Source organism: Pseudomonas fluorescens, assembly GCF_902497855.1.
Lineage (GTDB): Bacteria > Pseudomonadota > Gammaproteobacteria > Pseudomonadales > Pseudomonadaceae > Aquipseudomonas > Aquipseudomonas fluorescens_BI.
In genome coordinates, this window is record NZ_CABVHU010000021.1 from 1 (window position 1) to 57,671 (window position 57,671).

The 57,671-nt window shown below is 52.3% G+C and carries 51 protein-coding genes and 4 pseudogenes (1 of these 55 running past the window's edge); 26 read left to right on the forward strand and 29 right to left on the reverse strand.

From position 1 onward, the window contains the following. Both F8N96_RS29800 and F8N96_RS35550 read left to right on the forward strand, forming a co-directional pair. Positions 1–97, forward strand: a 97-nt coding sequence (locus F8N96_RS29800; protein ID WP_150799222.1) for a transposase domain-containing protein, incomplete at its 5' end; no start/stop codon positions are given. Between the two features lie 37 nt (positions 98–134). Next, a pseudogene (locus F8N96_RS35550) lies at positions 135–347 on the forward strand (hypothetical protein); the annotation flags it as partial. Positions 348–388: 41 nt separating this feature from the next. Here the strand turns inward: F8N96_RS35550 and F8N96_RS29810 are convergent. From F8N96_RS29810 to F8N96_RS35555, 12 genes are all read right to left on the reverse strand, one after another. Further along, on the reverse strand, positions 389–1,435 hold the full coding sequence (locus F8N96_RS29810; protein WP_150800844.1) for a hypothetical protein: 1,047 nt from the start codon (positions 1,433–1,435) through the stop codon (positions 389–391). Continuing rightward, entirely contained in the window at positions 1,435–2,967 is a 1,533-nt protein-coding gene (locus tag F8N96_RS29815; protein ID WP_150800845.1) for a MotA/TolQ/ExbB proton channel family protein, read from the reverse strand. Before F8N96_RS29815 ends, F8N96_RS29810 begins: the two co-directional genes overlap by 1 nt. Next, on the reverse strand, positions 2,968–3,780 hold the full coding sequence (locus F8N96_RS29820) for a hypothetical protein (RefSeq protein ID WP_150800846.1): 813 nt from the start codon (positions 3,778–3,780) through the stop codon (positions 2,968–2,970). Between the two features lie 9 nt (positions 3,781–3,789). Then, entirely contained in the window at positions 3,790–5,241 is a 1,452-nt protein-coding gene (locus tag F8N96_RS29825; RefSeq protein ID WP_150800847.1) for a hypothetical protein, read from the reverse strand. A gap of 566 nt (positions 5,242–5,807) precedes the next feature. Then, the gene (locus F8N96_RS29830; protein ID WP_150800848.1) at positions 5,808–6,524 is read right to left on the reverse strand and encodes a hypothetical protein; all 717 of its coding nucleotides are present in this window, start codon (positions 6,522–6,524) and stop codon (positions 5,808–5,810) included. 212 nt (positions 6,525–6,736) lie between these two features. Continuing rightward, positions 6,737–7,015: a hypothetical protein gene (locus F8N96_RS29835; RefSeq protein WP_150800849.1), complete on the reverse strand. Its 279-nt coding sequence runs from the start codon at positions 7,013–7,015 to the stop codon at positions 6,737–6,739. 215 nt (positions 7,016–7,230) lie between these two features. Beyond that, the gene (locus F8N96_RS29840) at positions 7,231–8,052 is read right to left on the reverse strand and encodes a ubiquinol-cytochrome C chaperone family protein (protein ID WP_150800850.1); all 822 of its coding nucleotides are present in this window, start codon (positions 8,050–8,052) and stop codon (positions 7,231–7,233) included. Further along, entirely contained in the window at positions 8,049–8,654 is a 606-nt protein-coding gene (locus F8N96_RS29845) for a helix-turn-helix domain-containing protein (RefSeq protein WP_150800851.1), read from the reverse strand. Before F8N96_RS29845 ends, F8N96_RS29840 begins: the two co-directional genes overlap by 4 nt. Before the next feature lie 393 nt (positions 8,655–9,047). Further along, positions 9,048–10,328 carry a translesion error-prone DNA polymerase V subunit UmuC gene (gene umuC, locus F8N96_RS29850; RefSeq protein ID WP_150800852.1) on the reverse strand — a complete coding sequence of 427 codons (1,281 nt, stop codon included), beginning with the start codon at positions 10,326–10,328 and terminating at the stop codon, positions 9,048–9,050. Then, positions 10,315–10,743: a LexA family protein gene (locus tag F8N96_RS29855; RefSeq protein ID WP_150800853.1), complete on the reverse strand. Its 429-nt coding sequence runs from the start codon at positions 10,741–10,743 to the stop codon at positions 10,315–10,317. The genes umuC and F8N96_RS29855 overlap by 14 nt, the downstream gene beginning before the upstream one ends. Before the next feature lie 265 nt (positions 10,744–11,008). Then, entirely contained in the window at positions 11,009–11,380 is a 372-nt protein-coding gene (locus tag F8N96_RS29860; protein WP_224794141.1) for a DUF6957 family protein, read from the reverse strand. Between the two features lie 111 nt (positions 11,381–11,491). Continuing rightward, complete coding sequence (locus tag F8N96_RS35555; RefSeq protein ID WP_224794142.1) at positions 11,492–11,680, reverse strand: hypothetical protein; 189 nt, start codon at positions 11,678–11,680, stop codon at positions 11,492–11,494. 282 nt (positions 11,681–11,962) lie between these two features. Here F8N96_RS35555 and F8N96_RS35810 point away from each other — a divergent pair, with 282 nt between their 5' ends. The 6 genes from F8N96_RS35810 to F8N96_RS29895 all read left to right on the forward strand — a co-directional run bounded on the left by F8N96_RS35810 (position 11,963) and on the right by F8N96_RS29895 (position 15,673). After that, on the forward strand, positions 11,963–12,478 hold the full coding sequence (locus tag F8N96_RS35810) for a hypothetical protein (protein ID WP_318187391.1): 516 nt from the start codon (positions 11,963–11,965) through the stop codon (positions 12,476–12,478). Positions 12,479–12,615: 137 nt separating this feature from the next. Then, the gene (locus tag F8N96_RS29875) at positions 12,616–13,107 is read left to right on the forward strand and encodes a hypothetical protein (protein ID WP_150800854.1); all 492 of its coding nucleotides are present in this window, start codon (positions 12,616–12,618) and stop codon (positions 13,105–13,107) included. Between the two features lie 172 nt (positions 13,108–13,279). Next, positions 13,280–13,489, forward strand: a complete 210-nt coding sequence (locus tag F8N96_RS29880; protein WP_150800928.1) for a hypothetical protein — start codon at positions 13,280–13,282, stop codon at positions 13,487–13,489. Continuing rightward, positions 13,486–13,962 (forward strand): hypothetical protein, encoded by a 477-nt coding sequence (locus F8N96_RS29885; RefSeq protein WP_150800855.1) that lies wholly within the window; start codon positions 13,486–13,488, stop codon positions 13,960–13,962. Before F8N96_RS29880 ends, F8N96_RS29885 begins: the two co-directional genes overlap by 4 nt. Before the next feature lie 122 nt (positions 13,963–14,084). Next, on the forward strand, positions 14,085–14,543 hold the full coding sequence (locus tag F8N96_RS29890) for an SH3 domain-containing protein (RefSeq protein WP_150800929.1): 459 nt from the start codon (positions 14,085–14,087) through the stop codon (positions 14,541–14,543). 89 nt (positions 14,544–14,632) lie between these two features. Continuing rightward, entirely contained in the window at positions 14,633–15,673 is a 1,041-nt protein-coding gene (locus F8N96_RS29895) for a DUF4062 domain-containing protein (protein ID WP_150800856.1), read from the forward strand. A gap of 69 nt (positions 15,674–15,742) precedes the next feature. Here F8N96_RS29895 and F8N96_RS29900 read toward each other — a convergent pair whose 3' ends face one another. Beyond that, the gene (locus F8N96_RS29900; protein WP_150800857.1) at positions 15,743–16,198 is read right to left on the reverse strand and encodes a helix-turn-helix domain-containing protein; all 456 of its coding nucleotides are present in this window, start codon (positions 16,196–16,198) and stop codon (positions 15,743–15,745) included. Positions 16,199–16,356: 158 nt separating this feature from the next. Here F8N96_RS29900 and F8N96_RS29905 point away from each other — a divergent pair, with 158 nt between their 5' ends. The 4 genes from F8N96_RS29905 (at position 16,357) to F8N96_RS29920 (ending at position 18,254) form a co-directional block, all read left to right on the forward strand. Beyond that, positions 16,357–16,752, forward strand: coding sequence for a DUF6957 family protein (locus F8N96_RS29905; RefSeq protein WP_150800858.1), 396 nt, complete (start codon positions 16,357–16,359; stop codon positions 16,750–16,752). A gap of 40 nt (positions 16,753–16,792) precedes the next feature. Beyond that, positions 16,793–17,263 carry a hypothetical protein gene (locus tag F8N96_RS29910; protein WP_150800859.1) on the forward strand — a complete coding sequence of 157 codons (471 nt, stop codon included), beginning with the start codon at positions 16,793–16,795 and terminating at the stop codon, positions 17,261–17,263. 2 nt (positions 17,264–17,265) lie between these two features. Beyond that, positions 17,266–17,655 (forward strand): hypothetical protein, encoded by a 390-nt coding sequence (locus tag F8N96_RS35560; protein ID WP_150800860.1) that lies wholly within the window; start codon positions 17,266–17,268, stop codon positions 17,653–17,655. A 203-nt stretch (positions 17,656–17,858) separates the two neighbouring features. After that, positions 17,859–18,254: a hypothetical protein gene (locus tag F8N96_RS29920; protein ID WP_150800861.1), complete on the forward strand. Its 396-nt coding sequence runs from the start codon at positions 17,859–17,861 to the stop codon at positions 18,252–18,254. Between the two features lie 327 nt (positions 18,255–18,581). Here F8N96_RS29920 and F8N96_RS29925 read toward each other — a convergent pair whose 3' ends face one another. Both F8N96_RS29925 and F8N96_RS29930 read right to left on the reverse strand, forming a co-directional pair. Further along, positions 18,582–20,201, reverse strand: coding sequence for a DUF4145 domain-containing protein (locus tag F8N96_RS29925; protein WP_150800862.1), 1,620 nt, complete (start codon positions 20,199–20,201; stop codon positions 18,582–18,584). Between the two features lie 27 nt (positions 20,202–20,228). After that, the gene (locus F8N96_RS29930; protein WP_150800863.1) at positions 20,229–20,927 is read right to left on the reverse strand and encodes a tetratricopeptide repeat protein; all 699 of its coding nucleotides are present in this window, start codon (positions 20,925–20,927) and stop codon (positions 20,229–20,231) included. 752 nt (positions 20,928–21,679) lie between these two features. Here F8N96_RS29930 and F8N96_RS29940 point away from each other — a divergent pair. Both F8N96_RS29940 and F8N96_RS29945 read left to right on the forward strand, forming a co-directional pair. Next, a complete protein-coding gene (locus F8N96_RS29940; protein ID WP_224794143.1) occupies positions 21,680–24,454 on the forward strand; it encodes a UvrD-helicase domain-containing protein in 2,775 nt (924 codons plus the stop codon). A 489-nt stretch (positions 24,455–24,943) separates the two neighbouring features. Next, on the forward strand, positions 24,944–25,423 hold the full coding sequence (locus F8N96_RS29945; RefSeq protein ID WP_150800864.1) for a hypothetical protein: 480 nt from the start codon (positions 24,944–24,946) through the stop codon (positions 25,421–25,423). Between the two features lie 320 nt (positions 25,424–25,743). Here F8N96_RS29945 and F8N96_RS29950 read toward each other — a convergent pair whose 3' ends face one another. Together F8N96_RS29950 and F8N96_RS29955 are read right to left on the reverse strand one after the other, a co-directional pair. After that, a complete protein-coding gene (locus tag F8N96_RS29950; protein ID WP_150800865.1) occupies positions 25,744–26,565 on the reverse strand; it encodes a hypothetical protein in 822 nt (273 codons plus the stop codon). 233 nt (positions 26,566–26,798) lie between these two features. After that, positions 26,799–27,572 (reverse strand): hypothetical protein, encoded by a 774-nt coding sequence (locus F8N96_RS29955; protein WP_150800866.1) that lies wholly within the window; start codon positions 27,570–27,572, stop codon positions 26,799–26,801. Positions 27,573–28,168: 596 nt separating this feature from the next. Between F8N96_RS29955 and F8N96_RS29960 the strand changes: the two genes are divergently transcribed. From F8N96_RS29960 to F8N96_RS29975, 3 genes are all read left to right on the forward strand, one after another. After that, positions 28,169–28,423 (forward strand): hypothetical protein, encoded by a 255-nt coding sequence (locus F8N96_RS29960; RefSeq protein ID WP_150800867.1) that lies wholly within the window; start codon positions 28,169–28,171, stop codon positions 28,421–28,423. Positions 28,424–28,735: 312 nt separating this feature from the next. Next, positions 28,736–29,371: a hypothetical protein gene (locus F8N96_RS29970; protein ID WP_150800869.1), complete on the forward strand. Its 636-nt coding sequence runs from the start codon at positions 28,736–28,738 to the stop codon at positions 29,369–29,371. After that, on the forward strand, positions 29,364–30,491 hold the full coding sequence (locus F8N96_RS29975) for a hypothetical protein (RefSeq protein ID WP_150800870.1): 1,128 nt from the start codon (positions 29,364–29,366) through the stop codon (positions 30,489–30,491). The genes F8N96_RS29970 and F8N96_RS29975 overlap by 8 nt, the downstream gene beginning before the upstream one ends. Positions 30,492–31,018: 527 nt before the next feature. Here F8N96_RS29975 and F8N96_RS29985 read toward each other — a convergent pair. Then, positions 31,019–31,771: an SIR2 family NAD-dependent protein deacylase gene (locus F8N96_RS29985; RefSeq protein ID WP_150800871.1), complete on the reverse strand. Its 753-nt coding sequence runs from the start codon at positions 31,769–31,771 to the stop codon at positions 31,019–31,021. Between the two features lie 92 nt (positions 31,772–31,863). After that, on the reverse strand, positions 31,864–32,124 hold the full coding sequence (locus F8N96_RS29990) for a hypothetical protein (RefSeq protein WP_150800872.1): 261 nt from the start codon (positions 32,122–32,124) through the stop codon (positions 31,864–31,866). Positions 32,125–32,321: 197 nt separating this feature from the next. On the opposite strand from F8N96_RS29990, the gene F8N96_RS29995 reads away from it, so the two are divergent. Next, entirely contained in the window at positions 32,322–33,995 is a 1,674-nt protein-coding gene (locus F8N96_RS29995; protein ID WP_150800873.1) for a DUF262 domain-containing protein, read from the forward strand. A 347-nt stretch (positions 33,996–34,342) separates the two neighbouring features. On the opposite strand, the gene F8N96_RS30000 is transcribed toward F8N96_RS29995, so the two are convergent. Beyond that, positions 34,343–35,272, reverse strand: coding sequence for a DUF808 domain-containing protein (locus F8N96_RS30000; protein ID WP_150800874.1), 930 nt, complete (start codon positions 35,270–35,272; stop codon positions 34,343–34,345). Positions 35,273–35,849: 577 nt separating this feature from the next. Then, positions 35,850–36,176 (reverse strand): annotated as a pseudogene (locus tag F8N96_RS30005) (calcium:proton antiporter); the annotation flags it as partial. A gap of 359 nt (positions 36,177–36,535) precedes the next feature. Between F8N96_RS30005 and F8N96_RS30010 the strand changes: the two are divergent. Next, on the forward strand, positions 36,536–37,489 hold the full coding sequence (locus tag F8N96_RS30010; RefSeq protein WP_064679941.1) for an adenosine deaminase: 954 nt from the start codon (positions 36,536–36,538) through the stop codon (positions 37,487–37,489). Positions 37,490–37,617: 128 nt separating this feature from the next. Here F8N96_RS30010 and F8N96_RS30015 read toward each other — a convergent pair whose 3' ends face one another. Further along, positions 37,618–38,352 carry an ArsR/SmtB family transcription factor gene (locus F8N96_RS30015; protein WP_150800875.1) on the reverse strand — a complete coding sequence of 245 codons (735 nt, stop codon included), beginning with the start codon at positions 38,350–38,352 and terminating at the stop codon, positions 37,618–37,620. A 137-nt stretch (positions 38,353–38,489) separates the two neighbouring features. Between F8N96_RS30015 and F8N96_RS30020 the strand changes: the two genes are divergently transcribed. The 6 genes and pseudogenes from F8N96_RS30020 (at position 38,490) to F8N96_RS30045 (ending at position 44,615) form a co-directional block, all read left to right on the forward strand. Then, a complete protein-coding gene (locus F8N96_RS30020; protein ID WP_150800876.1) occupies positions 38,490–39,635 on the forward strand; it encodes a tyrosine-type recombinase/integrase in 1,146 nt (381 codons plus the stop codon). After that, positions 39,635–41,314 carry a hypothetical protein gene (locus tag F8N96_RS30025; RefSeq protein ID WP_150800877.1) on the forward strand — a complete coding sequence of 560 codons (1,680 nt, stop codon included), beginning with the start codon at positions 39,635–39,637 and terminating at the stop codon, positions 41,312–41,314. The genes F8N96_RS30020 and F8N96_RS30025 overlap by 1 nt, the downstream gene beginning before the upstream one ends. Then, on the forward strand, positions 41,311–43,200 hold the full coding sequence (locus tag F8N96_RS30030) for an integrase (protein ID WP_150800878.1): 1,890 nt from the start codon (positions 41,311–41,313) through the stop codon (positions 43,198–43,200). The genes F8N96_RS30025 and F8N96_RS30030 overlap by 4 nt, the downstream gene beginning before the upstream one ends. Continuing rightward, complete coding sequence (locus F8N96_RS30035; RefSeq protein WP_150800879.1) at positions 43,197–43,592, forward strand: TetR family transcriptional regulator; 396 nt, start codon at positions 43,197–43,199, stop codon at positions 43,590–43,592. Before F8N96_RS30030 ends, F8N96_RS30035 begins: the two co-directional genes overlap by 4 nt. 110 nt (positions 43,593–43,702) lie before the next feature. Continuing rightward, a pseudogene (locus F8N96_RS30040) lies at positions 43,703–43,913 on the forward strand (hypothetical protein). 483 nt (positions 43,914–44,396) lie between these two features. Beyond that, entirely contained in the window at positions 44,397–44,615 is a 219-nt protein-coding gene (locus F8N96_RS30045) for a hypothetical protein (RefSeq protein ID WP_150800880.1), read from the forward strand. Between the two features lie 472 nt (positions 44,616–45,087). Here the strand turns inward: F8N96_RS30045 and F8N96_RS35940 are convergent. The 7 genes and pseudogenes from F8N96_RS35940 to F8N96_RS35565 all read right to left on the reverse strand — a co-directional run. Further along, positions 45,088–45,261: pseudogene (locus F8N96_RS35940) on the reverse strand (Fic family protein); the annotation flags it as partial. A 28-nt stretch (positions 45,262–45,289) separates the two neighbouring features. Further along, positions 45,290–48,538: a type I restriction endonuclease subunit R gene (locus F8N96_RS30060; RefSeq protein WP_150800882.1), complete on the reverse strand. Its 3,249-nt coding sequence runs from the start codon at positions 48,536–48,538 to the stop codon at positions 45,290–45,292. Further along, positions 48,535–50,598: a DUF262 domain-containing protein gene (locus tag F8N96_RS30065; RefSeq protein ID WP_191635391.1), complete on the reverse strand. Its 2,064-nt coding sequence runs from the start codon at positions 50,596–50,598 to the stop codon at positions 48,535–48,537. Before F8N96_RS30065 ends, F8N96_RS30060 begins: the two co-directional genes overlap by 4 nt. After that, complete coding sequence (locus F8N96_RS30070; protein ID WP_191635392.1) at positions 50,591–52,201, reverse strand: DUF262 domain-containing protein; 1,611 nt, start codon at positions 52,199–52,201, stop codon at positions 50,591–50,593. Before F8N96_RS30070 ends, F8N96_RS30065 begins: the two co-directional genes overlap by 8 nt. A 100-nt stretch (positions 52,202–52,301) precedes the next feature. Then, positions 52,302–53,654 carry a restriction endonuclease subunit S gene (locus F8N96_RS30075; protein WP_224794144.1) on the reverse strand — a complete coding sequence of 451 codons (1,353 nt, stop codon included), beginning with the start codon at positions 53,652–53,654 and terminating at the stop codon, positions 52,302–52,304. Between the two features lie 41 nt (positions 53,655–53,695). Further along, on the reverse strand, positions 53,696–56,047 hold the full coding sequence (locus tag F8N96_RS30080) for a type I restriction-modification system subunit M (protein ID WP_150800886.1): 2,352 nt from the start codon (positions 56,045–56,047) through the stop codon (positions 53,696–53,698). A 706-nt stretch (positions 56,048–56,753) separates the two neighbouring features. Further along, positions 56,754–56,915: a hypothetical protein gene (locus F8N96_RS35565; protein ID WP_263596465.1), complete on the reverse strand. Its 162-nt coding sequence runs from the start codon at positions 56,913–56,915 to the stop codon at positions 56,754–56,756. 452 nt (positions 56,916–57,367) lie between these two features. Between F8N96_RS35565 and F8N96_RS30090 the strand changes: the two genes are divergently transcribed. Next, on the forward strand, positions 57,368–57,671 hold the beginning of the coding sequence (locus F8N96_RS30090) for a caspase family protein (RefSeq protein ID WP_191635393.1). It continues 3,962 nt past the right edge of the window; only the first 304 of its 4,266 coding nucleotides appear in the window; its start codon is at positions 57,368–57,370; the stop codon falls past the right edge of the window.

Sequence of the window (57,671 nt, forward strand, 5' to 3'; positions counted from 1 at the left end):
TCCGTATGCTTACTTGAAGGATGTTCTTACACGCCTGCCGACGCAGCGTGCGAGTGAGATAACCGAGCTGTTGCCGCACAGGTGGGCGCCCGTTTAATCACACAAGGTGTGTTGGGCGGACGCTTACTCTTGAGGTAAAGGCAGCGAAAGCCTCTGGCGATGATGGACAGTTGTCGGGGGCAAGGGCGAAGGTTCAGAAGACCAAAGTAGCGCTCGGAGAGCGTGGGCCGGTTTGGTGGAACGATGGCAGTCCAGACGTCAACAGGCATAAGGTGGCCAATACACCTTATGCAGAGTGGTACCGCTCACTAGGTGTCGAGGCCACCAAAGCTTCAGCGCCGAAATGAACCTGGACGTTTTTATATCTCGCTTAAGCGAGGTGCAGCTTTTACCAGCGCTTAGTTTCTATTTTATAAAAGTTAGATTCGACCTGTATCCGGCGTTTGTCCGATAATGGCGCGCTCTGGATCTGGCCGGTCAGACGGACAAAATACCGACACTCGTTCTTTTCAGCTAGTGCCTTTATGGCCTTGGTTGCGCGCAAAAAATCATCATATCCGCGAGTTTTGTTAGCCATCAGATCTGCGAAGCCAGGCAAAGCTTGTGCGTCTGCTTGACGCGAAGGAGGCCAAGCTGGTTCGAACGTCAGCAGATCATCCTTCGTGAAAACGTTGAGGAACATCTCTGGCTTACCAGCACCGTCAGCCCAGCATGGAGGAAAGTCTCCACCCTTTCCTCGATTGAGCTTGTTCTGGAGAAACTGTACCTGCCCTTTGAGATCGCTGTTGGTTTTCTGCAAGGATAACGGGTTCAGGCCAAGTTTATCGGTATCTGCGTAGGCCCGAGCATCCTTAGCAAGTTGTTGAATCTGATCTGCGGTTGGATCACCTTCCGTTTTGAGGACACCCTTGACTAATTGCTCCGTCGCCTTGAGCTCCGCAATACGCTTCACGACCTCAGAGGGCTGAACATCCTTATCTGGGTCAGCAATCAGCTTCTTGAGTTGATCATAGGACATAAGGGTTTCAAGAATCAGGCGCTTTGCGTCCTTTCCTTTGTCCTCACCACTGGCCTGCTCAAGAGCCTTATCGATAGCGGCAAGTGAGGCCATCTGTTCGTCCTTTTGCGTTAGCAGAACTTTCAGACGGTCTGACTCTTCGCGAGCCTTTGATGCGTCCACAAGCTTGCTGATAATGTCATCAGGATTTTGATGACCCATTTGAGCCAGCTTGGCTCTGAGATCGTCTCTGGCTCGGCTGAGCTCCTGCTCCCGATCATCAAGGTTTTGATAGCTAGAAACTTTTTTTTCTAGCTCTTTTTTGTCGCTAGTCAGCTTCCAGACCTGCCAGCCGGTGAGCAACAGTAGAATAAACGCCAGCACCATCCAGATTTCAGTAATCGACAGATTGAATACCTGATCGTTTTTCTGGCTCATTAAACTGGTCTCACGTCAGACGCCGCCTGATCGACAATCGAAATTACCATGGGCTCTACCGATGCATTCATCATCAGCTCATTGACTGCTGGTCGACGGATTTCTATCTGGTTGATGTGATCAATTTTGCCGAGCAGTTCATCAAGTTGAGCATGAGCCGCCTCGATGGTTCGATTGCCGTGCACTAGCTGCGCAGCGAGCCCTTTGTGAGTTTCGTTGCTGTCGGCAACTACTTGGATCAGAGGCAATAGGGTCGACTTAATTGACTCGGAGAATGCCTCATTGGCCCGCACGGTGGTTTGACCTATGGCATGGAAGGCTTCGTCGATGTCTTGGCTGAGGCTCGCCGCCGTATCGTCTCCATCAATCTTTTCATTCAGCGCTTGCAAACGGTCGACCACTTGACCGATGACTTCTCGGTTTGATTCCAGCTCCTTATGGAAATCCTTCTGGTAATCATCCAGCGAATTAAGAAACTCTTTCTGAACGCGATCAATCCCTTCCACCAGGATATTGCCCTGACTGTTCATGGCATCCATCAGGCGCTGCTGGCTTTCGACGATGCCACTAACTGCATTCAGGGTTTCGTCCAATGCCTCCGTCTTCGTGTTCAGGCCGCGAATGGCAGTCCCCACCGAACGAGCTGCAGTCTTCACGTCGTCTGCGAGTGTGGAGATGCTCGTATTAACCCCTTCGGTCGTTTCGGCCAGAGTATCAATGGACGGTCTGAGCTTGTTAGCGAAGAGATCATCCGGGAAGAGGGTCTGCTCCAGGCGCCTTTGGGCTAGATTGCCAAAGTCCAGTGCGTGCGACTCCATACGCTCAAGGGTTTGCTCACTTTTCTCTGCCAGGCCATTTATGGTCACCAGCAAATCATCGCTGGCGGCTTTGGCGTCCTTAAGCATGGCGTCAAATGCATCATTGCTACGCTGGGTAGCATTAGCAAAATACGCATCCATGGCATTCATGCTGTGCTTGATGAGCTCTTCGATCTGCTCTTTAGCGGCTGCCGAGGTTTCCTTGGTCGTCCCTACCACCTCATCACGGAACATCTCCAGCTTCGAGTACGTATCGTCGAACATGAGTACGAGGCGTTCCGATGCGCTGATGGCGCGCTCCTCAACCGCTGTTACCGCGTCTTCTTGATCGGGTCTAAAGCCCACAAGATAGGTACGCGCCACCATGCCGATAGCGGTGCTGACCATCGCTGCAGAAAAGCGGCCCGCCATATTAGAAAGGTTGTCGCCAATGCTCTGAATATCTGCAAGACAGACGATGATGCTGCCGACAGTGAACAGGAATCCGAGGTAGTAAGCAGAGTCTGCAAATTTAGCGATGGTGAGCCTGATGTCATAGCGCTCCCGAACGCGATAGCCAATCAAGCAGTAAGCAACCATCACCGCGACAGGTATCCAAAAGCCAGACCAGACAGCGTCGCTCAGTTTGTAGCTGACGAACGCACTGACGACTTTCACCACGAGGGCGATGATGAACCAGGTTCTGACTTGGTGAACTGCATGCTGCCCTTTCATCTACAGGCCCTCCATGGGGTTCACATGATCCAGTGATGCCTTGTTTGCAGAGAAGTATTGAGCCCAGAACTCTGCCCTCTTTGCGTAGGGGGTAACAGTCGGTTCTGTGGCCATCATATTGATGGTCACGGAAGCACCCTCAAGATCTGGAGCGATAGATTTTTGGCCGTACTCAGTTTTCGAGAAATCTTTGAAATTCAGTTGGGTGTTTTTATACATTGAGAATTCACTCGTATTGGCAGCCATATCCGAATAGATGATCAGGCGCTTCTCGCCATCGGCGTGTTTATGATTGAACCCACGCATACTGGCCAGCTGCAGCATCTCGAAAATTGGCGAGGTCTTAGCGCGGACGTCCAATGGAATCTTTCGCACAACTTCTGCCAATGGCGTGGCAAATTTTTCTTTGAAATCTTTCTCTACAAATTTCTGAGTGCTCCTGTACTTGTTCTTGTCACTCCATTGGCCCGGATTGCACTTTTCGAACATCGGCTCGCTGTTATGCTTGAAATCCTCACCAAGCAGGAAAACCGTTACCATCGCGCCTTCGGGCACTTCCCGCATTACCATGGTCTGCAGTCGATGGGTCAGCGCAGCCTTCTGCGTAAAGGGGAAAGGTGACGTGTTGTCGATGAGCACCACGTATTCACCCTTGGGGCCGCTAGACGGACACATGGTCACCTTGTCGGGCTTGTCTTGAGTCAGCTCAACGTATCCCACGTAGCCGACTACGCCAACGATGACCAAGAGCACAAAGATCGCCATAACGCCTACGACGGGTGAAGACTTTTTCCGTTTTTTGTACAGAGACATGGCTAGCCTTTAGATCTGGCCTTGCAAGGGCTGGAGTTGATCAAATTTTTGGATGAAAGCGGACTGCACCTTCGCTCGGGTTGGCTCCAGAATGGAGAGCATCTCCTGCAATAGCTCTCCCTGGACGGCCAGCCGTGCCTCATCCTTTTCAATCCCGAAATCGGGAAACGGTTCGAGATCTAGCACGATCTCATTGTTGAAGTAGTCCGGGCGAGGCTTGTCTGCTGGCCTAACCATCTGGTTTTCGTAGCGGTAAGCCTGAGTGAGTGCTCGTATCGTGTTTTCTGCAAGAACTAGGTGTTGGGTGACCTTTTTCTTAGCAACGCCCTTTTCGCCCATGCTGGAGCGAAATTTGTTTATGGCATCCTTGGCCGTTTTTACGTTTGCTTCAATTTCGTCGAGGGTTTCCTCCTTGATACCCTCTAGCTCAACCTGCAGCTCTTGAATGAGGCCGAGCAGATCCTGAAATTTATCAAAGTGTTTCTTGTATATCTTGGTGTAGCCGGGGTACGGATCCGACCATTTGTACCCATCAACCAAAGCAATAAGGCCGAAAAGAACGGTGAACAGGAAAAGTGCGATGCTCTCAAGGCTGTCAAAGGGATTGGTTAACGTAGAGATGCTCTGCCAGATCAGGTGCATGTTGCCAACGGTTTCGTCTTGAATTTGGGGCATCACAAACCGGCAATACGCTACAAGACCGCCAACCGCGCACGTCCATAAAATTGCCACCAGAAGAAGGACATAACCGGCTAGCCTTCTGATGGGCCGAACGTGATTGATGTTGGTAGTCAGCCGGCCAATGAAGAAAGCTCCGAGGATGTTGATGACGGCAAGACAGAACGCCATCACCACGCCTGCTAACAATCCTCCTACCATACCGCTGGCAAAGAAATTGGCATTGATCACAGACTCGACCAAGCAGCAGCCCGCCAGAATCGCCACCTTCACCGCATAGCCAGTCCACTCGACCATCTTCGGGGCCGCTTCAGAGCGCCGGTTTTCGGCTCGGAAAGCGTCCAGCTCGGTCTTGGTCGCTTTGGCGTTGCGAAGCAGATCCTGAAGTTCTCCGTCACGTTTGGAGAGAACAGAGTCGGCCTTTCTCTCGAACTCTTCGCCAAGTTGAATCGTGCGGTTACGCTGCTGCGTGAGGTCAATGGAATCCAGACGCTGCTGAATGACCTTTAGCCAACCTTCACCACTTTTGTACGTGGCTGCGCGAAGGCTGCCTACAGTGCCCATAATCTGGTGCTCTGTTTCAGTAAGGCGCGTATCACGAGCATCTGGAACACCCACAGCGCCCTGTGCACGAGCCTGCTCCACAATTCTGAGCTCGGCCTTGATCTTGTCCGGATCAATTACCGGAAAATATCCTTCCGCCGCCTGTATCGGCTGGCTCGAGAAAAGCATCTTGATGTTTGAGAAAAAGCTTCTGAGAAATGACATCAATTTAAAATCCATAAGCCATTCTTTATTGACGAATACCATCGTTGTATTGCCACCGTCGCTTACTCTAGACGTCCTAGGCTAAACAGCGAGGTAAGCGGCGTTCTGGAAGGGATATCATCCGTTAGAGGATAGGTGATGGCAAGGAGCCATGCCTCGAAGCGAAACAGTTACCTATATCGTGATTTTGGCAAGCTTGACATGAGCTGTATCGGCCATAGACGGTTGATCTTGAGCTCGGAACGAGGGAGGTATTGGCCACGGCTGTATTGGTTGACCGGCCATGAACGCGCTTGCACTGGTAGCCACTCCTTCGACCCAGAACGCCGAACCCAAAAAAAATTGCCTAAAGATCTGTCAGCCGCTGTGCGCCGCTCAGTACAGCGGAAGTTTTCGGATACGCCTCGTCCACAATGCTCTTTGCAGCGAGGGTCGACTCTACCGGCTCACTAGACAGGGATGCGGATACGTTTTCGCGGCGAGCGAATCCGCACTGGTGAATCCGCATGTCCCACGGATCATCAAGGATTTCGGCCCTGTCCTACCTTCGGACGAGTACGGTTTTAGCGATCCCTTTGTTCTCAAGAACGGCTTTGATAACTGCCTGACAGAAGCTTAGGATTGAAAATAATGACGGGCTTAGACCAAAGGTCAGTCGACGACCTCATCCTGGCCACCTCTTCTTTTGCTTCTTGATTTGGGTTGTCCACCAGCTCCATAAGCTGGGTATTAGTAGCCTGAAGTGCCTCATGCCTGGTCGCCAAATCCTGAAGAGCACCCTTCAGCCATTCGACCTCACGCCCGAGCTCACTGACTTCCTCCTGGTGGCCGATAGCATTGAATCGAGCTGTCTCTAGCTTCCTCTCTATTTCATGCGTGGTTTTCTGGCTTTCTTGGAGTTCTTTTTCAGTTCTCTTGAGACGTACGGTGGCCAGCGACATACTCAAAGTCAAATCGTCGATGAGATCAGCCCCATGCTTGATCGCGTCATCTTTGGCTGCGACTACTTTTTTCAATTCCTTGATGCGTTTGTTCTTTTTGACGTCCGATTTTTTTAGCAGAACCGCTAGACGCTCTCCTTCCTCGGCATAGATGGAATTTATCAAGGCTTGGAGCTTTCCGGGTTTGAACTCAACAAATGTCGTTTTGTTGGTATAGCCCGGCAGCAAAACTGTCGATATTGAATGATAAAAGCCAAGGTCTATGGCATACGGAACAGATCTGGGGCACTTCTGCGCTCCGTCCTCGAATTCCTGCCTTAGAATTCGATTGATGGTGATGCTTTTATCTTTTGCCATTATGCCAATTCTCCAAATGACGGAAAAAATTATTAATTTTGGTAAGGTTCGGAGCGTGAGCAGCTTGTGCGCCCGCCAACTACGCTCCGACGATTACTTCCAATGCTCGCATAGCGCGGCTGCTTGAGCACCTGCGCATACTCAGTGCACTTGCTTTATGATTTCCTGATGTAACTCACCGTCAATTAGACATAAAATGTTTTTTATAATCATCAGCCGTGCCTTACCCACTTCCAAACACGATTGATGTAAACCACGAAATCCCAGGCCAGCACAGCCCCCAACACAATTCCGGCCAGCCCAAATCTAAACGTTGTTTGATGCCAGCTGTATACTCGGTCAAAAAGCAGGCGCTTGATTCCTGCAAAACCAAAACCATTGTGACCTGTCCCGTAAGTGCCCAGGTAAGCGATCAAACAAAGTACACAGGACAGGCACAAAAAAACAAATCCCAACCTGTTGATCGGCGTTTTAAATTTCTTTAGTTCCACGGGTAAATTTCCTTCTTGCCAGCGTACATCCCAACACCACCAAAACAACTGGAGCAGGTAAAAAGGCTTGACCTTCGTGGGGTTTAGGAGCGCGACATCAGGCTGCCGATCCAAACCCAGCCGAAACCCAGCACGTTATTTCCGCCATCCCGCCAATCGGAGCTGCCGCATATTGGAGACGCGTTTGGACGCCCCTCCTCACAGCGATATCGCCCTTAAGCTGCGGCTGGCGTTCCACACTCGGAACAGAACCGAGCCGACTGAGCGATGGGGTGCTGGCACTCGGAACAAACAGTCATGCTGCGAACCATGATCGCTTTCTGCCGCATGTAGGCCAGTTGCACAACGCATGGGACGGTGACCCGGTACGCCGGGCTAGCCAGGTCTGCTGCTGTCCAAAGCGCAGTGATCGCCCAGCCGATAGGCCCGATTGCTACACTTATAGTGCGCATCATCTGACCAGTAGCGGCGAAGGTGAGACCTTTGCCGATTAGCGCTTTGGCGATAGCGTTCGCAACGATTGCTGCTAGCTTGTAGGTTGCGAAGCCGCCCGCCTTTGCCGCGCAAATGGCCGCTATCGCTGCAGCGGGCCCAGCAGTGGAAAAACTCAATACACCAAGTTCCTCCAGGATAACTCTGCGCTCTTCCTCCGACATTTCTTCAAAGGCTCGGGTCAGGATTTTACCGAGGATCTCTTGCTCGATCACGCTGATGGAGTCATTACCGAAATTGACTTTCAAATGCTCGGCCACGTCCCTTACGATCTCATCGTAAGGCACGCCGTCCTTGCGAAAGAGGTTCAACAAGGAATTGCCACCGAAGAGCCTAATCTCCTTGGCAATCACTTCAAGATCCCCGAGGAAGTAACGGCCAGCGTCACGAGCCGCAATCAGTTGCTTGCAAGCATCGCCATCCAAGGCCAGACGCCCTTCTCCGTTATCGGTTAGGTAGTTGACTAGGGCACTGATGTCCTCCACGTCCGATACGGATAACAGAGCTAGGATGCTAGTGGTCGAGATCACGTCTTCCAGTTTCATGAATGATTCCCTTGATCAATAATTCGAGCGCCCATGACGATGCAGAGCGGCAAGAGGTGGGTGTAGATGCCTTGTTCGAAATCCGGATGCATCGGCATGGCGGCAGTTGCTAGAATTCCTTGCCGCATTTTCTTGCTGAGCGTCGAATCGTTGAAGTTGCTCACCCCAATGTACTTGGCCATCCGCATCACCGTGGCTGCCCGAGTTAGAGGTCTGTTGTTCTGCTCCTTCCCCAGCTCGGCAATCATCGTGCTGATCGATTCATTATTCTTCACATGCCCCACTTCAAGGAGGGCACGCGCCAACTGCAACCAATCCTCTTCGCTCATGAGGAGCAGTGCCGGCGAAATGTTGAGCGCAGAGGCGAGGCGACACAGTGTTTCAAGGTCGGGGTTCGCTTCGGCGTGCTGGGTGAGGTACTTGCTGATGGTGGATCGCGCGATCCCTGAATTCTGAGACAGATGCTGCTGAGTGAGCTTTTTGGGGTCACCACTCTCGGTAGTACCGGAAACCTGCATGGCTCTAAGCAGGTTTGCACTAAAGCCGAGCCGGGTTTTCTTGAGAATCTCGCTTCCTGGAACGATGGAGTCGCTGGATATCATAAGGCCACTTCCGTTTGGATGGCACAATGATATCTTCAGTTTTAGCGGAGTCTAGAGGGAAATGTCCTCTTGCACAGACATTCCATTGTCGAATGAAAAAATGTAGTGGTGAGAGGGCGATTAGGCGTTGGTAGAAGCACCTAGGTGTCCACCATGCAAGTCGTCCTTAGCTCTGTGCAACACGAGGACAGGTACTTCCAAGCCAAGAGCTTTCGCCGGTTGTGTTCTCCACTGTTGAAAAATACGCGGGCGGTATGGCAAGGAAAAAAAGCTGCGACTAGGAGGACGGCACACCGTTTTCCGTTGAAGTTTTATCCAGCTTCCCAGTTGCCATGTGAAGGACTGGCACGTACCTTTGTTTTGGCCCGAGACAGTGCTAGAGACGCCCACGCTTCACTTGCAGTACACCGTCCAAAGCTGATCAACTCGCGTCGTGAAGCTCTGGCTCATCATCTCCCGGCGCATTCCCCAATCAGGATTGGTTGGCACGCTCGCCAAGCGCAGTGTCCCCCTACCCCATCGCTCATTGATGGAATCCAACACACTCATGACCTTTTCAGTGGCGACCGGTTGTGAGATGGAAAAGAGATCATCGGTGTACTCGCCTTTCTGACAAAGGCTGACCAATAGCACCTCGGCTTTGCTGTACTTGAATCCAGTACGGTAGATCCGATCCACTGCGTCCACCGCCGCCTTTGTCATCAACCGAACGTCGTCAGTCGGATAAGGCAGCTCTACCAAAACCCCATTCGCATATTTTGTTTCCTCGGGGTTAAACATGCCGGTACGAATGCTGATCCTGATCTTCTTGCACAATGACTGCTGCGCGCGGAGCTTTTCGGTAGCTCGCATAATGTACGTGGCCACGGCCTCCTTGATTGGTGCAATCTCTGTGAGACGCTTTCCGAACATCCGGCTGCAGCAAATTTCCTGCTTAGGCGGATCAGGTTCATCGAGCTCAAGGCATGGTGTGCCGGCTAACTCACGCGCTGTTTTCTCGATCACCACACTGAATTTCTTGCGAAGTGTCCAAGGGTCGGTTTTGGAGAGATCCCAAGCTGTCTTGATGCCCATGCCTTCGAGGTGAAGAGTCATCTTGCGTCCGACGCCCCAGACGTCTGAGACCGAGCATTTCTTCAGCACCCAATCACGCTTGATTTGATTACGCAGATCAACGACACCTCCAGTCTGCGCCTGCCATTTTTTGGCCGAATGATTCGCGAGTTTGCTCAAAGTTTTGGTAGCGGCGATTCCTACACCTACCGGGATGCCCGTGCTCCGATAAACCTGGGCACGGATCCGCCGTCCAAGCGCTTCAAGATCACCAGGCACCCCAGCCAAATCAGCGAAGGCTTCATCAATGCTGTAGACCTCAACCGCAGGTACGAGGGACTCGATCACGCTCATCACGCGCTGGCTCATGTCACCATACAACGCATAGTTCGACGAGAACGCGACGATGCCGTGCCGCTTGAGTTTGTGCTTGATCTGAAAATACGGCTCACCCATTTTCACGAATGGCTTGGAGCACGCAGATCGGGCGATAACGCACCCGTCGTTGTTGCTCAGCACTACGATTGGCGTGTTACGGAGATCAGGTCGAAATACACGCTCGCAGGAGGCGTAAAACGAATTGCAATCGATCAGCGCAAAGACGGGGTCAGGCTTTTTCATGGCTGCGCACGCTGTAAATCACGACGCCCCAGACCAGCAGCTCTTCTCCATCCATCATGTAACGGGAGGGATATTTTGAGTTCTCGGATTTCAAGATGATCTGCCCGCACTCCTTAACCAGCCGCTTACAGACGGGCTCGCAATCTACAGCCGCGATGACGATATGCCCAGACTCGGCCTCGATAGACCTGTCCACAATGGCTAGGTCACCCGGAAAAATTCCGGCACCGATCATGCTGTCACCTTCGATACGCACAAGGTACATATGGGGTGCTCGCAGATCCAAAAGCTCATCCAACGAAACCTTCTGCTCGAGATGGTCTGCTGCTGGCGACGGAAAACCTGCTGGAACGCGGTAGGAATAGAACGGGAGCTGAACGCCGCTGATGGATAGCGGCCCTAGGATGGTGACCATAATACAAATCGCCGAATACTGTATGTTCGTACAGTAAACCGCTGAAATGGGTTTGCGGTCAAATCAGGAGTCATTGCAGTCGACAAGGGGTCGATAACCGCCTCTAAGCAAGCCATGATTAAATACCGGGACGGTGCTCCAGTAGCTCCTGCGGAGCCCCAAGGGAATTGGCTCAAGCCGCAGCGGGAACTTAGAGAGCGAGCCATCACAATCAGCGCGTCACCGCTCACCCGGCGGACATCGAAAAGGCAGCAGCTACACTGGCCTATTTTCTCAGTCCTGACCCTAAGAGCAAGTAGACGGTGTCCTTGGTTTCAAAAAAGCAGCCTTCCGTGAATGATTTTCCAAAGTTGCTGCGTGCCCACATGGTCGGCTCGAAACGGCCAAAAAGTGTCGCAGGAAGCAGTCCGAGCTTCGTCAATTTTTCGTTCTCCTCAGGCGTCACGATGAGGTCGATCAAAATCCACTGCCGAACTATGCAGAATGGTTTGCCTGGGAACGACCTTCCTGCCAAAGAGATCAGGTCTTCTTGCGAGCCACTCCAACTAGGAATTTCTTCTCCCGCGCCGTAAAAGAGTTGCGAGATTTCATCCAACGTCACTATTAAAAATCCTTCACGTTCATTGAGCGCGGCCATCTACCAACCTGGTCGAGCCGATACTTGCTTGATTGAAGCGCTCCCTCCATGGCTGCGGATAGTCTGCTCCAAAATGATGTCGATGCCGGAGTGGTGATGCTGCACCGTGACTCAATCTCGAACCTTGTTGAGCTCAAGTGCCTTGTCAGTATGAGCGGAATCTTTTCGCCCTCGTAGATCAAGGTCACCAAGGATGGATAAGGCATCGAAAGCCTTCGGATCGCCTGGAGATATGTTCGCAAGCATCCACAAAGCCTTTCGCCTCTTTGCTTCCAGCTCGCGGAGTTCATCGTCGGGCATTGGAGTTACCTCTTGCTTGAGCGAGGTGGTGCTAATGGCGTGCCGCCTGCGGCGTCAGACTGCTGTGAATCGAGCCCCGCCAAGGCGTGTCTCGCCCCTGCGGGCTCGCATCCTTCACGCCTGCGCGCTCCGCTTGCTTGGTGTTTGTGCCTCTGTGAAGCATAGATCGTGACGCATCCTGTCCTCAGGATTCGCAGCTCAGCATCATTATCCAAAGCGTTCTGTTATCGTTCTAAAAGTAATTTAGTCGCTCTTAGTCATCAGCCTTCTGGGGAGCCGCGAATGGACACAACTCGACGTGTACCAGGCTGGGCCTACCAAAAGGTTCGCGATCCCGAGCGCCTGCTCATTGAAGAGCGCGCCGAAGCTCTATCCGCTGCCGGCTACCCGCTGCCAGATGATGACCCGACTATGTACGCTGAGCAAAGGCTGAAAGAGGCCAGAGCGTCAGCTCGTTCATCCCAGGTAGGTAGCTTTAGCGAAAACACTGCGGCTGAGCTCTCCGCAAGAGAGGTATCCCAGGTTCTGAGGGAGGCGATTTTCGGTCGAAGCGTCATGAGTAAGGTGGGTCATGAATCGTGGGACAAGATTTATGCCGGCCACTTCCAGATCAATGTAGACGGTTGGGAGATATCGATTTACAACGACTGCGATCAGCTCGACTACTGTGAGCAAGGCGTAAGTCCGGAAGGCCGGCGCTGGTCGTTTGACTCGGGGAATCGATTTGGCACAGATCCAATTGCGCTGCTGAGCACTTGGGAACATCAGGCACTCGAACAACTGTTGAAAACCTTGTAGGTTGTTTTGGTATTTCAGCGTGTCGCTACGGTAGATTGGAGTCGCCGCAATTTCCCCAAAGATTTTCTGAATATTTAAAAGGAGCAAGCCTCACCTTTTACGATCTTATTGTCACAATCGCTAATATGGAGCTATTTATGTGGATTTTGAACTCGGGACGGAAACATTTTTTAGAGTTCCTTCGCAATACATCAATTCAGTTTTTCCTTATGGTGCTGGTTGCTATATCCACCGGAAAAGTGAACACGCTCATCGCAAAGCAGAGCTATGGAGACGCAGTTACCATGGGGCTGATTTGCTTTCTCATATTCTTATTACTTTATCTAGCTGCTCACGCCAATATTAAAAACTTCTTTATTGAGTTTAGGGCTGGGGCAACACCCGGCCTTGATCCGTATGTTAAGAGTTTGGCTGGGCAAGACCTCAAGCGTAAGAATCGTCTTACCTTCGCCTATCTGCTGAAGCACGGTAAATCTGCTTTTGTCGAGGCATGCGTGCTGGTAATGGGTATTTACTTTGTCATGATATTCGGATTTTTCTATTCCGTTGAAAATGCACAAAGCTTTATGACTAAGGAGGATGGTAAAGGCGCTGCCCTTGTTAAATCCGGTCACGCTGAAGAGGAATAAAAAATCTCGGTGAGTTCAGGCTGTATAGCATTCGATGGCACGCCTTTGAGTTTTTTGGACGGTGCGTTGATAAGTTCGGGTGGACATCCCGCCGTCTTCCACGGCTTAAATTGCCCGGCTTACCTTCGTCCTTTCCGCTGCTATGCTGGTTTTTTGTCCAATAGAGACGTGCATCATGACCGAATACTCGCTATCAGATGTGCTGGAAAGGATGTACCAAAACCAGCTAGCCCTTGAGGCTGCGCTCATGGAGCTAACCCTCCAGGTGGAAGACCAGGGTCATGCGGAAGTCGGCGACAACGTTCGTGGCGCGCTTTACACAATTGGCGAGAACGCCGGCCACATCAAGCAAGGTCTAGCCCGCCTCAAAAAGCTCCCATGAGGCAGCCATTGCTCGATTTTGATCTCACACGCGTTTCGCTTGAGCATTACATTACTGGGAAAGCTGCTATTAATTTCCCGCACCCTGAAAGCACCACTGGCGGATGGCATTTCCTGTCCTACTTCGACCGGGATTCGGGCGTAGCGAAAGTGTCCTTGGCAGGCATCCACTATCCAGACACCACCGATTTCTTTGGAGACGCTGGAGTCATCGACGTAACCGACGAGCTTGCAAGGCGAGGCTGGTCTGAAGACTGCAAAAGGCTGTTCATGGCGGATCACTACAGGGCCGCAGCTGACATGGTGATGAAATGGGTGCTAAGTAGTTCTATGCACTGCAACGTCGAGGTCGCTGAATGGTTTCCCTCTTCCGAAACGAAGCAGCGGCTGTTTGAGATCCTGAACTCGGGAAGGCCCAAACTTTTAGATCCCGATAAGCTGCAAAAAATGGAAGCTTGGCTAAGCTCGCAGTAGTCCGAAGGACAGGTCTGCATGGCAACCGGCGTATTGCGTCTTAAGCGGGAGCAATGGATATGCGCAAGAAGTCCCAGTCATGGTTTATCCCGCTCCTGATTCTTTTTGCCGTTCTGTGGGCAATGGGGAAAAAAGACACGCCTCAAACCCCGGTAGAGCCGAGCACTCTGAGCACGCTAGTATCAAACACGTCGACGTCTCCCGCACCGACGCCGACCTCCGCAACTGAGCAGTTCGTGAGCGCTGATAACCTCAATGTCCGGGATCAACCAGGCGGAAAGGTCATCTCAAAACTGAAGCGCGGGGAGAAGGTTCAGGTTTTTGAGACTCGAAAGGAGTGGGCGCGCATCAGCATTGATGGTCAACCTTCGAAGTGGCTTTCGTCCAAAAGCCTGTGCAGCGGCTCAGACTGCTACGTCGTTTTAAAGCCAAGACCAGCGATTCAGCCGACACAGCCTGCTCGCCAACAGACTCCAGCTTACGGTTCATCCTGCCCTTGTTCCTCTGGGAACGTGTGTATCGGGCCTCGCGGTGGTCGATATTGCATTACCTCTGGCGGTAACAAACGGTACGGTGTCTGATCTGCTGTTCACCATCAGGACAATCTGCAACGATCACACCTAGTTACAGTCCAAAAGGACACATATGCCAGCGTTCAGAGGATGCACTGATGAAGGTGTTCATAAGCTCCGTAGTAAGAGGATTCGAGCAGTTCAGAGCCGCCGCCAAAGACGCGGTGGAGACACTGGACATGAAGCCGGTCATGAGCGAGCACTTCGGAGCGCGAACCTATTCCTCGGAGCACGCCTGCCTGACAGAGGTCGACCAGTGCGACGTTTATATCCTCATTCTTGGCGCTAACTACGGCTATGAACCTCAGCCAGGTCTCTCGGTTACGCAGCAAGAATTCCACCAAGCGGTAAGCAAGCGTAAACCGATTCTCGTCTTCATCCAGAAGACGGACTTTGACCCGAAGCAGGCCGAGTTCGTCAACGAGGTTTCTGACTACAAACAAGGTTTTTTCAGAGCCTCATTCTCAGATCCCCAAGAGCTGTTGAAAGCTATCGTCCAGGGCCTGAGTAGAATGGAGAAATCCAAAAGCGCAATTTCTGAGAAAGCCTTTCACGAGCGCATTACGGAGGCATCAAGCTCTCGCTCCTACGGCGGTCACTCCTATGCGCCACAGCTTGAGTTCGCGTTTTTGCCACAGCCCGTTGAGCAGCACGCTGTGCACGGAGCGGCCCAACGCCGTGATGAGGTTTTCCAGAGCTTCCATAACCTGGGCTTGGCGAAGTTCAAGCAAGGTTACGAAGACTGGGATGACAGGTTGTTCACAGGATTGAAGTCCGGAGATACGTCCTGGCGCGTTTTTGACGACGGGCTCGTCCTCTTGGAAACTGATGCAAGTGTGCCAGTGGAGGGGCGTACGGCTGGTCTCTATTTCGTATCTCCGACCAACCTGTCAAAGCTGATTATGTCTTGCTTCGAGGTGGCCGAATTCCACAGCGGCTGGTATCGCATTACCTTGAAGAATTTAGACATGGCGAAGATAGAAGAGCCGCCAGCGACTGCCCCCAGCAGCTATTCGATGCCAATGCGCCGTGAAAAGGTCGTTAGTGAGTCACGACTTTTCATCCCTGCTACACGGCCCATGGTGGAGCAATGGATACAGGAAAGCATCGTAAGAATCGCCAGAAGTTTGGCTTATTGATCAGTGACACCTGAAGATATAAACCCACTCATCTCGTGCCTCTGTCACTTTGAGCCGAGGGAGTCCTTTTCAATCGTCAACGTGCCACAGACGCCCAACAGTGCTTCTGGGTAATTCCAGATGCCGGCAGACCTCTGCTTGAGAAAGACCTTCTGCCTTGAGTTTGCGTACTGCCTCGAGCCTTTCTGCGGCTGCGATTCTCTGTGGTGTGGTGAGCTTCTGCGGCTCGGCAGGCAGCGCTTCATCAAGAACTCCTAGCCGCATGAGTTCTATCATCGATTCATTCAAGACAGAGCGTGCTGTCTTGCCCTCATCGGCTGCGGCCACCAGTGTGAGCAGCGACAAAGGCGTTAGGCCCAGCGCCTGAGCCAGATCCGCACTCAGATCAATAGTCGGTGTCGTCGTCGCAGCCTCCAAGCGGCTTATGTGAGCTTGGTCAGCTTGATGCTGGAGGTCTGCTTGCGATAAGCCATTTCGAATCCTCAGCCACTGTAGCGTCGCCGCATAAGCCTTCCGCAGGGACATCCAGCCTACCTCTCCCAAAAAAGAGACGGTATGACGCGTTTGATAGATCCCGCACAAATGCATATAATCATATTGATGGGATTTCTGGCTTGTTACCCGGTATTTTGGGTGTTCGCAGAGCCTGATTTTTGTGTTCGCATCATGAGGATCATCAATTTATGGGTAATTCTTCGGAGCATGAGTTGCTCCGCGAGGGTGAGATATCGTCCTTCGGAACAGAGCTACCTCAAGCCGAAATTGAGGCATTGGTGGCGAATCGCTTCGATCGGAAACCGTACTGTTTGGTCGAGGATTGGCTCATCTTTCACGTGGACGAGCCTCCTGAATCGCTCGCCAGGGTGCGCGCCATAGGCCTGCAGACAATGTTCCTTTATTCCCATTGCGTCACCTACGACAGCCAGGGTCGGTTCCCTCCAGGGGGCTGGGTGCGCTCGACCCTGTGCAAGTCGTTCGACGGCGTTTGCCTGTTCGAGACCCGGAATACGGTGTATGTCTTGGTAGGCAAAGGGCGCGAGATGACCGCATCGCTCAAGACAATATTCGGCTTATGTTAATCGCAGGCGCTAAGCAGGCCTGCTCCACACGAGATACACGATGTTCAGGATTAGCATGCAAGACCAGGCCGGCCCGGTGGGTATGTTCGGGGACGGTCTCGCTCACTTTCACGCCATGTCGCGATCCTTGGCTACTCATTGGTATCACGTGAGCCTCAAGCGCCGGCATGAGGGTCGGTTCGTAGCCTATGAAGAGATGCTGAACGATGAGCCTCGCCTCGTGGAGCTGCTGGTCTCCCAAGACGAGAGCGTGGTCATCCAAGAAGTCCAGGTCGTCACCCCGGCATGGATGAACAAAGGTTCAGGTTGGAAGATGGAAAAGCTGAAATCACTGTCCATGGGATTCAACCAGGTAGCGGTGCCGATCTGCGTCTTGGAGGTCGAGAGTGGTGATGTGTACGTCGACACCCACCAGCGTGACCTTGATGTTGATTCCCTCATTGGAGTGAAGGAGCTATATCGGCGCAGTGCTGTGGCCACTGTTGTAGCATCAGCGTCGGAGGCCGTGTAACTATGGACGACATCAATACAGTCGCAGTCGATTTACACGAAAAGCGTTACTCGGACTTCGACCTCCTTCGCATCGCCAAAGCAGTGAGTCAAGACTACGATGGGCTGGTCACGGCCTACCTTGTGAATGTCCATATTCATGCATGCAGTGCCGTTGGCGTTGTGTTCAGCCACATTTGCCCAGGGCCTTACCAACGATTTGCGGATGGTCGGCTGATTCGGACATCGGACATTCAGCACGTGACGAAGGAAGGTAGGTTTTGGGTGATCAACACGGTCAACTCGAAGTATGTCATTGCAACGTTGAGGCGGGACGTTGGGCGCCGCAGCTTGCGTGAGTTCATGCGTATAGCAGGGGGCCGGTATCTTCCGACGCCTAGTCGACTTCAATAAATCCTTTCATCGTTGGTTCTAGGGCTTGCCCCTCCCAGGGTAATGGCTCAAGTGAGCAAACGCCCGAACACGCCGTTTTTCGGCCACTGAAGGGCTTCCATCCTCAATGTCTCTGGCACGTCGCAGCCCGGCGCGCTCCGCTTGCCGTTCGCTCCCAAGGCGAATGCCGGATGTCATAACTCCACCTGGTGAGCCTTAGCACTATGAATCAGCCAACTGAAGCTCTACCCGAGATCGACATAGGTGAATTTCGTGAGCGCTACCCTCGGATGTTCTCAGACCGTGCTGTCGATGAAATCTATTGCGATCCTGGCTGGAAGAATATCCTGATTGCCCTTTGTGACATGCTGCAGGATTACTTGAAGCGACACCCAGAGGTCACTCCAGTCACCGTCGCGCAGATCAAATCCAAATTTGGAGAGCTGCATTTCTTTTACGACGGTGGCGATGCCTACTGCAGGGGCGCAGTAGACGTAGCAATCCAACTTTCAACGAAGACTTGCTCGTACTGTGGAGCCCCTGGCAAGCAAATGGGCAGCACATGGATCAACACACTGTGCCCGGCTCATGACGGTAGCAGTCAGCTGAGAAACGGTTAGCCTTCGCGAACCGCGCTGTCCTAGAAGTATGAAGAGGTGTCATGTGTTGAGATTGTCGATTCGTGGCGACAATAAGCATTTCTGCTCGTCCTTCACAAGGAGGCCTTCATAGGTGGCTGACCGGTGAACAAGAACTTTTATCGCCTCGTAATTGCCTGCTAATGCTCTACCGAGATCGTTGGTAAATTTTTTCAGCGCGCTGCACTTGAACCGCGTCTATCTCTTGGGCTTCGTCAAACGTGCAAGGACATCATGGCTTCGGTACTGTTCTTTACGTCGAGTATTGCGGTTGTCCTTTATCGAATGGCACGGAGTTGTCGCCCGAATTCATTTCCCATGACATGCCTTGTATTTTTTCCCGGAATTGCAGGCGCACAATTCGTTTCTGCCTTGCTTGGGATGGTCTTGGGTTATGCCAAGCGTTCGCAACTGCCCTGAAATATTTTTTCCGGCTTTATGGGATTTCGACATGTCCATGAGCATTTTCATGCGATCAGCACGGTTCTTGTAGGGGTAGCCTTGGTCGTCGTAGTAAGCGGTGACTATCAACGCAGCTTCGGCAAGCTTTGGATTGTTAATTAACTTGGGAATGGACTGACGAATCTCAGTGATGGTTGTCCTGCCAAGGGAAGCGGATTCCTTGGACAGCTCTGTATCTGCTGGTTCGCTCTCAAAGCACTCTTGGCACAAGGAAGCTGCGACAATCATTCCCTCAAGCCCCGGCTCAAATTCCAGCAGATAGTTCGCGTAGGCGACCTTAGCTTCGTTCTGAAAGTCAGGGACGTGCATACAATGGTTCAGGTACTTCTTGGCGTCTTCGATTTTGTATGCTGTTGTTTCCCCGCTGGTGATGGCGCGGGCAAGAATGAACATTGCTTTGGGATGGAATTGCTCGGCTGATTTAGCGAGCCACTGGACGGCAAGCGCTTCCTTTGGCTCAACGCCTATGCCTTCTGCGTAGCATTTCGCAAGGGTGAACTGTCCGTCTGGATAGCCAGCCTCTGCCGAACGAACTGAACACTCAAAAGCCTTGTTCTTATCCAATGGCGTTCCCCTGCCATTAGCGTACATATCTGCCAGCTCTGCCAGTGCTACAGGGTGATCCAGTTGAGCCGCTTCGGTGAAGAAATGCAGGGCTTCGGGAAGGTCTACGTCGAAATTGTTCGACCCGTAACGTAGGTAAATACCAAGCTGAACCTGAGCCTCGTCGTAGCCCATTCTGGCTGAACGAGCGATGCAACCCTGACCCATACCAATCATGGATTTGTCGCGCCCATTGGCGAGCGCCATACCGTATTCATAGAGGCTTTCACGATGGTCTTGATGCTGGGCAAGCTTGAACCACATCTGAGCTTGGTCTAGGAATGACTGGTATTCCTGACCGAAAAAGCCATGTCCCGCTTTTCGAATGTCATCATCGTATTTTGCGGCTCTGCCTTGGAAGTACCTGCCTGCAAGGTACTGAGACTCTGCATCGCCTTCCACCATCGCTTTGTAGCTCATGGTTTGGAGGAAATCACCGACAGGCTCAGTGACTTCGTAGGCTGGGACAGAAGCCGTTCCATGCATGAGCTGGTAGGAATAATCGAGCAAGCTCAAGCACTCTCTGATCGAGGCTTTCGCTATTTCCAGATACTCCGAATCTGATAATTTGTATTCGTCGGGATGTGCGCCAATGTTCCCGCTTTTTCTGACAGCATGAAGAGAATCAGCAACGTCAAAATTTATTAGATTAGATTTCTTGAGGCGAGCTATCTTGTAGTCAAGGTCTTGCCGAAGGTCGATTTCGGCTGAGGTGCAACTTATTATAATGTTGCAGATGACCACTGCCAGCGCGCGCTGGCTAATCAGCGAATGCTCAGGGAGACTGATGAGCCGAGATTTTGCCTTGCCGTAAAATTTCCCAACCTCTGCTGAAATGCTTTCCGCGAATTCGAAGTCATTCATTGTTTACATCCTGTAATTCCAAGTCACTTACCGCCAAGGGAAAATGGTAGGTGTTTCGATATGCTTGAAAAGACGCAGTATCTCTTGCTGCTTAGCAAGAATCGCGATTTCCTTCCCAGCGTCAGGCTTCATCATCACGTAATTCGCCGGTGGATTTCGACCGTCTTTCAGGCAAATATCAGGATAAGCGTTATTCCATGCCACGTAATCAGGGCTTCCATAGGGGTAGGTGTTTTGTATTTCATTTGCTGAAAGCGAATCGCCTCGCTCGAAAGCCGCCAATGCCCAACGTCTGATCTGAATTGGTCTGTCTGAATAGGAAAGCAAATTGTTCTGCTGGTAGAGGCTGGTAAGCCCCCGCATAGCAAGTACCAATCCCGCATTTGCGGCTTTCAGGTATCGCTGTTCAGCATAGCCAAGGTTTTTTTCCACACCTTTGCCTTCCTTGTACGCATCACCGACCATGTAATTACCCCACATCTGTCCTTGGTCAGCGGCAAGCTTGTAGTATTTAAAAGCTTTCTGAGGGTCTTTAAATCCGTCGCTTTCGTAGATTATCCCCAATTCTGTTTGCGCCCGAACGTCGCCCTTATCAGCCAGTGGCGTAAAGATTTCGATAGCTTTGGGTTTGTCCTTGGCTTTGATGGCAGCCCAACCATCTTCGAATGTGGGTGGTTTGCAGGCAACCAACAACAATGACATGAGCATTAAGGCTATCTGACGCATTCGGTATTCCGCGTTGTAGAATTCAGTTTCCGTTCAAACCACTGTCGCGTGTGAGAAGGCGGCGTTTCCAGTGGATTTCCTTCTGCATCATTTCGTCTTTGCCGGTGTGCTTGTCTGCGATTTCTAGGATGCTGAACCTGAACTTCTCCGTAAAATCTTTACCCCGTTTGGTGTGCAGATCTCGAATGCGTGTGTCCGGGCGTGTATGAGGTCGATGGTGGATTTGTAGTATTTGCACTCCACCAGTACCTGATGCTCTACACCTTCTTTGAGGTAGCGCCAGTACACGTCGATCTGGTGAGCAACGCCTGAACGCCCGGTGATCTGGACGTTGTGTAGCACCTCAATCGTCTCAACCTCATCAGTGGCTAGAATCGCTAGGTAGACCTGCTGGGCAACCTTCTCGTATTTAGGACGCGAACATCCTTGCGTTGATACCCAATTAGCTAGTGAGATTTGGAAATTTGCTGCCCCGTCAGTGGGTATCTACCTGGGCCATCCTAGAGTGATGGCATTTTGACTACGCAAGGCAGCTTGCACAAGGTGTGTTACCTGGCCGCTCAGCAAAAGATGACAGGAAGTTACGAGCTGCTGTCTGCAATCATTTTAGGCGTCCGTTCAGCCTGACAGGCGACGCCATCCAGCTCCGCCCAATTTCGCATCGACACTTTCACTAAGATTCAACCGGGAATGCGAGGAGTTCGGACGTCTTCTCTCAGGTACACTCCAATTTTTGAGACTGTGGAACCGGGATGACAATGGAATGGCGAGCTTCTGCTTGGGGGCGGCTGCTGACGAAATCCGACACGTGGCGCCTCAGGGTCGAAGATGGATGTCTTTTGCTGAAGCTGCGCGAGGCCACTGTGAAGATAAACCCTCACAACCTCGCAAGTGTGGAGGTGAATCGGGGGGTGCTGTGGACGGACTTAACATTCTTCCAAGACCGCCAATACCATATAGATGGTTTGCCCAACTCCAAAGAACCCTCGCTGACCCAGGAATTGGGGAGACTGCTTCAGGTAGCCAGGCGCAACCAGTTTGAGGGCTGCTATTCATCCATAAAGGGCTGGTTGGACGAGGTCGCGTCGGCCATTACCACTGCAGATTCCCAGCACCACTGGTTAACCCACGAAAAGCAGCAAGCTCTCATTGATGCCAAACCGACTCTTAGTATTGACGACCAGGCATTAACCAAGCTCTTCCAAACTTCCGATGTCCAATCTTCTCTCGGTGAACGTGCCGAAGCAGTCCAACAGAATCTCGACGCCTGGATGTGTGATTGGAAAGAATCGTGGACTGCACGAAATGACGCACACATGCTGCGGGAGTTGGATGGATGCAAGGAGCTACTCGCAAACGTCGAAAGCAAGCCACTAACCGATGAACAATCACAGGCGGTCATATGCTTTGACAACCGAGTCCAAGTCATCGCATCCGCAGGCTCGGGTAAAACATCGACCATGGTTGCCAAGGCAGTTTATGCCCTGCACCGCGAGCTAGTTTCGCCCAAATCGATTGTCATGCTTGCCTTTAACAAGGATGCAGCCAGCGAGCTGCAGGCGCGGGTCTCAGCTTCACTGAACCGGCTCGGCATCGAAGACGTGGAAGTAGAGGCCAAGACTTTCCACGCTTTGGGGCTTTCCATAATTGCTGAAGCCACAGGCCGCAAACCTCATGTCCCAAATTGGGCAGTGGAAAGCCAGCTTGGACTCCAGAAGCTTTTGAGCATAGTCGACGACCTGAAGGATCAGTCCGAATTGTTCAGGACACAGTGGGATCTGTTCCGCTTGGTGCTAGGACGAGATATACCTGCGGCTGCGGAGGAGCAGTCGTTTGAGGCATGGGACAAAGAGGGACAAGGCCGACTCGTCTCATTGAGCGGCGAGCTTGTCGCAAGCCAAGAGGAGCGAATAATCGCTAACTGGCTGTTCTACAACGGTGTCGAATATCAGTATGAAAGGTGTTACGAGCACGACACTGCCACGGCGATGCACCGTCAATACTTTCCCGACTTTTATTACCCCGCCATCGATCTCTACCACGAACATTTCGCTCTAGATGCTCAGGGCAACCCTCCTGAGCATTTCAAGGACTATTCGCAAGGCGTGGTCTGGAAGCGCGACACACACAAACGTTTGGGCACAGCCCTGATCGAGACGACCTCACATCAATTACAGATCGGGGAGATTTTTGATCATCTATCTAAGGAATTAACCGCTCGCGGTATTGCTCTCGATCCAAACCCAGATCGACCAATTCCTGCGAAGGGCATGGTACCGATGGAGCATGTCGACTTGGTCAAGCTGCTTCGCATGTTCATCACGCACTTCAAAAGTAATAGCCTGAGCATGGAGCAAATGTCAGATCGCATTCGAGATTTGCCGCCAGGGACATTCAAATACCGTTACGAAGCATTCCTTGATCTTGCCGGCCCTGTGATCGACGGGTGGAACATGGTTCTGGCCCAGGAGCGGGGAATCGATTTCGAGGACATGATTAACATGGCGGCTGAACGGCTGGAGCAAGGACATCCGTCCCCATACAGCCTTGTAATGGCTGATGAATATCAGGACGCCTCAAGGGCCAGAGCTCGCCTGTGCCGCGCCCTAGTCGCGGAACCCGGTCGCCATTTGTTTGCTGTAGGGGACGACTGGCAATCGATCAACCGTTTTGCTGGGGCGGACATATCCGTAATGACAGGGTTCCGAGACTGGTTCGGTCACGGTCAAATCTACCGTCTCGCCACCACATTTCGGTGTCCGCAAGAAATATGTGATGTGTCTAGCCGATTCGTCTCAAAGAACCCAGCTCAGCTGGAGAAGACGGTCACGTCAGTGACACCTGCTATTGGCCCTGCTATCCAGGCATTCCAGGTTCTCGACAGAAACCAGATCCAAGACACCGTTAACCAGTACCTAAATAACCTCTATCACAAGCTGATTGAAGGTGAGATACCTCCTAGCAAAAGTGGCAAGGTGAGCGTTTTCATTCTGGGGCGCTATAAAAACGACCGACAGTACGTTCCAGATAATTGGCAGTATCATTTCGGTGACCGAATCGAGATTAAATTTAAGACGATCCATACCTCCAAAGGTGACGAGGCAGAATACGTTCTGCTCCCTGGTATGGTGGCTCGCGGATTCCCGAATCTAAAAAGCGATGACTCAGTGCTCGAACTGGTGATGCCAGCCGGCGACACATACCCACACAGCGAAGAGCGTCGTTTGTTCTATGTGGCTCTGACTCGGGCTCGTCGATCAGTCGCGATGTTCACTGTGATGGGAAAAAATTCGCCGTTCCTGGATGAGATGGTTAAAGAGGGTGCCATCAAGCTCACCAGTATTCGCGGAGAGCCCATCCATGAAGACAGGTGCCCCTTATGCAAACGAGGAGTGATCGTCTCTAAGGAAGGCCCATATGGCCAATTCCGTTCATGCTCAAGCTATCCGATGTGTGAATTCAAGCCTAAGCAACAGAAGAGGCCTGCCGCGCGGAGTACCGGGGCTTCCGACAGGGGCCCTTGGTGATCCATTTGCTTAGGGTCTACCGCTCGGAAACGAGCTCAGGAAAACTGGGAATGGCTAACAGGGTGGCTACGAGATGCAATTTTCACCTGCAGCCAACGGGTCTCTGTATAAGTTGCGGAGGCTAGCGTTTTGAATGGCCAGCTTTTTAAGCCGGCCACCACCTGGTCAGCTTGTAAGCGATCGCCCAACACACCTTGCGTGGTTAACGGGCGCCCACCTAATGCGGCACAACGCTGTAATTTCACTGGTTCGACAGACTATGATTAGCATTTCACTAAGCCCGTCCACCTATCTCAGCAGGGAGTATCTATTGAAAGCCGCTTTTTTGTAGCGGTGTGGCCGCGCTTTGGGCGACCACCACTGTGAAAATTGTTACTGATGTTGAAAGTTTCGAACTATTGCCGCATTCGTTCGGTAGTAGCTGAGTGATCTAGGTCTAGTGAAATTGTCTAGGCTGCTAGGCTAAATTATCTATTAATTAGGTGGCTTATGTTTTTTTTGAAGATGCTTTTATGGGGGATGGGTGCAGTTGGCGTTTTGGCTCTTCTGATTTCATCCATTGCCTCGGCAATGAAGGCTAAGCCTGAAGATGGCACGTCTTCCTTTTGGATGATGATATTCATGATAGTGGTCGCCTGTCCCCTCTATATCTATATCATGCCAGAGGATAAAGAGGTGGCGACGCCCAAGGTCTATGCTGCTCCTAAGGTTGAAGTTGATCCTCTATTGGAGGCCCGTCGAGAAAGGGCTAGGGAAATTGATCGAGAGAACAAGCGCATGGAGGAGTATGCCGATAAAGAGCATAAGGAACTCTCAGCAAGGTCTACTAGAGTCGCAGTGAATCCTTCCTCTGTGAATGGAATGGCTGAGTATCGTTACTATCTGAAGAGCGGGAAAATTGTTTCTTGCTTGCGAGGTTTCGATGGCGATGTTTTAGCGTTCAATTGTACTAAGTATGATTTTGATTGAAAGTAATGCAGCTGTGCCTATGGTGCCAGTGGGGGGGTGCTACTTGGGCCACGGAAAGCTAAGCTGGTCAGAGTAGTGGCTTAGTTTAAATTTGGTTATCAACTGCATTTCTGCGGTCGGGTCATGCGACACGGCCCTATTATCGCTTGAGTCATGCGTATGCGTGTGTCTCCTACCTCTCTCTATGCCAAGTAGGCCAGTCGTCGTGTCAGCGGCTGTCTGAGGACTCTCCCGGGGCTTTCAAGCGCTGCGACAGTCACTCCCTTCCCGATCTTTATGAGGAGTGGCCGACACCATGGCCGGCCACTAGCTGATCGCAGTTAGAGTTCAGCGTCGATATCGTCGAAGAAGTTCGCGTGTAGCTCGTACTCCAGAGAGCCAAATCGCGCAAGTAGGTCTGCTCTTAGCTCACCCTGGGCTACAGGTTCCAGATTGATCCAGTGACTGTATGGAAGCCCATCATCCGATTCATTAGTCGTGACTTCCGCATCAGCCAGAAGCTCTGCGTTGTCGACCGAGATACCCAATTCATTCGCCAAGGCTTGGGCCATGGATATGCGCTTGCCACGTTCCGCCTCTTCGACTTGGGCCCAATGCTCCCATTCAGACCTACGGTCGCGATCAGCATCAGATTCACCGCTGGAGATGGACACGCCCTCTTCTGCGAGCAACCACTTACCATCACGTCGCAGTAGCTCGACCGTGGCTATAAGGAAGAACGCTGTGCCGTGATACATCCGTTCTTGGTCTTGCTGTCCCTGGTAGGTCAGCGAGATCCCTAAGGTCAGCACCCCGGTTGTGTCGTTGTATTCAGCAGCATCCACCTCAAGGGCGTCTATCGCGAATCCGCTCGCGTTGGTTTCTGCAATCGCACCGGATAGCTGATCTTCCAGCTCTTGATCCAAGTCGACGTAGACATCGTCTTCATGGATCGCGTGGCTGAAGTCTTTGACCCCAAATACAGCCACCATCAAACGCGGATCCTTGGGGTTCCGTTGGGCGACCATAGAAAACTCATGGTAATCAGCGAAGCCAGCTTTTTGGGCAAGCGTTTCTTGAGCTGCGAAAAGCTTCAAGCCCTGCTCACGAGCGAGCAGTTTGGCTTGGGATTTGAAAATGCCTAGCGGGGAAAAATCTGACATGGCAATAGCTCCAAAACCTACGACGCTCTGGTGACCGATTGCCTGTTCACCGGGCAGCGTCTGGTTAGGGGCATGCCGATGTAAAACTGGAGGGTGTTAACGATGGGCTATTGCTTCGCGAAACAGGCGCCAGGCGACCATCACCGCCTGGCTCCGATCATAGGGCAGTAAAACACGCTCCGCAACACCCAAATACTTTGGCTGTTTTGGCTACATCTCAGCACTGGGACGAGTCAAACCGATATGCGAATTATCTCACCTAGCAAGGCATCCAAAGCGCTTTTGAAGTCCACCTGGTGCTCGGTAGGCAAATCTTCATTCCTGCGGATTTGAGTGTGGAGATGGCTGTCAGCAACGTGACGCAGTGAGCTGTGTAGATTTTGCATCTGCCCTTTGAAGGATTTCGAGCATGAGTAATTGCTGGCGACTTCGGAAAAGACCCTCACACCAAATAGCGACGGGACGTGATCAGTGATTGCTCGGATCAGCATAGCTGTGGCCATGTAAGCTTCGCTTCGATACACGAGGTTCAATTCTTCTAACAGGCGAATCAGCCTTCTGTAGTCGAAGCTGCCAGCAGGAAATTTTCTGATCGCTTCAATACGGTTGAGATTTACGTAGCAAGATTCACGTTCTGAGCTGGCAGAGCTTGCTCGGCTATCGGCAAGCCGAGGCGGTTCTTTTGCTGCAGCTTCTGCTTCAAGCTCAGCAGTCATCCTGGCTACCCTGGCTAAGCAATTTCGGATACCTGGGTTTGCTGCTGGTGCATTCGATATCGAGCTGAATTGACTCAGGGCCGCTAGGGCCGAGTCGAATTCGTATTTTCGTGTCGGGCCAAGGTCATTTCTGATGGAGCTATCGAGGTGTGCACCATCACGGCATGCTGCAGCAATCGCCCGACAAGGGCCAAAAGCATCTACTTTCGATGACCGAATTTCAGCGCTATCAAGCGCCGCAACCGCTGTTTTGACCATTTGCTGGATCTCAGCATAAAAACTTCTTTCCAAAACCTTTCTCCAGTGAAGACTCATCCTTTGCTGATTATGCAGGACTCCGTACCACTTATCGGTTTTGGGGAGGTGGCTGAAACAAGCAGGGCCCACACGTGTGCAGCCGAAGAAATGACGCCATAGAACCGTCAGATTCAAATGTCGAACGTGGCTATTTTAGAAGGAGGCGGGGGTATCTGGAGGGAAGTGTTTCAGATTGTTACAGGTTTGAATGGGCGTAGCCCGTGATTTACAAGGGCTGGCCATCCATACAGGGGAAAAATGGATCCAACGCACAGTTTGCGCACAAGTTATCCACAGCTTTGTCGTCTTGCAATGTCAAAGCGACCACATTATCTTGTATTTGATCTCGCCGAATATCACTACATGTTGTGTTTTCGGCGGGCGAGCTGCGGATTCAGTAAAGACAGCGGGCATGCGTGCGAAGTTTGGTCGCCGAGCACACATGTCCGCCTACCCTGAGCCAATGCGTACATTGGTGGGAAGCGCATTAGAGAAAAATCCGACTTTGGATGTCAACCATCCAGCTCGTTTTTCCGCTCAAGGGTTGCTCCTGCCTACTCAATCTTATAGAGCTCCAGGAGCATCTAACCGTGCCGAAAAATACTAAACAAACTTCGACTTCCGTGGCCAGCCTAGCCTCCCAAGTCCTTCGCAACGACAGCTCTTCGGCCATTCAGAAAGAATTGGCAGGCTCTGCTATGGCTCAGGCCTCGACCGGTAAGCAAACTGGTGCCGATATGGAGACTAGGGCCAGCCACGTCCTGGACAGCAACAAGTACAACGCCACCACCAAGAGCCTCGCGGCCTCGGTACTCGCTCAATCGAACAAAGAGCGGGGTGAGTGACATGGCCCAGTATTTCGTTAACCGCAATGCGCAAAACAACGGTGACCATGAGGTGCATACCAGCTCGTGCATCTTCTTGCCGACACCCCCAAACCGCCATGATCTCGGCCAACACACCACCTGTGTGACTGCTGTGCGCCAGGCTCGCAACACGTACCCGCAGTCGAACGGTTGCCGGACGTGCTCTTCGGTCTGTCACACCCAGTAGGCTGTTTTTGAAGGTCTCATCTGGGCCGGGGGCAGCCCGCAGGCTGGCCCCTCTTCAAAGTTGGTCGAATCCCTAACGTTAAGTCGATTGGATGGTCGCTTGGAATGATTCACGATCATGAATACAGTTTATTGGGTGGGGTCAATCGAGCGTTGATTGGTCGGTACCTGACAATACTGGCAAGCGCCATTTCTGGCATTGCAGTTTTTCTGCTGCTCTCAGCTGAAGATTTAGCGAAGAGATATAATCTTCCTGTAAATCTTCCGCCCACGGCCCTCTCGCTGTTAGGCGCGGGAATGGTTTTTGCCCTGCTATATGCACTGTTCAATAAAACTGTGTGGAAATGGCACTGGGCCGTGAAATATCTGAAAGTTCCTGATCTCTCTGGGGAATGGCGCTGCAGTGGGACGACGTTGGACACTGAAGGAAATCCAATGCGCAGCTGGGAGGCGGATGTTTACATCTGTCAAACCTGGGACAAGATCAGAGTGCGATTGAAGACTCACCAATCAGGGTCAAATAGTATCACTGCGGCTCTGGTTCACGATGAGGCTGATGGATACCGCCTTCTTTATAACTATATAAATGATCCTAATCCTGGCGAGCCTGAGCTTCGAGGGCATGTTGGCAGTGCGAACCTGTTATTTACAAAGTCATTAGATGGTGCACAGGGTTACTATTTTAACGGTCACGGGCGGCCCACCTATGGGCGAATGGAGTTGAGGAGAAAAAATGAGTAACTCAATTAATGATCGAATTAACCGTCTACGCTCCAGACGCTCAGGGCTTGATAGATCCTCAGTGATCGCAATGGATGCGAAGGATTTCATAGTTAACCGTAGCCTCACACAAGAGGCCTGGGAGCGTAGGGCTAAAGACAAGCCCAGTACAACATTTGCTCTGGGAGCTATGCAGGAGGTCGATCCGACCTACACTCGCATCAGCATCGAAACGGCAGAGCGGGTAAGCAACCAGTTGTCAAAGAGGACGACCGGGAATATGGAATTCGAGCTACAGGGATCGGTACCCTTGAATGTGCATATCCGAGGAGTCAGTGATGTCGATCTTTTAGCGTTAGAAGCTGATTTTCATACCTACGATTCCCGTGGATCCATGAGTAGGTCTGGTCAGTATAACTCGCCGACTTCACGTACCTCTGTTGGTGTATTGACCGCTCGTAGGGAAGAAATAAGTCGGGCCCTCCGTGATGCGTTTCCCGCTGCTACAATTGATACTTCTGGCTCCAAAGCAATCAAATTGCAAGGAGGGTCTTTGGCGCGGCCCGTCGATGTAGTGCCTTCCCACTGGCACGATACCGTCGATTATCAAGCCTCTCGTCAGAAACATGACCGTGCAGTTACTATTCTTGATTCACATAAAAATATCACGCTAGAGAACTGGCCTTTCCTGCACATCAAGAAGGTACGCACACGATGTGACACCACGGGTGGTGGTCTTCGTAAAGCAATCAGGCTGTGTAAAAATCTGAAGGCCGAGCTTGAGGCGGAAGGCAAAAGTGTAACGATCTCAAGCTTCGATATTGCCTCAATGATGTATTATGCCAACATGAGTAGTCTATCAGCTGGCTCTTTCTATGAATTGGCAATCCTGGCTGAAACTCAAAGGCATTTGGATTTTTTATGGATCAATAAGGAAGAGGCGAGGCGGCTAGTTGTTCCTGACGGATCTCGATTTATATTTGATACAGAGGAGAAGTTTACCGGCTTGCTGCATCTCTCCGTAGCCATGGACAACCTCCTTCGAGAGGTCGCGAAAGAGCAAAATTACCTGCTTAGCCTATCCGAAAAGCCGATGTTGGATGCCAGTAGAGAGGCTGTGACTAAGGCAGCAATTTTCTAACGGTGCTCTACGCGCTCATTTCTGAACGACCGCCTAACGGGCGGTTTAAGGAGCCTCAGCCAGCGCGTTGTTTAAGCGGTGCTTTGCCTCCCTGTCAGCGCCTACCCGCTTCTAACTGCGAAACGTGCTACTACCCCCTTGAATACCATGTACCCATACTCTTGATGGACGCTACTTCGTCGTCAACGGAAAGCTTTGGCAATGCTCGAACCCGTCGCTGCCTGTCGCTGCTTGTCGCTGCATAAGACCACGAGGCAAGCGCTTGTGAATGAGCTGATGAGTGCACATCGTGACGTGAAGCAGGCCGAGGCCGTAATCGATGCCTCTGCGATGAGAGCGGCCTGGGAGCAATTACATCCGCGAGGGTAGCCCTCCATGAAAGAGAAGAGATTAGGTGGAACGATGGAACCCTGATTTCAACCGGCGGAGGGTCAATCAGACACCAAACGCCTCCATGGTATCAGTCGCTGAGCGATTGAGATTAGCGTTAAAGACTTCATCGAAACCTATCAGCGCTCAGGGAGCGATCAGCCAAACGCTTCATGGATCAAGGCTTGCATCATGACCGAGGCTGGGCCCTGGAGAAAGTGCTCCTGGCTGCTGATATCGAAGCGCAGAGGATTGATGTGAATGACAGTCGCCCCATGGCCTAGAGCCCGTAGCGGGAGCTCTGCAGCCGGGTAGACAATCCCGGAAGTACCAATTGAGAGGAAGACATCGCATTCCTCTGCAGTTGCGAGACCTGCGCTCCAGGCTTCCTCGGGCAGCATCTCACCGAACCAAACGACGCCGGGCCGAACATACCCGCTACACACACTGCATCGCGGCGGCACAATTCGCCTTCCATCCTCTGGCAGGGCATCGGAGTTTAAAGGCAACGCATACGCAAGACCACAATCGATGCATCGCGGAGAGTGCAGGCTGCCGTGCAGATGAATCACATCCCGGCTGCCGGCTCGCTCATGGAGATCATCAACATTTTGGGTCACCACGGTCAGCTTGGGTACATGGTTGGCAAGCTCAGCGATAGCGAGATGCGCACCGTTTGGCTGCGCCTGGATAACCTTCAACCGGCGCCATTCGTACCATCCCCAACAGAGACTTGGATCTGCACGAAAGGCTTCAGTGGTCGCCAACTGTGAAGGATCAAACCGCTCCCAAAGCCCACTTAGTGCATCCCTGAATGTGGGGATACCACTCTCAGCTGATGCACCAGCACCAGTGAAGACCACAACGCGCTTAGCTTCCCGCAATCGCTGAATCACGGTGCTAAAGGTCATGGACATATTCCTTGAAGCCAACTTCATTTGAGGTGCCGGCACTTGAGCGTCGGATCGGTAGCTGATTATCGCCTAGTGAAACCCAAGAGATTCTAAGCCAACCCTCGTTCAGCCATGCGACCCAGAAGCGCTTGAGGGTGAATGCGGTAGGTGCCTACACCGACCCGCTGTGTGAAATGATCATAGGTTGGGCTGCTAACCCCGGTGGTCATTTCCGAATTGGAAAGAATCACACCAGTGTAGGTTTCAGGAACATCGCTGAAGAGCTGAATCACAGCCTGTCTCGTGACGACGAGACCTTTGCCAAGACGACCATCAATTACCGCATTTAACACATCGGCGCGAAGGGTCATTACGTGTTCCTTTTCTCTGAGGGTAGATGGCACCAATCTTCCAAACCACCCGTATCTGATTATCCAAGATCACAATCGCTAGAGAAGCTTGAGTCTCGCTCTGAATGCTAATGTGATCGAGGAGGGGCAAAGGTTAGCTAGCTATTTTTGATGGCTAATGGCTATTCTTTCATGATTTTTTACCGCAAGGAACGCCCATGAAGCTCAATCCACTACACGTCAAGATCGCTGGCTTGCTTGAGGGAAGACTATTTCGAATTCCCGAATACCAACGTGCTTATTCTTGGACATCTCGCCAGCGTAAGGACTTGTTTGGCGACATCGAAGAGGCGTTTCGATCTGGTCGGGAGCACTTCATGGCGACTTTGGTTGCCCTAGCCAAAGAGAAGGAGACTCGCCTAATCGGCGTTGACGAGTTTAAGACTGTCGAATTGGTTGATGGCCAGCAACGCGTGACGACTCTCATCATCCTTATGAAGGCGATTGAAAAGGCTCTAGACAACGATGATGTGGCGCAAGCAAAGGTGCGGCGTGAGTTGGGTGAGCTCCTTGTGAAAGGAGATGACCACTCTCTGATTCTGCTCCAGACAAACCATGATGCGAGTCAGGTTTTCACCAACTACATCCGCAAAGGGGTAGTTGAGGGAGACGCTGCAAGGACTGCCGCAGATCAAAATCTAGTTGAAGCTGCCCGTGACTGCGAGCTGTTTGTGAGCAAATGGTTGGCTCGGGGAAATACGGTTTTTGAACTATTGGCGACCGTCAGAAATAAGTTAACGATCATCTACCATGAGATCTCGGACGAGGCGACCGTTTACCGAGTCTTCGAGGTTCTCAACAGCCGTGGCCTAGATGTGAAATGGATCGACAAGCTCAAAAGCCAGCTAATGGCGCTGATTTTCGAGCATGTTGAAGGTGGAACCCGCGATGAGGCGGTAGGTGAAATGCAAGATGTCTGGCGAGGTATTTATCGGTCGCTGGAGAACAGTACGCGAATTGGAGACGAAGCGCTCCGGTTCGCAGGAGCATGGGCGGCTGACACGCGACCTAACAGGATTCCCAGTGAAGCAGATTCGACCGCGCTGCTGACGGTAAAGGCTGGCACCCAACTAAAGGCAATCGCAGAGGTTGGCCATGAGCTTGAGGCGGTTGTCCAAGCGAACTTGCGCTTATTTCGAGATCCACGGCTACGAGCTGTTACACGAATTGTACACGCGCGGTTTGTGGCCGCTGCGATCCTCCTTCGAAAATTTGACAAGAAGACAGAGCAAGAACTACTCGGCAAATGGGAGCGCGCTACTTTCAGGATTTACGAGCTAGCGAGCCGCGATAGCCGTCATAAGGTTGGGGAGTACATTCGCCTCGGCTATGAAATCTACCGAAACAATCTGGACAAGGATCAAATCCTCGGAGGGCTTCAGAAAATCTCCAAGGGCTATTCAATTGACGAAGTTCTGAACAATATCGAATGGGTGAGCAGCTACGAGGGCTGGCAGAATCAGCTGCGATATGTGCTGAACCGTTACGACGAGCACCTGGCAAAGCTTGCGGGACAGAAGCTAAATGAGAGCCAGTGGGGCAAGATCTGGGAGCAAGATGCTGCTAGTTCCATTGAGCACATCGCAGCACAGAGCAGTGGCGTTGGGTGGACGCACCACTTGGGCAATCTGACTATGCTCCCACCAGGGATCAACTCATCGCTTAAAGCGAAGCCTCCGATTGAAAAGTTTGAGGTTTACCGAAGCTGCGGACTAATCGCCACGATCCATGTTGGCCAGCAGATTCATGACGCGAAATCCTGGACTGAAGAGATGGTTCTAGCTCGAGCCCAAAGCATCGAAGATTTCATCAGGCTGGAATGGGCCGACTGATCAACATCATAAGTAATCCACAATCCAAAGCGCTGGAATGAGCTTTCTCAATCCTACAATAGTGGGGATACCACCGTACCAGCGCCCCATCACCACTTGTGGTCAAGTGAGAAGTAAGGCGCAAGCCACGACAATTTCATGTTGGTGCGAATTAGTACGCCGCGATAATGTGGCAAGCTAATGTTCCCGAAATGGCACATTAACCCTACTTTTTGGTTTAATGTGCCGATTCAGACACCTTATGCCGAACGCCGTTTGCGTTTCAGACGGAGTCGCAGTGCTCGGAATGGCGAAATGCTGAAAGTGAGGGCTGGGGGCGAGATCAGTGATTCAGCTCTGGAGGTGGCCTAGGTTGATGCTTTGCCAGTGATGGTAGATATGGCAGTGATGCCTTTGACGATAAGTACCGCAGCCATGCCTACAAGCGCGCCTACTAGGCAGTGAATACCCAGAGTTGCGACAACTTCCCACGATCCTGCCCCTTCGACCAGCCTTTCAGCAAAATGCTGTATAGGCCCGATGCCTTCTGTAATGAACGCTCCCCCGACCAAGAACATAGCCACAGTCCCGATCCAGGACAATGCTTTCATGAGCTTCGGTGCAGCGGATAACAGGCATCCTCCCACGGTTCTTACCACCGAACCCCATAAACCTGTCGCTTCGGATTTCTGGAGAATATGCCCTGCATCATCCAAACGAACGATCCCCGCGACCAGGCCGTAAACGCCCACCGTCATGACTACCGCAATCAGCGCTAATGTCAAAACCTGTTGGAGCATCGGGGCATCAGCCACGATATTCAGGGTGATAACTATGATTTCGGCGCTCAGGATGAAGTCCGTGCGAACTGCTCCAGCGACCTTCTGCTTTTCATAAGTCGCGAACTCTCCTGGTGTCTTTGGTTTTGGCTTCCTAGCTTGGTCTGTGCCATCGCCTCGTATAGCCGTGAGCTTGTCCTTGATAGCCTCAAAACCCTCATAGCAGAGATACGCTCCCCCTACCATGAGCAGCCAATGAACTGCCGCAGGTAACAGTGCGTTCAACACCAGAGCACAGGGCACCAGGATTGCCTTGTTTCTCAACGACCCCTTGAATACAGCCCATACCACCGGCAGCTCTCGGTCAGCTTTCATGCCGGTAACCTGCTCAGCATTAACAGCAAGGTCATCGCTCAGGACGCTGGCCGATTTCTTTGCAGCGACCTTGCTCATGAGGGAGATGTCGTCCAAAAGCGTGGCGATGTCGTCCAAGAGTGCGAAGAGGCTGCTGCCTGCCATGGAAATGTCCTTAAGCAAATGGGTAGAGAATCTTTGATCAGCACCCGGATGGGAAAGCGACCGTGGCTATCGGTAACGCATGGCGGGCTGGATAGCTGCTTGGGAGCTTATGGTTCGGGCACTAGACACCAAACGAGAATTGACGTTCCCGGGGCCTTTCAATCACAAGCTCCAGTCAGAGGGAGGTGGTACGGTCAATGAAAACCTGGATCGGCACCCTATAGATGCGCTTTGGAGAATGCCCTCAGCCGCAGGGGTGGGGGATCGGCATAACCAAGGATTCAATTTGATACCAATATCGTGGCACTTGGCGGGGCCCTCCTATAGCCGCACACAACATTTTCTGATCCTAAAATCTCAAGCAAGAGCAGGGAAGGAAGACGCTTGAGAGTCGAACGTAGGAATGGGCCAACGTAGAATTTGACACCACATCTGACACCGGAAAAGCTGACTGGGAATCGTATGAGGCATATCAAAAATAAACAGAGAAAATAATTTCCCTCTTTAGAATCAGTAATCTGCACACTCCACCATATAGGTTTCAGATCAGAATCTGACACCTACAGAGCACTGTCTACAAAATCACCGCTGAATAAATCGTATCGCGCACCAGGGTCGGCGACGCTTCATTGCTCATCATGATCGCCAGGATCACCACTTCCACCAGTACCGCGGCCAGGGTCAGGATCATCGTGCCGTAGGGATCGCCGACTTTTTCGGCGAGGAGTTCGGCGTGATGGGCGACGCGCATGGAGGCGATGACAATGAAAGCGACCAGCACCAGGCCGGCGGTCAGCGCGATGGGCTGGCCGCTGTGCAACATCCAGTGCTCCAGCGGATAGGCGACGAAGGCGGCGATCAGGGCCAGCAGCAGAAACTTTTCTTGCTTGATGAGTGTGAGCATTGCGGGCCTTTTTGCCGGGTGAGGCGAAATCAGTGGGGTGAGCTACTGACTGCGGGGCGGCGCTAACGTTTCGTTACACCTTAGCGCACCCGTGGCTGGCAACTGCGCCGGGCCCTGCACTTTTATTGGACTTTAGGGCCTCCTCGCGAGCGGGCTCGCTCCCCCAGGGACTGCGCTACAGTTGTGGGAGCGAGACCGGCTTGCCGGCGAAGGCCGTCACGCGGTTTCGTGCTTCGCCGATACCTGCGCCTATCGGCGGATACAGGCGGTGTTGCGATGAACCGCCTGGTCAGGTTTTGCCAATTGTTTCCACGAGCATCTGTAGAATGCTCGCCATCTGCACCTGATGAGAAAAGACTATGTACGACTGGCTGAACGCCCTGCCCAAGGCAGAACTGCACCTGCACCTGGAAGGCTCGCTGGAACCTGAGCTGCTGTTCGCCCTCGCCGAACGCAACAAGATTGCCCTGCCCTGGAGCGATGTCGAAACCCTGCGCAAGGCGTACGCCTTCAACAATCTGCAAGAGTTTCTCGACCTGTATTACCAGGGCGCCGACGTGTTGCGCACCTCCCAGGATTTCTACGACCTGACCTGGGCCTATCTGTTGCGGTGCAAGGCGCAGAACGTGATTCACACCGAACCGTTCTTCGACCCGCAGACCCACACCGACCGTGGCGTGCCGTTCGAAGTGGTGCTCAACGGCATCGCCAGCGCGCTCAAGGACGGCGAGCAGCAACTGGGCATCACCAGCGGTTTGATCCTGAGCTTCCTGCGCCACTTGAGCGAAGAGCAAGCAGAGAAAACCCTCGACCAGGCGCTGCCGTTCCGTGATGCGTTTGTTGCCGTTGGCCTGGACAGTTCGGAAATGGGTCATCCGCCGAGCAAATTCCAGCGCGTGTTCGATCGGGCCCGCCACGAAGGTTTCCTGACCGTCGCCCACGCCGGTGAAGAAGGTCCGCCGGAGTACATCTGGGAAGCTCTGGACCTGCTGAAGATCCAGCGCATCGACCATGGTGTGCGCGCCATCGAAGACGAGCGTTTGATGCAGCGGATCATCGACGAGCAGATTCCGTTGACCGTGTGCCCGTTGTCGAACACCAAGCTTTGCGTGTTCGACCACATGTCCCAACACAACATTCTCGACATGCTGGAACGCGGCGTGAAAGTGACCGTGAACTCGGATGACCCGGCGTACTTTGGTGGGTATGTGACCGAGAACTTCCACGCGCTGTATACCGATCTGGGCATGACCCAGGATCAGGCCCGACGCTTGGCGCAGAACAGCCTGGACGCGCGCCTGGTCAAACCATAACGTTCACCGCAACCCCCTGTAGGAGCTGGCTTGCCAGCGAAGAGGCCATCACAGTCGACTTTGATGTCGCCTGACACGCCGCCTTCGCCAGCAAGCCGGCTCCTACAGTCCCCCCGACGCCGCTCACGTCAAGGCACCACTTGCAACTCGGTCTCCTTGGCAAAACGATGAATTTCCCGCTGCCCCGCAGCGGTGATTTGCACGGCCGGCGAATCATTGGGCACACTCACCCAGCCAGACTGCATGAACAGTTGCAGCAACGCCGCGCCCAGTGAACCGCCCATGTGCGGACGTCGTTCGCTCCAGTCAGGACAAGCGCAGGCGGCTCGGCTGGTGCTGTTTGCCAGCGCCTGGACGAACACTCCGCGATTCGCCAGTTGCGTGGCGCCCTTGTGAGTGATGGACACCCGCTGATCGAACTGTTCGATCCAGCCCGCATTCAGCAGTCGCTGGTAGAGGTCGGCGGCCAAGGTGCCGCCCAAATGATCGTTGCACAGCCTGGCGCGCAACAAGGGCGAAGGCGCTGCCTGAGTCTTGGTGAGGGGTGTATTGCGTTTGAAAATATCCGGGATGTCCCGTGGCGTACTGGCAATCGTCGCACTGGCCAATGCCTCTATGGCAGCAGCGACTTCGGGTGCGGCAAGCCGAAAGAACCGCTTGCGGCCGCGAATGTCGACTTTCAACAGGCCACCGGCGGACAGACGCCCCAGGTGTGCACTGGCCGAAGACGGTGACACGCCGGCCAGCAATGCCAGCTCCTCGGATTGTCGCGCCGTGCCATCCATCAAAGCCCACATCATTGCGCTGCGCTTTGGGTCAGCCAGCAACGAGGCGATCTGGCTGATGCAAGGTGCATGTTCCATGTTCTGGGGCTTGATAAACGTTAGCAATGGACTAGTTTTCCAACAATGAGTTACACCGCATCAGACGTGAATCGGAATCGATGGCCTTTTGCCTGCACACTCAATGAGATAGAGATTTATCAGATTCGGAGGCTGTTATGGAGCTTGTTTGGGCTACAAAGGACCTGATGATAGCTGGGCGCCCATACCCAGGGTTCCCAATCTTGCTTTGGGACACAATGGAGAGTTGTGTTCCCGCAAATGATTTCGTTCGTCATTACTTACTTCGAGGCGCCATCGGTTCTAAGAAGTCTTGGCCGAGTATTGGTCGTGCACTATACGACTTCTTTAGTTTCCTACAGGCGCATGACCTTGACTGGACAGACGTTGATCGGGGCGAGGCTAAGAGCCTTGTTGCAGCCTATCGAGACTACTCCAAAGACAAATGCGGATTAGCAGTAACAACTATCCGACAAAGGCTGCACTACATCTGTAAGTTTTATGAATACGCAAAAACGCAAGGATGGGTCAGTAGGCTGCCATTTAACTATGAAGAGCGAACTGTTAAACGTGAGATTGGCTTTCTAGCTCACCTAGAGGCAAGCGGTGGCAAGGCATTGGTAAACGACATCCTGCCTCGTAAGCATAAAACTCTACCGAAGTTCCTAAGCATGGACGAAGTCAAGGAACTGTTAGGGGCCGCGGAAAACTCGCATCACCGGATGATGATCCGGTTTGGGCTGCAGACTGGATTGCGCCGTGAAGAAATCGCCTCATTCCCCCTAGCCTACCTTTTAAACCCCGACAAATCCGAAAGATGCGAACGCAACATTCGGATTCGCCTCGATCCCTACGATGGTAATGGCATGCTCACGAAGGGCGGAAAAATGCGTGATATCTATCTCAGTCGCCGCTTTTTCTCCGATTTACAGCGCTATGTGGTTCAAATTCGCGGTGAGCGTGGGAGTCTAAGCTCTGAAAAACATACGCAGCTGTTTCTCAATCAATTTGGTGAGCCTTTTGCTAATGATGGAAAGGGAATCGGGCGCATCGTCAGCAATATCGGCAAGACGGTCGGGATCAAGGTCTACCCTCATATGCTGCGCCACACCTATGCCACCCACACTTTACTTGCACTCCAGCGAAATCGTACCAGCATAGACCCGCTGGTGTTCTTGCAGCGGCAGCTAGGCCATGACTCGATCCAAACTACAATGATATACCTGCATCTGATCAACGAGTTGGCCGATAATGCGGTGCTGATCTACGACAACGAGCTTAATGACGGCGTAGAGTCGGTCTAATGGGAAAGCGCAAAGTCTACGTCAAGACTGATCTCAGCATTCCGGAGGTCAAGCGTGGCATTGATCAAAAAGGAAATACAGTAGCACTTCCACAGGTCATCCCGCCGCCCATCACCAGAGTCGCATTCGGGCGAAATGCCACCAGGATGCGATTTTTCGACTTTTCACACTGGTACTGTGCAGGCATTGATTCGATCACCTATGCCTGCCAGAAACAAATCGAGCGTTTTTTAGCTGGGCAAGACTCTGAGATCGAAGTCAGTACAGTGGCCGGATACTGTAATACGAGTCTGCGCGAATTCCTCGACTACCTAGTGCTACGTGCAACTGCATTCCAGCGCGAATTGTCTCTCATCGACATAGACCGCGACCTTATTGACGGTTTTCTCGGCCACCTCGCTGGACAAGGAGTCAGCATTAACACTCAGAGGTTGCGCTACGCCGGCATGAAGTCTGTGCTCCAAGCTCTCGGCCGGCGGGGGTTCTTCACCTTGGTCGCCTCGGGTGATGCCGCCACGTTCCCAAGCAACCCATTTCCGAACAGTAACCGCCAGGCTAAGGGCGAGGTTCCACTGCCAAAGGTGCAGCGTCAAGCATTTGCAACAGCGGTCAAACTGGCGGTTTTGCCAATCTGGCAAGACGATATTCCGCTGACAAGCGAGCTCGTAAGTTATGCTCTACTCATCGTGGCTCTACATACAGGGAGGAATACCACTCCCTTGCTTGAAATGGAACGCGATTGCTTACAAAACCACCCCAAGGATAACAGCACGTTTTTGGTTTTGTGGAAGCGGCGCGGACACAACACTAGCAAAGTCATTCTACGTGCCAACAGTCCCCATGAGCGCCTGCTGGAATCTACGCCCACCATAAAAACCAATATCGAGCTCCTAATCAGACGTGTAATCGCTCACTCTGAGCTTATATGCATGGAGGCTCCAGATGACATTCAGACACGTGTGTGGCTGTATCGATCACGTGCCCGTCATGAAAAAGGTCAAGTAAAAGCACTGTCTGAAAATCAACTGCGAGGTGCTATTCGAAAGCTTGTAGATGACTATGGGCTCACTGACAGCGATGGACAACCGTTACGCCTCAATATTTCGCGTCTGCGTAAGACTTTCGCGAATAGAGTAATCGAGCTTTTGGATGGTGATCTAGCAACTACAGCCATTGCCCTGGGCAACTCGCCACAGATAGCCGGGCGAAACTATTTGATGCCGGGCGAGGATGCCAAGCGCAACTGGCGGTTTATGGGGGAAGTCCTTGTTGAAGAATTGCTGAATAGCACAATCGGCGCGACTTATCACACGACCCCGATGGGGCGCTGTAGCGACCCAGTGAACGGCCAATACGCCCCCAAGAGAGAAGGCGCTACCTGTATCAATTTCATCAACTGTGTACGCTGTCGACATTACGCGGTGACAGGCTGCGACTTGAACAAGCTATTCAGTTTCTATTACCGCGTGTATGCCGAGAGATCGCGAATGGATACGCGCCGCTGGGCGCGAGAGTATGCCCACATTCCCCGATTGATTGATGACTACATCGTGGCTGAGGGGCTGCGACGAGGGGTCTTCAAGCTAGCGGACGTCAATGCCGCTCGCGAGCATGCTCGTAGCGAGCCGCATCCATTTTGGTCATCCGACTTGGTGTCGTCTCTGGAGGTTTTCACATGAGTGATAACAATGCAGCCAGTCTTCTTTGGACGGTTGTCCAATCACAACCGGTGGACGTGCGCGAACTCCCTTCGAGCGAGCGCGATGCAATTATTATTAACGCCATCCAAGTCGAAGGACATTGGGTTATTCTCAGTCGCTACGCCGATGACCACTGGCAGCTTGACGGCATGCCAACCATCTGCCCTGACTATCGCAGACGCCTAGATTTCCAACGCGTTCCAGCACCATTTAGGAGTGCAATGAAAGCAGTTGTGTATCGCTATTTACGCCGCGGCCGGGCAGGCCAGCGAAGGCCGAAAGGCGCGACTCTCAACAGCTTTTTTGATTCTACACTGGCCTTCTTGCGACACTTACACGCACTCAAAATCACTACTTTCGGTGAAGTTACTCCCATTATTTTCACAAATTACGCCGCCGAGTGTAAGGACATACGCCAAATCAAAGGCAAGCCACTCTCGCAATCTAGCCTGTTATGCCGATTAAAAAGCGTCGAAGCACTCTACGAGTTGAGCCAGCACACTCACGACCCGCTTCCAATGCAACCCTGGCCCGGTACTTCGTCTAAAGCCATGGCCGGGTTAACAGGCAGCGGCTCACCTCATAAACAGAGAGACAAGACGCCATTAATACCGGATGCAGTATTTTGCACATTGTTCGAGAAAGCTTACCAGCAGGTTCTACAGGGTAAAACTCTACTCGATCTGCGCGATGCTCTTCATGATGTCGAAACTGAGTTAAAGGGCGCTTCTTACGACCAAATCAGATTTAAAAAAAAATGTTGTCTTATTGCTCTCGGCTGGGAGGAGGGATTGGAATCATTCAGTCACTCGTTAATTAGTCTGCGCACCGCCTGCTATGTTGTAATAGCTAGCACCTCAGGTTGCCGCAACCACGAGTTGGGTAACATTCAATCGGGTTCGCACCACCGGACTGAGGACGATGAAAACCTCATCTTTCACTGGATGCGTTCGAAGTCGGAGAAAACTGATGCCGGGGTGCGTGATTGGATGGTCCCTGAGGCCGCGGTGCGAGCACTACGTTTAATGGCGCGCTGGGCGCAACCCTATCAAGCCATGATCGCCGACGAGATCGCAGTAAGACGTAGAATAAACCCGCTAGATCCGGAAATCGCTCAGGCGCAGAAGCATCGTCATGCGCTTTTTCTAGGCATGGACTCTAAGAAAGGCAACCAAATTCGAACCCTGTCGACGTCATTTTGGAATATCTCTCTCAAGGCATTCGCCAAGAGTGCGGGACTGAATTGGTCCATTGCTAGCCATCAGTTCCGTCGCAAGTTTGCTAACTACGTTGCCCACAGCCGGTTTGGTGATTTGCGCTATCTGCGTGAACATTTCGCACATTGGAGTATGGACATGGCTCTCAGCTATGCCATGGATGAGAGATGGGGTAATCACCTTGATTTAGAGCTGTACGACGACATTGAGGCGGAATTAGAAGATATCAAACTCGGCACTGTAGAGGGCTGGCTCGGTAACGATTCGCTGGCTGGCGGCTACGGTCGTTCGCTCAAACGATGGCAGCGCAATCCAGCGAATCTTGCCATATTCAAGGATCATCAAACGATGATGGTCTCAATTGCCGAGAGCACCGCGATCCGCAGCAACGGACACGCTTGGTGCACTGCCGATAATCATGGCTGCGTCGGCAACACATTAGAACGTACGCGATGCGGTGATTGTATAAACGCCGTCATCAGTCCCGATCATCTTGGCATCTATCGTCAGCTCTACAGCAACCTCAAAGAATTGCTGGAGTGCAGAGATATAGGCGACATCGGTCAAGTTCGTGTTTTGCGAGACCTGGCGCGCTGCCGCGACGTATTCATGCAACTTGGCTATGACCCGGAGAGCAACACGGCATGATTATCAAACGCAAGTCCTCCGACACCCGCGAAAAGGAACTACAGCTCGCGCTCCACCGCATCGAGCGCGGCCGGACTAAGACAGGCGAAAAGAAGGTCACTATCGCAGCTGTAGCACGCGAAGCGGGTGTTTCGGCGGCATTGATCCATAACCACTATCCGCATATCGCCGAGGCCATCCGTGAAGCTCAGGGACGCTCCAGCCGCGCTCAGCGCGATGTGAAGCACCAATATTTACTTACCGAGCGAGAGAAAAACCGGGTGCTGCGTCAGGAGGTCGAGGAACTACGCGTTAAGGTCGCTCGCCTCGCCTCTCTCAACGAAGTACTGATGTCCGAAAATCAGCTTCTCAAAGCCAAACAGAACGACCCCAGAGTGGTCGATCTCCGCTGATTTGCTGAGCCTCTGCAGCACGTTGTGCAACATCCCTCTTCATCTGACACCGCACACGACAAATATGCCCCCTAATATCAGAACGGATCAGGTTTCATGGAGGAAAATCGATGCCAAATTCAGACCTGCATCCATCGTTGCTTTTCAAGATCAATGAAAATCAGTTTGCCCTTGAAGCCGCCATCATGGAACTGGCCAATTGGGTTGAGCACCGTGAATCTTCGGAGGCCACCGATAACGTCCGTAATACTTTGGACACGATCAGCAAGAATAAGGAGTTAATCAACATGGAGTCTTGCGGTGCTCATGGCGCCTGAGTGATTGCCAATTGGTCACGGGCATGGTTTACGGCAACGCAATCGATCATCCTAAGAAAATGTAGGCTAAGCGAGTCGCCTTGAGATACCCGCCGAGTCTTCACTTTGAACTCAACGCGTAGGGGCAGGTCGCGCTTCATCAACAATGAATTACCAATGCGTCACGGACAACGTACAGCGCTAGAGATGGATAGAATCGAAGGCATCTGCGTCGCATCGAATTGGGATTTTTTTGAAGGGCTGGTTTGCCGGGAATCGCCCCCAATCGACGGATGGCCTGAGACAATTAGGGACCGATTTTGGCCGTTCACTGCCGGTCATGTTTGCTAAACGTGCGAGTCAAATCCCGTTCAAATGGCTGTTAAGGTCGTTTGCAAATGGTTGGTCACGTCAGTGCCGTTACCCAGGTGTTAGCGGATCTGGAGAAGTGGCTCCAGCCAGCGGCGAGCTAAGCTAGTATTCCCGCACCAGTACTCAAGGATGAACCATGCCAAATAACTCTGAAGCCAACATAGCCACAGCCGACGCTCTCACACTGCTCCTGTACAATCAGCACGCCATTTGTGCGGCTATTGAAGAGGTGACCAAGTGGCTCTCTGAGAACGGAGTGGGGAGTGCCGCCGATAACGCAATTGAGGCCATGGAAACACTTGACACGAATGCTCAAGGCATCACGGACGCCATCATGCGACTACGGCAGTTATAGGCATCATCTAACGCCCCGCGGCCACTCCTTCATGAGCGAGTCCCAATGTAATGTGCGGGAAAAATGGGACTCTTTGACGGTGGAGGAAAGTGCATTCCACTTGACCAACCGGCGCCGCAGTAACGACCGACACGGAAGGGCCGATCGCTGACTGCTGCGAAGGGCTAAAAACGGAAGAGTCTGTTGAAAAAAATCGGTCCTACCAGACTGTCCGCATACTGACCGGTGAAAACGCCTTTTTTGCGCGCTTTACGCGAAATCTGAACCCGAAATCCTCTGCTCAAAGTAAAGATTTCAATCTCTAGCGCGTACTTTTCTGCCGTGGAAACCATCGCCCACTTTTTCAACAGAATCGGCCAAAAGCAGCCATACCCGAGCCTCAAAAAATCCTGAAAAAATCAGAAGACTTACCGCGCCAATCGCAAAGATAGCGGCCTATCTTGAATGACCCGCTTCATCACCAGAGTCGAGGTCAACCGCGCGGTTTCTTTCCTTCTGTTCTTCGCTTGATTTTGAGTACTCTCTGGGCAGTGCTATCTGTAGCGGTGGCTGCGATACCCATGCGCCCATTGCCATAGGCAAAGGGGTGAATAAACTCAAACTCGTAGTGAAACACGCAACTGGCTATCAACGGGTGCTGGTCCGTCGCCTCTACGCGAAAGCGCAAAGATCCATCACTCCGCCAGCTTGAGCAAATCAAACACTACCCGCGCAAATTTGTGGGCCTTACTCGGGTCAGATAGCAGCTGCATCATCTGGTTCTGGTGGGCATCGCCGCTGTCCATGATCGCGTCATCGACCGCGTTGGCAAAGTTACCCAGCAGCGCTTGCTCAGCCGTATTGTTGGCCAGTTGCTGCATGACCAAGTGGTTTTCACTGACCTTGTCGCGGATGGTGTAGGCGTAATTCACCATATCTTTGTTGGTCAGTTCATCGGTGATAAACAGCTCGTTGAGCCGTTCGATTATCTGCGAGAGCAGCTCTTCTTTTTTGTCTTTGGCAGTGGCGGAGCCAAGCCCCTCGCCGGGCACCAATTTGTAGTCGGGCGCGTCTTCTTTTAGCTTGAGGTCTTGCTGGCGTATTTTCGACACTCGGTAATGGCTGAGCACGATGCTGTCCAGGTCAATATCATCCTCATCCACCGCGCTTTCGCGCAGCATTGGGCTGAGGTTGCGCGCATATAGGCTGAGCTTTTCCAGCTGTTTATCGTCGTAATCGACGATCTGCGACATGAACTCATAAAAGCGCACGAAGGTGCCCAGATCCTTTTTGAAGATGTCCAGGGCGTCCTTGGCTTGCTTGCACTCCTTCAAGTCGTTTTCTGCGTTGGCGATCAACACCGCGTCGTTGGTTTTTTTAATCCGCGCAAAAATCTCTTTCGAGTGCGCATAAGCCTCAACCGCCAGCTTGTAGCTTCTCGTCCAGCGCTCCACTGCTGGCTTACAAATATTGGCAATCGCCGCATTGCTTTTGTTTTTGACGAAGAAGGCCGCGCAGAACTGCTCAACCTCGCTCGACTTATAAATGCCCGCCGCGTTGAGCTTCTCGAACAGGTCGAAGATCAAGTCGGGATTGGACACATCAGCCAGCTCTGCCGTCTGAAAATACGGCTGAAACGAGTCGAGAATTTCCTGCGGCTCGTTGAAGAAATCCAGAATGAAGGTGCCAACTTCAGCCTTGCCAGGATAAGTACGATTCAAACGAGACAGGGTTTGCACACATTCGACGCCGCCGAGCTTTTTGTCGACGTACATGGCGCAGAGCTTGGGCTGGTCGAAGCCGGTCTGAAACTTGTTGGCGACGATCATCACTTGATAATCGTCGCTATCAAAGGCTTTGCGCATGTCGCGGCCTTTGAGATTGGGGTTCATGTTGCTCTCGGTGTATTTGTTGCCCAGCAGCGCCACTGAGTTGGGGTCTTTCTCAACGAATTCCACCTCGCCGGAGAACGCCACCATGGCATGGATCTTCTGGTAGCCCTGCTCGACGATGTATTTGTCGAAACACAGCTTGTAGCGCACCGCCTCTTTGCGTGAGCTGGTGACCACCATGGCCTTGGCTTGCCCGCCCAGCAGGCCCATGACGTTGCTGCGAAAGTGCTCAACAATCACCTGCACCTTTTGCGCGATGTTGTACTCGTGCAGGCGCACCCACTGGTTGAGCTTGACCTTGGCCTTTTTGCTTTCGACCTCCTGATCGGCCTTATCGATTTTTTGCGCCAGGTTGTAGGCCACTTTGTAGTTGGTGTAGTTCTTCAGCACATCGAGAATAAAGCCCTCTTCGATGGCCTGACGCATGCTGTACACATGGTAGGCCTCGGGCTTGTTGGTCTTCGACGGTTGTTCAGCAGGCTTGGGCAAGCGGCCAAACAACTCCAACGTCTTGGTTTTTGGCGTGGCGGTGAAGGCAAAGTAGCTGAGATTTTTCGAGGCTTTGCGTGAGGCAACGGAGGCATCGAGAATGTCCTCCGAGCTGAGTTCATCTTCACCATCGGCCCTGGCCTCGATCATCAGTACTTCTTTCAGCTGCCGTGCGGTCGAGCCGGTTTGCGAGGAGTGGGCTTCGTCGGCAATGATCGCGTAGCTGCGGGTTTTCAGGCTGACGCTGTTCTCGATGGCGCGCAGCACGTACGGAAAGGTCTGGATGGTGACGATAATAATCGGCTGGGAGTTTTCCAACGCGCTGGCGAGCTTCTCCGATTTCGAGCCGTCACCCTCCTTGTTATTGATTCGCCCCACCGCGCCATCGACGTGTTCAAACTGATTGATGGTGTCTTGCAGTTGGTCATCCAGCACGGTGCGGTCGGTCACCACGATTACCGAGTTGAACTGCTTGCTGCCCTGCGCGTTGTAGATCGACGACAGCTGGTGGGCTACCCACGCAATAGAGTTGGACTTACCCGACCCTGCGCTGTGCTGGATCAGGTACTTATGCCCTGGGCCTTCGCTGCGCGCCGCGTCAACCAGTTTATTCACCACATCCCACTGGTGGTAACGCGGGAAAATCAGGCTTTCTTTTTTGTACTTACGGCCTTCCCAGTCTTCTTTCTCTTCGATTTGCAGGTGCACAAAGTGGCCGAGAATCGCCAGCAAGTTGCTGGGCAGCAACACCTCGTTCCACAGGTAATCGGTGGCGTACTGATTGAGGTCGACCGGTACATCGTTACCGGCACCGCCCGCCGTGGTGCCTTTGTTAAACGGCAAGAAGTAAGTAGCCGCGCCCTCCAGCCGGGTGGCCATATAGACCTCGTACTGGCTGACGGCAAAATGCACCAGCGCACCGCGTTTAAAAGTCATCAGCGGCTCGGGCTTTTTGGTGATGGGGTCGATGGCAAAACGGGTGGTTTTGTACTGCTTAATGGCGTTCTGTACGGCCTGTTTAAATTCGGACTTCAGCTCAAGCGTGGCCACCGGCAAGCCGTTAACAAACAACACCAAGTCAATCCGCAAGGCTTTGGCTTTGCTGCCAGTCAGTTCTAAGTGCTCTTGGCTGGCCCAAGGTGAATACACCACCTCCGGCACCACCCGGCAGCGATTCTGGGCGTAGCGCGCCAAGGTATCCGGGTTCAGATCATGCTCGGGCTTAAACTGACACAGGCTAAAGCGCGTACCGCGATGCCGCAGCTCATGGCGCAACACGCCCAGCGTGCCGTAAGTGCGCATGTCTTTACTGGCGGCATTCGGGTCGGTTTTATTCAGCTGGCTGGCGACCCGCTCCAGAAAGTGCTGCTCGGGGTTACTGGGGTACAACGCGCAGAATTTATGCCACTGCTCATGCTGGGTTTCTTTAACAAAACCCAGCAAGTCTTCTGGGTACAGGGCCAACTCACGGTTGTAGTGCTCGGCCTTGCCCAGCAGCCAGCCGTTGGCGAGCAAGTGTTTAAGCATGTCGTTTTGAAAGGTCAGTTCGCCGGCTTTGCTCATTGCACCACTCCTTGCGGCTGTTCAGGATGTGCAGCAAGCAAAATAGTCATCATGGCTACCTCATGCGCTTCCATGGCGGTATCGCTCCAGTCACCGCCAGATGAAAATATATCCGCCAGCTTCAACGACTGAATAATGCCGCGCGCAAGGCTCGCCTCAAACGCGCCCCTTTTCTCAATGGGGTCTTTATCGCTGTAACTTGAGTTCTCGCTAACAGACAGCAAGGCCAGGTTGCCAAAGCGATCCAACTGCGTAATTTTGCCGTTTTTCTGGCTTTGCGGGCTTACGTGTTCGACCGAGGTCACGTGGCGCATGCGGAAGATAGTGGGCCTGCTATTCAACAGCGCTGGCTTCGATGCTTTATCGTCAGAATCCTCGGAGTTAAACCACTTCTCCCACAGCAAATACTCAAGCTTGTAAAACCAATAGTTCGGGGTATCCGTGCCTATCCCGCTAACTGGTGCTGCAGGTTTAGCCTGATCAGCTACACCCAGAACCTCATGCAAGGCCTTATCTTTAAGCGTTGTTTTTGCATAGTGTGCGTCTTGCTGCTTTAACGCTTTGAGCATTTCGCCAGCATCAGCAAGCCCTGCCTCTGGCTTGTACAAATCTTTAAGCGCTTGCGTCAGCCAGGGTGCGCGGGTGAGGTCCTGGCTGAAATACATCATGCTTTGCAGCATGCTGATCGAGTCCCACAATGGCCCTGTACGCGGAGTTCGCTCTTTACTTTGTTTGCCTTGCGGCTTGCTTGGCAGCCGCGAGGTGATCTCCCAGTGTACCGCTGCATTACTGCCCTCATCCACGTGGCCCTTAATCATAAAGTTGTCCATAAGCAGGCGACAGCGCAGCAGGCAATGGATAAAGGCTTTGCACTGCTGCTTGTCCTTGAGCCCCGCGCGAAAGTGCTTATCAAACTCCGCAATCAGTTTTTTATGATCGACAGAAACATCCTCATGCGCACTGGAGGGGCTGACCTCAGCGCTAAATACGCGCAGAACATGCAGCAAAAACACCGGAAAGGTGACCAGACTTTTATGCTTAACGATCACCTTGCCATCAGCGCTGGCCGTATTGGTTTTTGAACCTTTGCCATCGAGTATGGCCGCTAGCGTCAGCCCCGAGTCTTCGGTAGCTCCCTTAGCCCCCACCGTCTTGGCATGTACTTCACTCAATCGAGGTGTGTCGATATTGTTAGCGCCTCGTCCAAAGCCGAGATCGGCCTGCACGCTGCCTTTCACATAACCATTGATATCGGCGCACAGGTCCCACGCCCAGGCGTATACCTGCCGCTCGCTTTCTGGCATACCGTTGAGCAAGCGCGCCTTGAGAATTTCATGCTTTTCCAACTGCACACCGCGACTGTTCATACTGTCGAAGAACCGATTTTTGTCGGTTTTACTGTGCAGCTGGCTAATAACGAAGGTGGCCTTGGACCATAAATAGCCACTGAATGCCTGCAACTCTGAAGCCGCTGTCGGCTCATGCCCAACTTGCGGCTGCTTGGCGAGCTTTTTGATGAAGTTGGTGATGGTTCTGCGGGCAACAATCATCGCCTCATTCTTTAGCCACCCATTACACTCAGCGCTGCACGATGGGGAGCCACAGCCACATTGCCAACCGCTCATAAAGCCTGCTAACGCAGCTTTATCTTGCTCACGACCAGAAAAGTCTAGGCGGGGAGCCCCGCCAACCGCCATAAACGCTTGCCACTGCTGTTTTGACTCATCACTTAGCTCACACGCATTCACGAGCACTGAGGCAATCAGCCATAAGGTGGTCATGCGCTGCTGGCCGTCGATCAGTTCCAGGCTGCCGTCGTCAGGCTTAGGGCTAACGACCACAGCGCCAATAAAGTACTCAGCCGCCGCCTGTTGCTGGCCAGCCTCCCATAAATCGGTGAGTAAACAGTCGACGTGCTGCGCTTCCCAGGTGTACAGACGCTGGTAGATCGGGATCAAGAAAGGCTTGTCTAGCGCAGGAATATTGTTATCGCTGCCGCCATTGACAATGCGCTCTGCACTGTACTTATTTGCCGTCAGTTCATGAGCGAGGCTAGGCATGGTGTTCATCCTTGAAAAACGTACTGTGCAGAACTGTGGCGAGTGCGCTGCGATGCTCTGCATGTGCACCCTTACCTGCTGAGTAGTGGTTTTTGAACGTTTTGATATACCGATGTATTACGGGGCGCTTTTGGGTTTTTATCACTTTTTCGGGGCCAAACTGCTCCAGCACTTGAGCCTGCTTGCCACTCAGCTTTTTTATCAAAGCTAAGGCCTGCAGCGAGGACGGGCACTGCAGCAAGTCAGCAAAAACATGCCTTTCAGAAAAGTGATTTTCTACGGTACTGCGGAACAATGGGGCTTCGCTAATGCGCAGACTGAACACGTATTGATCGGCCAGCGCAGCAAAGGCGGCAAAGCGCTCGTCCTCAGCAAAGCGATCCAGATAGAACACCAACATCGCCAGCCATATTTCAATTAGCAGTGCATAGCCAGCTCCTTGTCCTTGTTCAACTAGGCGATGCAGTTGCAGTAAGCGCCCGTGTTCTGTGGTGGGCTCTGTCGATTCGACGGTTTTTTGCTCGTACGCAGTAATATCCAGCGGGAAATACTGCTTATACAGCTCGGTGTATTTACCAATATAAAAAAAGAACTGCTCGCCACCCAATAGCGGTTGATTCAGCTGAAGCGGCAAACGCGTGAGGTTGCGCTCTTCCACGGCAATCTGTTTGCCCTGCACATTCACTTGTGTGGTGAATGTGAACGCATCAAACCCGCCTTTAGCCTCATAACCCACCTCCCAGTCGCGATAAAAACTCACCGCCGTGGGTGGCGAAAGTTGAATGGTCTTGGGGCTGCAAACGGTGGACTTCAGATCAGGCTTGGGCAGTTGTACCGCGAACTCCTTGACCAGTAGCAAGTCGTCAACTTTTTTCCCGCGTTGGCGAATGCGTGTGCGCGCCAGAATTTGCTCGGTCAAAAAATACGCCAGGCGCTGGCCGTTACTGACCTTTTGCTGCTCATAAGCCTCCCACAGATGCGAGCAACCAACGCCCACGCTGGCGTCTGAAACCACCGCACGCAAGTGCCGGGCCTTAAGCAGGTCAAAGTCGCTGAGGCGTTTTCCGGAGGTGTTTTGGCTATCGAAAAAGGCAAAGGCTTGGTCAATCGAAGTGATGCTAATCACCACAAATTGCAGCTTCTTCAGTAGCTCTTGCTTGCCGGCTTGCAGCCTGATGCCGGGCTCAGTCGACAGGTAACGCTTAATGTGCGCAAAGTTAGACGCCAAGCTCTGCTGCGACTGGCTGTCGGTAAACTGCGCTTGCAGCAATTTTTCGACTGCTGGCTCACTCTGCCCCAACGCATGCAGCAGCAACACCAGGGTTAGGCAACGCTGCTGGCCATCGACCAAATAATCCTTAGTAGCCGTAGTTTCATCTGTTTCTTGATGCAGGATCAGCGTGCCGAGAAACAGCGGCGCTGGCGAAGCATCAGGCTTGTCTGCTTCGGCGGGTTTGAACTGCTGTTCGATGTCCGCCAACAACAACGCCACCTGCTCTGGCCCCCAACGATAGCGGCGTTGGTACTCGGGGATGGCCAAGGGGCGCTGGATTAATTCGTCCAGCGTCTGTGTGTCAACAGTTACCGCATCTGCGCCGTTCACGTTGCCCACGCCTTGCCCAGCAGCCAGCCGTTAGCTAGCAAGTGTTTAAGCATGTCGTTCTGAAACGTCAGCTCGTTGGCCTTACCGCCACCCAATGCACTCATGCGGCAACTTCCTTGTTGGTCTGACTTGTTTGTGGCGCGACCCAGTCTCTTACGTCGATTTTACCGGTGACGGCGGCGGAGATTAGGGCGGTGCGGCGCTCTTGCATCAACTCGATTGCGATATGCGCTTTCTTAACCATTAACTCAATCTTGGTGACTTCTTGCTCTAGATAAGAAACTATTTCCTTTTGTTCATTAACGCCAGGCAGCAATGCGTGCATAGCTCGGAGTTCACCAACATTAAGATTATCTTTGCCAAAGCCAAACTTTAATCTGTTGACTTCTGCTTTTCCGTAAGCAGAATTCATGCAGTACGTGAAGTATTCTTTTGCCAGCTCATCAGAAGGAGTAACGATTAATGTTGTAAACGTATGGCATTGATCATACTCATCCGGAACACAGCAAGCCAACCCAACATTAGAACCCGTCCTAACAATTACAACATCCCCAGCCTTTACTTTTTTTGAAGCCTGCGCCTCAGCAAAAACTGGATTTAAATACAGCATGTCACTCCCATCAAAGTACCCTTCCTTGATATTTTGATTTCTAATAATTGGAACACCTTCTTCTTCATAACAGTCCGTTACTGACATTGCCAAACCAACAGCCAACTTTTTGGATGCCAAAGAGAGCGACTTTAGCGTCCAATGCTCTGGCATTAGCCCGATACTTAAAACACCCGACTCCCGCATCTTGGCGCTGGTATTTAAGCCTTTGGTGACGGCATGGCTAATTACAGCCTGACGTTTTTCGTTTAGCAGTTGGATAAACTGTTGTTGCTTTTCGATCAGGGTGTCTATTTTGGCGGTTTCATGATCGAGGAAAGCGGCGATTATTGTTCGCTCATCAAGCGTAGGAAGCCAAATATCAATGCCTCGCAAAATAGCCTGAGTAACGCTAAAAACCTTTACGCCTTTAACCGCGTGCCTAATTTGAGTCCTGAACTCACGCGAATCGAAGAGATATGCATAGAAACGGCTGCATTGTCTATCTACTGGGCGAGCAATAATGGTGTGATATCCAGAAAATACAATCTTATCGGTAGTTAGCTGGGTGAAATTCCCCGAGCCATCAATATCCTCTGAAGTATCTGCAAAAACAAAGTCCCCCATTGATAACAGAGCATTTGGCGATGAAATCAAATAATTTTCACTAACACACTTCAGTGGATGAACAGAAGGATCCAGCTCAAAAGAATATTTTGAATGGACCTCGCCATAGTTCACACATGGCACCCCTTCATCTAGCAAGTTTTCTTTAGTAATAGTTAACCCCTTACCAAAAGAAAACATATAACGTAGCTTGCTAACATCCCAGGACACCGGAATTTCACGCAACCACTCAACCACAGAATCCTTATACTCAGGATACGGCTTATATCGCCCCGCCATTACGAATGCACCTCTTGCAGCAAGGCCATAATCTCAGCGCTCACTGCATCCAAATCCGCATCGATCTCAAGCAAATCTCGTGGCGGTTGGTACTGGTAGAAATGCCGGTTAAAGGGGATTTCATAACCGACGATGCCGACTTGCTGATCCTTAGCATCCTTCTTGCTGGCATCTATCCAAGCATCTGGCACATGGGGCTGCACTTCTTTAAGGAAGTAGGCCTCGTTGCTGGCATTAACCGTTTGGCTTGGGTCGAGGGCGACGTTTTCGTTGTCGCGCAGCTCGCTATCGGTTTGGTATTCCTGGACCTCGCCATTAACCGCAAACAAGCCATACAGCGGGTTAGCTGGGGTTTTGTGCAGCTTTTTAATGACCTTAGCGGCGGTTGGGTTTTTCCAGCTCATGGCATCGGTCAGTTGCTTTTTGTCTTTGGCGTCCAGAAGCATGCCTTTTTGCTTACAGGCGGCCTTGAGGGCGTCATCAAAGCTGTTGAAGTCGTCATGCTGCTCGCTGCCGATACTGGCCTGAAGCTGCTGGGCTTTCACTAATAAGCTCTTTTGTTCCAGCCAGGTGCGACGGGCGAGCAGCTCTTTCAGGTGTTTCTCTTTTAGCTCTGCGAAGTGCAGTTTGCAGTAACGGCGGATCGCCTCTTCATGGGCGTTCAACTCGCCATAGCGCTTGCAGCTGTCGCCGTCGTTCCAGCACTCGCCTTCCAGCGCGCTGAACTCTTGGTAGACCCAACGCATGGCAGCGTTGAGGGCGCCGGGGGCGAAACGGAGCTCGGCCACGCGCGCGTCACTGAACTGCCAAGACAGCCGCAACGGCCGCTCGATGCTGATGCGCCGGTAGCCAAACTCATGGCTGCTGAAGATTTTGCTGGCGAAGGTCTTGGCCACCTCGGCTTTCGGGTTGGCGGCTTGGCGACCGCGACTGCTTTTTTGTGCGGCTTGTTTGTCCAGCGCGTAGGCATCTATAGCGGCAAAGCTGCCGAAGGCGCGAATGATGGTGGCTATGTCCTCCTCAGCCATTTCATTGCGCTTGGAGCCGAGGGATTTGCGCATTTTGCCGCACAGGTTGACGCCATTAATCAGCTGTACCTTGCCTTTACGTTCAGCGGCTTTTTTGTTCGACAGCACCCACACATAGGTGGAGATGCCCGTGTTGTAGAACATGTCGGTGGGCAGCGCGACTATGGCTTCGAGCAAATCGGCTTCGAGAATATGGCGACGGATTTCCGACTCACCCGAGCCGGCGCCGCCAGTAAACAACGGTGAGCCATTGAGGATTATGCCAATCCGCCCGCCTCCCATGGAACCGTCGCGCAGCTTACTAATCAGGTGCAGCAGGAACAACAAGGAGCCATCGCTAACCCGTGGCAACCCCGCGCCGAAACGGCCGTTGAAGCCTTTTTCAGTGTGTTCGGTGCTGATCTCTTGCTCGATCTTCTTCCAGTCCACGCCAAACGGAGGGTTGGAGAGCATGTAGTCAAACTCGGTGGCGTACAGCTGGTCGTTGGACAGGGTGTTGCCGAGCTTGATGTTGCTGACGTCCTGCCCCTTGATCAGCATGTCGGCTTTGCAGATGGCGTAACTCTCGGGGTTGAGCTCCTGACCATAGGCGCGCATCACGGCCTGCGGGTTGAGCTCGTGCACGTACTCCATGCCCGAGGAGAGAAAGCCACCGGTGCCGGCCGTGGGGTCGTAAATGGTGCGAATGATGCCGGGTTTGGTCAGGGCATCATCGTCTTCCATAAACACCAGGGAAGTGGTGAGCCTCACAATGTCACGCGGGGTAAAGTGCTCGCCGGCGGTTTCATTCGAGCCTTCAGCAAAGCGACGAATCAACTCTTCAAACACCAGGCCCATGTCGTGGTTGGACACCGCAGTCGGGCTTAAGTCGGTCTGGCGTACCCGCTGCACAAACTTGTAGAGCAAGTTGGCGTCGTTGAGCTGGCCAAGGAATTCGGTGAACTTAAAGTGCTCAAAAATCTCCCGTGCATCCTTGGAGAAACCCTGCAGATAGGACTCCAAGTTGGCCTTGATGCCGGCCTCGCCGAGCTTGGACATGTCCATTTTCGAGGTATTGAAAAACGACAAGCCCTCGGTTGCGCCGGGCAGCTTGGTGGCGCGCAGCAGCAGTTTCTCTTGGGCCTCCTCAGATACGCCAAGCTGCTGGATTTTGTCGTACTCAGCCAAAACCGCCGCCTTGCTGGCCTCTAACACGCACTCCAAGCGCCGCAAAAGGGTAAACGGCAGAATGATCCGCCCGTACTGGCTCTGCTTAAAATCGCCACGCAGAAGATCAGCCAAAGACCAGATGTAGGCGGCCAGGTTGTTGGAGGTTTGCGACATGAGTGGAAATCCCTTTGGTGCTGGGTGCTGATATTGGCACCCGCACGCTGATGAAAAAACTTGGATGCATTATGGGGCAATGGTGAAGGGCTACCATGGCTGAATACATGATTTCTTACACCCCAATTATCCAACGTCGCGCTGAACCGACTGAGAGGAGTTTCGGCTGCAAGTCGATACATCCTTGTCAATGCAGTAAAAAAACAGCTCTAACAACAGATAGTGTTAAATTGCGCTCCACTTGACCACCCGTTTGCATTCGACCTGACCAGTCACTTGCATTCGTCCTGACCAGCGATTGCATCGGATTTGACAAACACGCGTTGTAACCTTGATCGGCAGAGAACGGCTAGTTTCTGCCTGTCCCCACCGACCGCTTAGGGTCAGTTACTGTCTGTCATTCGTGACAGGTACCGGATCGATAATTGAGGTCGTCCTTGAGTGACTGGAAAGACGCAGTGCAGGGGCCGCATCACATTGGCGGGGCTGGAAGCCGCCCGGCATAACTTGATCCAGGGTTATCAGCGCAAACCGCGAAGCCTTGCGTTATTGGCGAGCAATCCGGCCTGGGTCCTCTGGCTAGGGTTGGCAGTGTTGGTGCAACTGGTGATCGCCGCTAGAGATATCGCGTCATAGGTCACGCCTGACCAAACGAAGGCTCGAATTACTCGGTTTCGCAGTCCAAGGAACGCACAATCAAACCTCCTCACCCGCCCAGAATATCCTGGCGAAAGGAAGGCGCGGCGCCCGTCAGTTTGCGCCACTGATGCAGCTGGTGCGGTGCGGCGACACTAGGCTCGATTGCCACCAGATCCAGTTCGATCAACTCATCAAACTGCGGATCGGGAAGCGAGTCGTGGCACCACAAGCCTTGCGCCTCAAGGTTCGTTTGAATACGTCCTACAGTGTCTTCGCTGCGCTTGGTCAGGAGTATGCATCCATAGTGCAGTCGTCAAATGGTCCAACCGGGAAGCCCTACCTGTCAACTACAGTAATTTTTTCTCCGCCGTCACTACCAAGATCGCACTTGACTTCTATGCTATGAGAAGAATGCCCCTCTGTAGCCGAGGGGCGCACCAGATCAATGACAATTGATGTATGAAGTGCACTTGCCAGAGACCTGACAGAACGTTGTTTCCGGATGCGACAGCTATGGGATCTCTAAAAATGGCAACGACACCCCGCAGACCATCGTATAGATCACTCATATACGCGATGTTGATAGCAACCTCTGACGGCTCTTTCGCCGACACTCCACCACAACTCTACGCTCAAGTAGAGTCATTCCGAGAAATGCAGTTTTCACCAGACGGCTCCCTCATGGGAAAACTGAATACTATCAATGGCACCTTGTATATCTTTGAGACTTCTAATGGAAGAATAGTAAACGAAATTCAAACTGACACAACGGCTCCATTTGCAAATTGGTGCTTTACTACCGAAAAAAACATCGCCGCAGTGTTCAACGGAGAGCTACTATCCTATGTTAATGTTTTAGATGGAAATCAAGTAGGTCAATTGCCAGCAGGACCATTTTCACATTGCTTTCCTGGCGTTGGACCAGTAAAAGTAGACATAAAAAACGACGACACTATAGATATTTCGCCATACACATCAAGCCCGA

Coding starts and splice junctions, on each gene's coding strand:
- F8N96_RS29970 (WP_150800869.1), top strand. CDS start 28,736: ATGATTCACGATCATGAATACAGTTTATTGGGTGGGGTCAATCGAGCG.
- F8N96_RS29855 (WP_150800853.1), bottom strand. CDS start 10,743: ATGGTCACCATCCTAGGGCCGCTATCCATCAGCGGCGTTCAGCTCCCG.
- F8N96_RS29810 (WP_150800844.1), bottom strand. CDS start 1,435: ATGAGCCAGAAAAACGATCAGGTATTCAATCTGTCGATTACTGAAATC.
- F8N96_RS30060 (WP_150800882.1), bottom strand. CDS start 48,538: ATGAGCAAAGCCGGCGAACTGACCTTTCAAAACGACATGCTTAAACAC.
- F8N96_RS29950 (WP_150800865.1), bottom strand. CDS start 26,565: ATGTCAGATTTTTCCCCGCTAGGCATTTTCAAATCCCAAGCCAAACTG.
- F8N96_RS29990 (WP_150800872.1), bottom strand. CDS start 32,124: ATGACCCTTCGCGCCGATGTGTTAAATGCGGTAATTGATGGTCGTCTT.
- F8N96_RS30015 (WP_150800875.1), bottom strand. CDS start 38,352: ATGGAACATGCACCTTGCATCAGCCAGATCGCCTCGTTGCTGGCTGAC.
- F8N96_RS29975 (WP_150800870.1), top strand. CDS start 29,364: ATGAGTAACTCAATTAATGATCGAATTAACCGTCTACGCTCCAGACGC.
- F8N96_RS29910 (WP_150800859.1), top strand. CDS start 16,793: ATGTTCAGGATTAGCATGCAAGACCAGGCCGGCCCGGTGGGTATGTTC.
- F8N96_RS29900 (WP_150800857.1), bottom strand. CDS start 16,198: ATGTCCCTGCGGAAGGCTTATGCGGCGACGCTACAGTGGCTGAGGATT.
- F8N96_RS29945 (WP_150800864.1), top strand. CDS start 24,944: ATGTTTTTTTTGAAGATGCTTTTATGGGGGATGGGTGCAGTTGGCGTT.
- F8N96_RS29830 (WP_150800848.1), bottom strand. CDS start 6,524: ATGGCAAAAGATAAAAGCATCACCATCAATCGAATTCTAAGGCAGGAA.
- F8N96_RS30020 (WP_150800876.1), top strand. CDS start 38,490: ATGGAGCTTGTTTGGGCTACAAAGGACCTGATGATAGCTGGGCGCCCA.
- F8N96_RS29815 (WP_150800845.1), bottom strand. CDS start 2,967: ATGAAAGGGCAGCATGCAGTTCACCAAGTCAGAACCTGGTTCATCATC.
- F8N96_RS29925 (WP_150800862.1), bottom strand. CDS start 20,201: ATGAATGACTTCGAATTCGCGGAAAGCATTTCAGCAGAGGTTGGGAAA.
- umuC (WP_150800852.1), bottom strand. CDS start 10,328: ATGAAAAAGCCTGACCCCGTCTTTGCGCTGATCGATTGCAATTCGTTT.
- F8N96_RS29890 (WP_150800929.1), top strand. CDS start 14,085: ATGGGGAAAAAAGACACGCCTCAAACCCCGGTAGAGCCGAGCACTCTG.
- F8N96_RS29940 (WP_224794143.1), top strand. CDS start 21,680: ATGACAATGGAATGGCGAGCTTCTGCTTGGGGGCGGCTGCTGACGAAA.
- F8N96_RS30010 (WP_064679941.1), top strand. CDS start 36,536: ATGTACGACTGGCTGAACGCCCTGCCCAAGGCAGAACTGCACCTGCAC.
- F8N96_RS30080 (WP_150800886.1), bottom strand. CDS start 56,047: ATGTCGCAAACCTCCAACAACCTGGCCGCCTACATCTGGTCTTTGGCT.
- F8N96_RS29860 (WP_224794141.1), bottom strand. CDS start 11,380: ATGGCCGCGCTCAATGAACGTGAAGGATTTTTAATAGTGACGTTGGAT.
- F8N96_RS29820 (WP_150800846.1), bottom strand. CDS start 3,780: ATGTCTCTGTACAAAAAACGGAAAAAGTCTTCACCCGTCGTAGGCGTT.
- F8N96_RS30035 (WP_150800879.1), top strand. CDS start 43,197: ATGATTATCAAACGCAAGTCCTCCGACACCCGCGAAAAGGAACTACAG.
- F8N96_RS29995 (WP_150800873.1), top strand. CDS start 32,322: ATGAAGCTCAATCCACTACACGTCAAGATCGCTGGCTTGCTTGAGGGA.
- F8N96_RS30025 (WP_150800877.1), top strand. CDS start 39,635: ATGGGAAAGCGCAAAGTCTACGTCAAGACTGATCTCAGCATTCCGGAG.
- F8N96_RS30045 (WP_150800880.1), top strand. CDS start 44,397: ATGCCAAATAACTCTGAAGCCAACATAGCCACAGCCGACGCTCTCACA.
- F8N96_RS30000 (WP_150800874.1), bottom strand. CDS start 35,272: ATGGCAGGCAGCAGCCTCTTCGCACTCTTGGACGACATCGCCACGCTT.
- F8N96_RS29920 (WP_150800861.1), top strand. CDS start 17,859: ATGAATCAGCCAACTGAAGCTCTACCCGAGATCGACATAGGTGAATTT.
- F8N96_RS29985 (WP_150800871.1), bottom strand. CDS start 31,771: ATGACCTTTAGCACCGTGATTCAGCGATTGCGGGAAGCTAAGCGCGTT.
- F8N96_RS29905 (WP_150800858.1), top strand. CDS start 16,357: ATGGGTAATTCTTCGGAGCATGAGTTGCTCCGCGAGGGTGAGATATCG.
- F8N96_RS35555 (WP_224794142.1), bottom strand. CDS start 11,680: ATGCCCGACGATGAACTCCGCGAGCTGGAAGCAAAGAGGCGAAAGGCT.
- F8N96_RS29895 (WP_150800856.1), top strand. CDS start 14,633: ATGAAGGTGTTCATAAGCTCCGTAGTAAGAGGATTCGAGCAGTTCAGA.
- F8N96_RS35810 (WP_318187391.1), top strand. CDS start 11,963: ATGGACACAACTCGACGTGTACCAGGCTGGGCCTACCAAAAGGTTCGC.
- F8N96_RS29885 (WP_150800855.1), top strand. CDS start 13,486: ATGAGGCAGCCATTGCTCGATTTTGATCTCACACGCGTTTCGCTTGAG.
- F8N96_RS29875 (WP_150800854.1), top strand. CDS start 12,616: ATGTGGATTTTGAACTCGGGACGGAAACATTTTTTAGAGTTCCTTCGC.
- F8N96_RS30030 (WP_150800878.1), top strand. CDS start 41,311: ATGAGTGATAACAATGCAGCCAGTCTTCTTTGGACGGTTGTCCAATCA.
- F8N96_RS29845 (WP_150800851.1), bottom strand. CDS start 8,654: ATGATATCCAGCGACTCCATCGTTCCAGGAAGCGAGATTCTCAAGAAA.
- F8N96_RS30065 (WP_191635391.1), bottom strand. CDS start 50,598: ATGCCTAGCCTCGCTCATGAACTGACGGCAAATAAGTACAGTGCAGAG.
- F8N96_RS29825 (WP_150800847.1), bottom strand. CDS start 5,241: ATGGATTTTAAATTGATGTCATTTCTCAGAAGCTTTTTCTCAAACATC.
- F8N96_RS35560 (WP_150800860.1), top strand. CDS start 17,266: ATGGACGACATCAATACAGTCGCAGTCGATTTACACGAAAAGCGTTAC.
- F8N96_RS29930 (WP_150800863.1), bottom strand. CDS start 20,927: ATGCGTCAGATAGCCTTAATGCTCATGTCATTGTTGTTGGTTGCCTGC.
- F8N96_RS29840 (WP_150800850.1), bottom strand. CDS start 8,052: ATGAAACTGGAAGACGTGATCTCGACCACTAGCATCCTAGCTCTGTTA.